General features: G+C 38.3%; 63 protein-coding genes, 1 tRNA gene, 1 other RNA gene and 2 pseudogenes (1 of these 67 running past the window's edge). 64 read left to right on the top strand and 3 right to left on the bottom strand.

Going from position 1 to position 57,326, the window contains the following annotated elements:
• The 41 genes from nadE to ISALK_RS10570 all read left to right on the top strand — a co-directional run.
• Positions 1 to 603 carry the 3' portion of an NAD(+) synthase gene (gene nadE / locus ISALK_RS10770; protein ID WP_160722151.1) on the top strand. Its footprint begins 177 nt before the window's first position, so the window shows 603 of its 780 coding nt (coding positions 178-780); its start codon lies beyond the left edge, outside the window; its stop codon occupies positions 601 to 603.
• Positions 604 to 791: 188 nt separating this feature from the next.
• A complete protein-coding gene (locus ISALK_RS10765) occupies positions 792 to 1,148 on the top strand; it encodes a DRTGG domain-containing protein (RefSeq protein ID WP_160722149.1) in 357 nt (118 codons plus the stop codon).
• A 7-nt stretch (positions 1,149 to 1,155) separates the two neighbouring features.
• A complete protein-coding gene (locus tag ISALK_RS10760; protein WP_236660356.1) occupies positions 1,156 to 1,596 on the top strand; it encodes an ATP-binding protein in 441 nt (146 codons plus the stop codon).
• Positions 1,597 to 1,654: 58 nt separating this feature from the next.
• The gene (locus ISALK_RS10755) at positions 1,655 to 1,996 is read left to right on the top strand and encodes a DRTGG domain-containing protein (RefSeq protein ID WP_160722147.1); all 342 of its coding nucleotides are present in this window, start codon (positions 1,655 to 1,657) and stop codon (positions 1,994 to 1,996) included.
• Entirely contained in the window at positions 1,989 to 2,705 is a 717-nt protein-coding gene (locus ISALK_RS10750; protein WP_160722145.1) for a PHP domain-containing protein, read from the top strand. Before ISALK_RS10755 ends, ISALK_RS10750 begins: the two co-directional genes overlap by 8 nt.
• A 12-nt stretch (positions 2,706 to 2,717) precedes the next feature.
• The gene (locus ISALK_RS10745; RefSeq protein WP_160722143.1) at positions 2,718 to 3,293 is read left to right on the top strand and encodes an ATP-binding protein; all 576 of its coding nucleotides are present in this window, start codon (positions 2,718 to 2,720) and stop codon (positions 3,291 to 3,293) included.
• A gap of 127 nt (positions 3,294 to 3,420) precedes the next feature.
• The gene (rsxC, locus tag ISALK_RS10740; RefSeq protein WP_160722141.1) at positions 3,421 to 4,737 is read left to right on the top strand and encodes an electron transport complex subunit RsxC; all 1,317 of its coding nucleotides are present in this window, start codon (positions 3,421 to 3,423) and stop codon (positions 4,735 to 4,737) included.
• A 34-nt stretch (positions 4,738 to 4,771) separates the two neighbouring features.
• Complete coding sequence (locus tag ISALK_RS10735) at positions 4,772 to 5,725, top strand: RnfABCDGE type electron transport complex subunit D (RefSeq protein ID WP_160722139.1); 954 nt, start codon at positions 4,772 to 4,774, stop codon at positions 5,723 to 5,725.
• Positions 5,718 to 6,251, top strand: coding sequence for an RnfABCDGE type electron transport complex subunit G (locus ISALK_RS10730; protein WP_160722137.1), 534 nt, complete (start codon positions 5,718 to 5,720; stop codon positions 6,249 to 6,251). Before ISALK_RS10735 ends, ISALK_RS10730 begins: the two co-directional genes overlap by 8 nt.
• A 17-nt stretch (positions 6,252 to 6,268) precedes the next feature.
• Positions 6,269 to 6,865 carry an electron transport complex subunit RsxE gene (gene rsxE, locus ISALK_RS10725; RefSeq protein WP_160722134.1) on the top strand — a complete coding sequence of 199 codons (597 nt, stop codon included), beginning with the start codon at positions 6,269 to 6,271 and terminating at the stop codon, positions 6,863 to 6,865.
• 16 nt (positions 6,866 to 6,881) lie between these two features.
• A complete protein-coding gene (rsxA, locus tag ISALK_RS10720) occupies positions 6,882 to 7,472 on the top strand; it encodes an electron transport complex subunit RsxA (RefSeq protein ID WP_160722131.1) in 591 nt (196 codons plus the stop codon).
• Positions 7,473 to 7,484: 12 nt separating this feature from the next.
• Complete coding sequence (locus ISALK_RS10715) at positions 7,485 to 8,477, top strand: RnfABCDGE type electron transport complex subunit B (protein ID WP_160722128.1); 993 nt, start codon at positions 7,485 to 7,487, stop codon at positions 8,475 to 8,477.
• Between the two features lie 205 nt (positions 8,478 to 8,682).
• The gene (locus ISALK_RS10710; protein WP_160722125.1) at positions 8,683 to 9,210 is read left to right on the top strand and encodes a Gx transporter family protein; all 528 of its coding nucleotides are present in this window, start codon (positions 8,683 to 8,685) and stop codon (positions 9,208 to 9,210) included.
• A 14-nt stretch (positions 9,211 to 9,224) separates the two neighbouring features.
• Positions 9,225 to 9,890 (top strand): Maf family protein, encoded by a 666-nt coding sequence (locus ISALK_RS10705; RefSeq protein WP_160722121.1) that lies wholly within the window; start codon positions 9,225 to 9,227, stop codon positions 9,888 to 9,890.
• On the top strand, positions 9,883 to 10,719 hold the full coding sequence (gene mreC, locus ISALK_RS10700) for a rod shape-determining protein MreC (RefSeq protein ID WP_160722119.1): 837 nt from the start codon (positions 9,883 to 9,885) through the stop codon (positions 10,717 to 10,719). Before ISALK_RS10705 ends, mreC begins: the two co-directional genes overlap by 8 nt.
• A 27-nt stretch (positions 10,720 to 10,746) precedes the next feature.
• Entirely contained in the window at positions 10,747 to 11,244 is a 498-nt protein-coding gene (gene mreD, locus ISALK_RS10695; RefSeq protein WP_160722115.1) for a rod shape-determining protein MreD, read from the top strand.
• Positions 11,245 to 11,259: 15 nt separating this feature from the next.
• Complete coding sequence (locus ISALK_RS10690; protein ID WP_160722111.1) at positions 11,260 to 14,118, top strand: penicillin-binding transpeptidase domain-containing protein; 2,859 nt, start codon at positions 11,260 to 11,262, stop codon at positions 14,116 to 14,118.
• A 93-nt stretch (positions 14,119 to 14,211) separates the two neighbouring features.
• The gene (locus ISALK_RS15375; protein ID WP_160722108.1) at positions 14,212 to 14,847 is read left to right on the top strand and encodes a septum site-determining protein MinC; all 636 of its coding nucleotides are present in this window, start codon (positions 14,212 to 14,214) and stop codon (positions 14,845 to 14,847) included.
• Positions 14,847 to 15,647, top strand: coding sequence for a septum site-determining protein MinD (gene minD, locus ISALK_RS10680; RefSeq protein ID WP_160722105.1), 801 nt, complete (start codon positions 14,847 to 14,849; stop codon positions 15,645 to 15,647). Before ISALK_RS15375 ends, minD begins: the two co-directional genes overlap by 1 nt.
• 23 nt (positions 15,648 to 15,670) lie before the next feature.
• The gene (gene minE / locus ISALK_RS10675; RefSeq protein WP_160722100.1) at positions 15,671 to 15,964 is read left to right on the top strand and encodes a cell division topological specificity factor MinE; all 294 of its coding nucleotides are present in this window, start codon (positions 15,671 to 15,673) and stop codon (positions 15,962 to 15,964) included.
• A gap of 193 nt (positions 15,965 to 16,157) precedes the next feature.
• Entirely contained in the window at positions 16,158 to 18,020 is a 1,863-nt protein-coding gene (locus tag ISALK_RS10670; RefSeq protein WP_160722098.1) for a TIGR03960 family B12-binding radical SAM protein, read from the top strand.
• Positions 18,020 to 18,772, top strand: a complete 753-nt coding sequence (locus tag ISALK_RS10665) for a TIGR03936 family radical SAM-associated protein (RefSeq protein ID WP_160722096.1) — start codon at positions 18,020 to 18,022, stop codon at positions 18,770 to 18,772. Before ISALK_RS10670 ends, ISALK_RS10665 begins: the two co-directional genes overlap by 1 nt.
• 26 nt (positions 18,773 to 18,798) lie before the next feature.
• The gene (locus ISALK_RS10660) at positions 18,799 to 20,247 is read left to right on the top strand and encodes an Rne/Rng family ribonuclease (RefSeq protein WP_160722094.1); all 1,449 of its coding nucleotides are present in this window, start codon (positions 18,799 to 18,801) and stop codon (positions 20,245 to 20,247) included.
• A gap of 112 nt (positions 20,248 to 20,359) precedes the next feature.
• The gene (gene rplU, locus ISALK_RS10655; RefSeq protein WP_160722092.1) at positions 20,360 to 20,671 is read left to right on the top strand and encodes a 50S ribosomal protein L21; all 312 of its coding nucleotides are present in this window, start codon (positions 20,360 to 20,362) and stop codon (positions 20,669 to 20,671) included.
• A gap of 11 nt (positions 20,672 to 20,682) precedes the next feature.
• Positions 20,683 to 21,012, top strand: coding sequence for a ribosomal-processing cysteine protease Prp (locus ISALK_RS10650; protein WP_160722090.1), 330 nt, complete (start codon positions 20,683 to 20,685; stop codon positions 21,010 to 21,012).
• 3 nt (positions 21,013 to 21,015) lie between these two features.
• The gene (gene rpmA, locus ISALK_RS10645; protein WP_160722088.1) at positions 21,016 to 21,294 is read left to right on the top strand and encodes a 50S ribosomal protein L27; all 279 of its coding nucleotides are present in this window, start codon (positions 21,016 to 21,018) and stop codon (positions 21,292 to 21,294) included.
• Between the two features lie 114 nt (positions 21,295 to 21,408).
• Entirely contained in the window at positions 21,409 to 22,692 is a 1,284-nt protein-coding gene (obgE, locus tag ISALK_RS10640) for a GTPase ObgE (RefSeq protein WP_160722086.1), read from the top strand.
• A gap of 12 nt (positions 22,693 to 22,704) precedes the next feature.
• On the top strand, positions 22,705 to 23,001 hold the full coding sequence (gene yhbY, locus ISALK_RS10635; RefSeq protein ID WP_160722084.1) for a ribosome assembly RNA-binding protein YhbY: 297 nt from the start codon (positions 22,705 to 22,707) through the stop codon (positions 22,999 to 23,001).
• Between the two features lie 31 nt (positions 23,002 to 23,032).
• A complete protein-coding gene (gene nadD / locus ISALK_RS10630) occupies positions 23,033 to 23,638 on the top strand; it encodes a nicotinate-nucleotide adenylyltransferase (RefSeq protein WP_160722082.1) in 606 nt (201 codons plus the stop codon).
• A 14-nt stretch (positions 23,639 to 23,652) separates the two neighbouring features.
• Entirely contained in the window at positions 23,653 to 24,240 is a 588-nt protein-coding gene (gene yqeK, locus ISALK_RS10625) for a bis(5'-nucleosyl)-tetraphosphatase (symmetrical) YqeK (protein WP_236660355.1), read from the top strand.
• A 67-nt stretch (positions 24,241 to 24,307) separates the two neighbouring features.
• Entirely contained in the window at positions 24,308 to 24,679 is a 372-nt protein-coding gene (rsfS, locus tag ISALK_RS10620; RefSeq protein WP_160722080.1) for a ribosome silencing factor, read from the top strand.
• 37 nt (positions 24,680 to 24,716) lie between these two features.
• Positions 24,717 to 25,361 carry a helix-turn-helix transcriptional regulator gene (locus tag ISALK_RS10615; protein ID WP_160722078.1) on the top strand — a complete coding sequence of 215 codons (645 nt, stop codon included), beginning with the start codon at positions 24,717 to 24,719 and terminating at the stop codon, positions 25,359 to 25,361.
• Positions 25,362 to 25,378: 17 nt separating this feature from the next.
• The gene (locus ISALK_RS10610; RefSeq protein WP_160722076.1) at positions 25,379 to 25,756 is read left to right on the top strand and encodes a RidA family protein; all 378 of its coding nucleotides are present in this window, start codon (positions 25,379 to 25,381) and stop codon (positions 25,754 to 25,756) included.
• 59 nt (positions 25,757 to 25,815) lie between these two features.
• Entirely contained in the window at positions 25,816 to 26,484 is a 669-nt protein-coding gene (sdaAB, locus tag ISALK_RS10605; RefSeq protein WP_160722074.1) for an L-serine ammonia-lyase, iron-sulfur-dependent subunit beta, read from the top strand.
• 20 nt (positions 26,485 to 26,504) lie between these two features.
• Positions 26,505 to 27,383, top strand: a complete 879-nt coding sequence (gene sdaAA / locus ISALK_RS10600) for an L-serine ammonia-lyase, iron-sulfur-dependent, subunit alpha (protein WP_160722072.1) — start codon at positions 26,505 to 26,507, stop codon at positions 27,381 to 27,383.
• 251 nt (positions 27,384 to 27,634) lie between these two features.
• Positions 27,635 to 28,291: a helix-hairpin-helix domain-containing protein gene (locus tag ISALK_RS10595; RefSeq protein ID WP_160722070.1), complete on the top strand. Its 657-nt coding sequence runs from the start codon at positions 27,635 to 27,637 to the stop codon at positions 28,289 to 28,291.
• A 16-nt stretch (positions 28,292 to 28,307) separates the two neighbouring features.
• Positions 28,308 to 29,717, top strand: a complete 1,410-nt coding sequence (selA, locus tag ISALK_RS10590) for an L-seryl-tRNA(Sec) selenium transferase (RefSeq protein ID WP_160722068.1) — start codon at positions 28,308 to 28,310, stop codon at positions 29,715 to 29,717.
• An 18-nt stretch (positions 29,718 to 29,735) separates the two neighbouring features.
• The gene (gene selB / locus ISALK_RS10585; RefSeq protein WP_160722066.1) at positions 29,736 to 31,640 is read left to right on the top strand and encodes a selenocysteine-specific translation elongation factor; all 1,905 of its coding nucleotides are present in this window, start codon (positions 29,736 to 29,738) and stop codon (positions 31,638 to 31,640) included.
• A gap of 63 nt (positions 31,641 to 31,703) precedes the next feature.
• Positions 31,704 to 31,800, top strand: a tRNA-Sec gene (locus ISALK_RS10580).
• 158 nt (positions 31,801 to 31,958) lie between these two features.
• A complete protein-coding gene (locus tag ISALK_RS10575) occupies positions 31,959 to 33,650 on the top strand; it encodes a M23 family metallopeptidase (protein ID WP_160722064.1) in 1,692 nt (563 codons plus the stop codon).
• Positions 33,651 to 33,750: 100 nt separating this feature from the next.
• A complete protein-coding gene (locus ISALK_RS10570) occupies positions 33,751 to 33,924 on the top strand; it encodes a hypothetical protein (RefSeq protein ID WP_160722062.1) in 174 nt (57 codons plus the stop codon).
• Between the two features lie 131 nt (positions 33,925 to 34,055).
• On the opposite strand, the gene ISALK_RS10565 is transcribed toward ISALK_RS10570, so the two are convergent.
• Positions 34,056 to 34,442, bottom strand: a complete 387-nt coding sequence (locus ISALK_RS10565) for an FMN-binding protein (protein ID WP_160722060.1) — start codon at positions 34,440 to 34,442, stop codon at positions 34,056 to 34,058.
• A 229-nt stretch (positions 34,443 to 34,671) separates the two neighbouring features.
• On the opposite strand from ISALK_RS10565, the gene ISALK_RS10560 reads away from it, so the two are divergent.
• Positions 34,672 to 35,931: an MFS transporter gene (locus ISALK_RS10560; RefSeq protein ID WP_160722058.1), complete on the top strand. Its 1,260-nt coding sequence runs from the start codon at positions 34,672 to 34,674 to the stop codon at positions 35,929 to 35,931.
• 77 nt (positions 35,932 to 36,008) lie between these two features.
• Positions 36,009 to 36,440, top strand: a complete 432-nt coding sequence (locus tag ISALK_RS10555) for a hypothetical protein (protein WP_160722056.1) — start codon at positions 36,009 to 36,011, stop codon at positions 36,438 to 36,440.
• Positions 36,441 to 36,498: 58 nt separating this feature from the next.
• Here ISALK_RS10555 and ISALK_RS10550 read toward each other — a convergent pair whose 3' ends face one another.
• Entirely contained in the window at positions 36,499 to 37,527 is a 1,029-nt protein-coding gene (locus tag ISALK_RS10550) for a pirin family protein (RefSeq protein ID WP_160722054.1), read from the bottom strand.
• A gap of 243 nt (positions 37,528 to 37,770) precedes the next feature.
• Between ISALK_RS10550 and ISALK_RS15555 the strand changes: the two are divergent.
• The 21 genes and pseudogenes from ISALK_RS15555 to ISALK_RS10450 form a co-directional block, all read left to right on the top strand.
• Positions 37,771 to 37,956, top strand: a pseudogene (locus tag ISALK_RS15555) (Rdx family protein); the annotation flags it as partial.
• Between the two features lie 260 nt (positions 37,957 to 38,216).
• Positions 38,217 to 38,825, top strand: coding sequence for a hypothetical protein (locus ISALK_RS10540; RefSeq protein ID WP_160722052.1), 609 nt, complete (start codon positions 38,217 to 38,219; stop codon positions 38,823 to 38,825).
• A gap of 140 nt (positions 38,826 to 38,965) precedes the next feature.
• Complete coding sequence (locus tag ISALK_RS10535; protein WP_160722050.1) at positions 38,966 to 39,400, top strand: Fur family transcriptional regulator; 435 nt, start codon at positions 38,966 to 38,968, stop codon at positions 39,398 to 39,400.
• A gap of 94 nt (positions 39,401 to 39,494) precedes the next feature.
• On the top strand, positions 39,495 to 40,088 hold the full coding sequence (gene ruvA, locus ISALK_RS10530; RefSeq protein WP_160722048.1) for a Holliday junction branch migration protein RuvA: 594 nt from the start codon (positions 39,495 to 39,497) through the stop codon (positions 40,086 to 40,088).
• Positions 40,089 to 40,101: 13 nt separating this feature from the next.
• Positions 40,102 to 41,127 carry a Holliday junction branch migration DNA helicase RuvB gene (gene ruvB / locus ISALK_RS10525; protein WP_503466089.1) on the top strand — a complete coding sequence of 342 codons (1,026 nt, stop codon included), beginning with the start codon at positions 40,102 to 40,104 and terminating at the stop codon, positions 41,125 to 41,127.
• A 97-nt stretch (positions 41,128 to 41,224) separates the two neighbouring features.
• The gene (gene queA / locus ISALK_RS10520) at positions 41,225 to 42,250 is read left to right on the top strand and encodes a tRNA preQ1(34) S-adenosylmethionine ribosyltransferase-isomerase QueA (RefSeq protein WP_160722046.1); all 1,026 of its coding nucleotides are present in this window, start codon (positions 41,225 to 41,227) and stop codon (positions 42,248 to 42,250) included.
• Positions 42,251 to 42,270: 20 nt separating this feature from the next.
• Positions 42,271 to 43,383 (top strand): tRNA guanosine(34) transglycosylase Tgt, encoded by a 1,113-nt coding sequence (tgt, locus tag ISALK_RS10515; RefSeq protein WP_160722044.1) that lies wholly within the window; start codon positions 42,271 to 42,273, stop codon positions 43,381 to 43,383.
• 80 nt (positions 43,384 to 43,463) lie between these two features.
• Positions 43,464 to 43,610: a six-cysteine ranthipeptide SCIFF gene (gene scfA / locus ISALK_RS10510; RefSeq protein ID WP_160722177.1), complete on the top strand. Its 147-nt coding sequence runs from the start codon at positions 43,464 to 43,466 to the stop codon at positions 43,608 to 43,610.
• A 74-nt stretch (positions 43,611 to 43,684) separates the two neighbouring features.
• On the top strand, positions 43,685 to 45,058 hold the full coding sequence (scfB, locus tag ISALK_RS10505) for a thioether cross-link-forming SCIFF peptide maturase (RefSeq protein ID WP_160722042.1): 1,374 nt from the start codon (positions 43,685 to 43,687) through the stop codon (positions 45,056 to 45,058).
• On the top strand, positions 45,055 to 45,576 hold the full coding sequence (locus ISALK_RS10500) for a gamma carbonic anhydrase family protein (protein ID WP_160722040.1): 522 nt from the start codon (positions 45,055 to 45,057) through the stop codon (positions 45,574 to 45,576). The genes scfB and ISALK_RS10500 overlap by 4 nt, the downstream gene beginning before the upstream one ends.
• Positions 45,573 to 46,832 carry a protein translocase subunit SecD gene (gene secD, locus ISALK_RS15125; RefSeq protein ID WP_236660354.1) on the top strand — a complete coding sequence of 420 codons (1,260 nt, stop codon included), beginning with the start codon at positions 45,573 to 45,575 and terminating at the stop codon, positions 46,830 to 46,832. The genes ISALK_RS10500 and secD overlap by 4 nt, the downstream gene beginning before the upstream one ends.
• An 11-nt stretch (positions 46,833 to 46,843) precedes the next feature.
• Positions 46,844 to 47,725, top strand: coding sequence for a protein translocase subunit SecF (secF, locus tag ISALK_RS15120; protein WP_236660353.1), 882 nt, complete (start codon positions 46,844 to 46,846; stop codon positions 47,723 to 47,725).
• Positions 47,726 to 47,838: 113 nt separating this feature from the next.
• The gene (locus ISALK_RS10490) at positions 47,839 to 49,488 is read left to right on the top strand and encodes an ABC1 kinase family protein (RefSeq protein ID WP_160722038.1); all 1,650 of its coding nucleotides are present in this window, start codon (positions 47,839 to 47,841) and stop codon (positions 49,486 to 49,488) included.
• Between the two features lie 82 nt (positions 49,489 to 49,570).
• A complete protein-coding gene (locus tag ISALK_RS10485) occupies positions 49,571 to 50,083 on the top strand; it encodes an adenine phosphoribosyltransferase (protein ID WP_160722036.1) in 513 nt (170 codons plus the stop codon).
• A 44-nt stretch (positions 50,084 to 50,127) separates the two neighbouring features.
• Entirely contained in the window at positions 50,128 to 52,308 is a 2,181-nt protein-coding gene (locus tag ISALK_RS10480) for a RelA/SpoT family protein (RefSeq protein ID WP_160722034.1), read from the top strand.
• 15 nt (positions 52,309 to 52,323) lie between these two features.
• Entirely contained in the window at positions 52,324 to 52,773 is a 450-nt protein-coding gene (gene dtd, locus ISALK_RS10475) for a D-aminoacyl-tRNA deacylase (RefSeq protein ID WP_160722032.1), read from the top strand.
• A gap of 25 nt (positions 52,774 to 52,798) precedes the next feature.
• Positions 52,799 to 53,416: an MBL fold metallo-hydrolase gene (locus tag ISALK_RS10470; protein WP_160722030.1), complete on the top strand. Its 618-nt coding sequence runs from the start codon at positions 52,799 to 52,801 to the stop codon at positions 53,414 to 53,416.
• Between the two features lie 101 nt (positions 53,417 to 53,517).
• The gene (aspS, locus tag ISALK_RS10465; protein ID WP_160722028.1) at positions 53,518 to 55,296 is read left to right on the top strand and encodes an aspartate--tRNA ligase; all 1,779 of its coding nucleotides are present in this window, start codon (positions 53,518 to 53,520) and stop codon (positions 55,294 to 55,296) included.
• A gap of 69 nt (positions 55,297 to 55,365) precedes the next feature.
• A non-coding RNA gene (gene ssrS, locus ISALK_RS10460) (6S RNA) lies at positions 55,366 to 55,542 on the top strand.
• Positions 55,543 to 55,596: 54 nt separating this feature from the next.
• Positions 55,597 to 56,313 (top strand): tRNA threonylcarbamoyladenosine dehydratase, encoded by a 717-nt coding sequence (locus ISALK_RS10455; RefSeq protein ID WP_160722026.1) that lies wholly within the window; start codon positions 55,597 to 55,599, stop codon positions 56,311 to 56,313.
• 2 nt (positions 56,314 to 56,315) lie between these two features.
• Positions 56,316 to 56,735 (top strand): SoxR reducing system RseC family protein, encoded by a 420-nt coding sequence (locus tag ISALK_RS10450; protein ID WP_160722024.1) that lies wholly within the window; start codon positions 56,316 to 56,318, stop codon positions 56,733 to 56,735.
• Between the two features lie 257 nt (positions 56,736 to 56,992).
• Here ISALK_RS10450 and ISALK_RS15115 read toward each other — a convergent pair.
• Positions 56,993 to 57,326, bottom strand: a pseudogene (locus ISALK_RS15115) (IS30 family transposase); the annotation flags it as partial.

The following is a 57,326-nucleotide window of genomic DNA, read 5'->3' as shown; positions in this document are numbered from 1 at the left end:
GATGATTCTTTAGGGGTGATTTTGCCTATTGATAGTAATCAGCAGGATGCCAAGCATGCATTAAAAGCAGCGGAGGCATGTAATATTAAAAACATGGCGATTGATCTTTCGATGGAAAAAAACAGCATTCTAGCTAAAACACGGGAAGGACTAAATGCAATCCGAGCCGTGGGACATAAAAATCCCAAACTAAGTGATGGGAATCTTCGAGCGAGATTGAGGATGGCAACCCTTTATACATTAGCCAATGAAATGAATTATCTAGTTGTTGGAACGGATAACAAAGCGGAACTGTACACTGGATACTTTACAAAATATGGTGATGGAGGGGTGGATATTTTACCCTTGGCCTCCTTATTAAAAAAAGAAGTATATCAATGGGGAGAGTATCTTGAAGTTCCGGAGGAAATCATGCATAAGGATCCTTCGGCAGGTCTTTGGGAAGGCCAATCCGATGAAACTGAAATGGGAATTACCTATGAAAAAATTGATCGCTACTTACAAGGCAAAAAGATTCCGGATAAGGATGAAGAATTAATAAAAAAACTTCATAACAGTACGGAGCACAAACGAAAAACTCCCCCGGTTTTTGAGTTAATATAATTTGCACATAAATTTATAAGGGTGTACAAAAGCAATGTCCAAGAAAAATGAATAGGAAGAAATATAGTTAAATTATTAAAAATAGTTAAAAATTTAACTATGCCATCGGGAGAAATGTTATAATGAAGTGAATAACAGAGACATTGCAAGGAAGAGTATGCAAATTAGGAATAAGGAGTGATTGGAGAATGAAATTATCAGAAGTAAAGGAATTGCTTGGTGCAGAGATATTAGCAGGGGAGGATAATTTAAAAACGGAAATAACCAGTGCCTTTGCCTGTGATTTGATGAGTGATGTGCTAGCCTTTGTAGAAGATAAATCATTACTACTAACCGGGCTGATTAACATGCAAACCATTAGAACTGCGGAAATGATGGATATTGAAGCTATTGTTTTTGTACGAGGGAAAAAACCGAACGATGAAATTCTAAAATTAGCTAGAGAAAACAACATGGTGATCTTAACCACGAAACACATACTCTATACCAGCTGCGGAATTTTGCATAGCAAAGGGCTTCGGGGCGCAAATATTATGCATAAATAAGAAGGAAATGAAGGTGAAGTTGATGAGTGCTATAAACTTAGAGTTTGTTGTGGCCAAGGAGGATTTTTCCAAAGCCGGGGAAGCATCCAGCTCCATAAAGAAAACGTTAAAAAAATTGGGGATCGACTCTAAAATTATTCGAAAGGTCGCCATAGTAACCTATGAGGCAGAAATGAACATTGTTATTCATTCCATAGGGGGAAAGATTATGGTTGATATCGATACCGAAAAAATAAAAATCCAAGCCATTGACCAGGGCCCGGGTATTGAAGACACGGAAAAAGCTATGGAGGTGGGCTTTTCCACGGCAACACAAAAAGTTCGGGAATTAGGGTTTGGTGCAGGCATGGGTTTGCCGAATATAAAAAAAAACTCCGATAATTTTGAAATATCATCAGAAATTAACAAGTATACAAAAATCGAGTCTTTAATATATGTTAACCCTTAGCACTTTGGTCGCTGGGCAATTGAAATACTTGGAAAAAAGAAATAAAAGGAGGGGTCTTGTGAAGGTAAAAGACTTATTAAAAGAAGAAAATTTTCGTATTATTGCAGGTGAAGAAGGGATTGAAAAAGAATTGCAAGGGGTTTATATAGGGGATTTACTAAGCTGGGTGATGGCTCATCTGCAAGAAAATGAAGCATGGATAACGATTCAAAGTCACGTAAATGTAATTGCAGTTGGAGTATTGAATGATGCAGCCTGTATTTTACTGGCGGAAGGTGCATCTTTGGATGAAGATGCAAAGAAAAAAGCGAATGAGGAAAATTTAGCTGTTATTGAAACTAATTTAACCGCATATGAACTTGCTGTTAAAGTGAACAAGTTGATGAAGGAAAATGAATAAATTTTGGGATTTTCATATTCACAGCGGTTTATCCCCCTGTGCGACGGAGGAAATGACTCCGAATAATATTTTAAATATGGCTATAATTAAGGAACTGGATGGGATAGCAATTACCGATCATAATTCCGTTGGAAACCTGGCATCTTTTTATCACTTAGCAAAAACTAAAGACATTGAATTTCTTCCCGGTGTGGAAATAACTACTCGTGAAGAAATTCATGTGCTTATTTTTTTTGAAAACCTGGATCCTCTTAGCCATATTGAAAAAGTATTGAAAGAAAAACTTCCAGATGTGAAAAATCACAAAGAAATTTTCGGCAGCCAGGTATTATTCGATAAACAGGATAAGGTTATCGGAGAAGAAGAGCGGTTGCTGACAAATGCCACACAACTGTCATTGAAAGACACGATGAATTTGGCAAAAGAGATTGATGGGATTTTAATTCCGGCTCATGTTGATCGAAAAAGTTTCAGTGTTCTAAGTAACTTAGGGTTTATTCCTCCGGAGTTTGACGGAAGATTCTTAGAGGTGAGTAGAGGTATTAAGAAAAAGGAGCTCTACCAGGAATTTCCCTTTGTAAAAAACTATGAGATTTTACAAAATTCAGATGCCCATCAGTTAACTGATATTTTAGAAAAGAAAGAAGCAAATGAATTTCATTTAAGAAAAAAAGAATCAATAATGCAGGCATTGCAAAAAAAAAGTTAAGGGAGTGGTGATGTGAAGGAGTTATCCTTACACATATTAGATATAGTACAAAACTCACTGAAAGCCAATGCAACGTTAATAAAGATCAAAATTGTTGAAGATTTTATCAAGGATCGTTTAACAATTGATATAAAAGATAATGGCAAGGGAATGAGTTCGGATCTGTTGAAATCCGTAACAGATCCCTTTGTAACAACCCGAGATACCCGCCGGGTAGGACTGGGAATATCTCTTCTTAAAGCTACGGCGGAGCAATGTGAAGGATCGTTACGGGTTGAATCAGAGGAAGGCAAAGGTACAGGAATTCATGCTACATTCCAGCACAGTCATATTGATCGAGCGCCGTTGGGCAGTATGGAAGACACTTTAACCACACTGCTAATTACCAGTGAAGAACAAATGGAAGGTGGAGAAAATACCAGTACCGTGGATTATGTTTATGAACATCAAGTGAATGATGAGTCTTTTGTGTTTGATACTAGGGAAGTGAAAAAAATCTTAGAGGGGACACCGATAAATGACCTGGAAATTTTAGACTGGATAAAAGGTTACTTAAAAGAAAACCTAGAAACACTTGTTAAATCTTAAAATTTATTATACTATATTTAAGTAGAATTATTATCCTTTAGTATTTATGGTTAAGATTGTAGTAACATTAACAAACTTAACCGCAAGAAGATTAAAAAATATAATAAAATGATAGGGGTGAAACAAAGTGAAAGTGTTTTCATTTAAAGGAGGTACACATCCACCGGAAAGAAAGGATTATACCGCTCACTTAGCATTAGAAAAAGCAAAGGATCCAGAAGTTGTAACGATCCCATTGCAACAACACATCGGGGCTCCCTGCGATGCATTAGTAGAAGCGGGAGACTACGTAAAGGTTGGCCAGAAAATTGGACAAGCAGGAGGCTTTGTATCCGCACCAGTTCACGCCAGTGTTTCCGGAACTGTAAAGGAAATAGCGATGAAACCGGCTGTTAACGGGGAAGTATTATCCGTTGACATCGAGTCCGATGGAAAAAACCAAGTGCATGAGTCAGTTCAAAAGAAGGGAAGTATTGAAAACCTTAGTGGTGATGAGATCAAAGAAGTCATTAAGGAAGCCGGGATTGTAGGGATGGGAGGGGCAACATTTCCTACCCATGTAAAACTATCGCCGCCGCCGGAGAAAACCATAGATACGGTGATATTAAATGGAGCGGAATGTGAACCCTATTTAACTGCGGATCATCGTTTGATGTTGGAACATCCGAGAGAGGTTGTAGTCGGTCTTAAGGCGATTATGAAAGTATTGGACGTAAGCACAGGATATATCGGCATTGAAAATAACAAACTAGATGCCGTTGAAACGATGCAAAAAGCAGTAGAAAAAGAAGAGAACATTGAAGTTGTTGTGGTAAAAACGAAGTACCCTCAAGGTGCAGAAAAGCAATTAATCGACGCCTGTACCGGCAGGATTGTTCCTTCGGGAGCTTTACCCATGGAAATAGGGGTTGTAGTGAATAATATCGGAACCGCATATCAGATTTGTCAATCTATTGAAACCGGTATGCCGCTGATAGAAAGAGTAACTACTTTTAGTGGAAGGATTTTAGAGAATCCGAAGAATTTATGGGTCAAAATCGGAACACCAGTCAATGAACTTGTACAACAATGTGGCGGATTAAAGGAACCTCTCGGCAAAATTATTATGGGAGGACCCATGACGGGTATGGCAGTAAGCACTGACAAACTTCCTATTACGAAGGGAACTTCCGGCGTAGTCTTTTTTAACCGAGAAGAAGGAACCATACCGGAACCAGAGAACTGCATTCGATGCTCCGCTTGTGTGGACGTTTGTCCTGTTTATTTACAGCCATTATATATCAGTGCCTATGCATTAATCGATAATATGGATATGGCTGAAAAATATTATCCGATGGACTGTATAGAGTGTGGAGCCTGTTCATACGTGTGCCCATCAAAGCGGCCGTTGCTAGAGAGTATACGAATTGCTAAAGGAGAAATACAAGCAAAAAATAGAAAATAATGAAATACGTTAGATCGTATAAGGAGGGAAATAAATGAGTGATCGATTAATTGTATCTTCATCACCACATCTTAGAGAAGATACCTCGATTCAAAAAATCATGGTTGATGTTGCCATTGCCTTAATACCGGCAACTATTGCTTCAATTTATTTTTTTAAAGCGCCAGCAGCAATGATTTTATTAGTTACTATCATTTCCTGTTTGGCAACCGAGGTCGTGATCCAAAAAATTAGGAATATGCCGGTAACAATCCATGATGGAAGTGCCCTGGTTACAGGCATGTTGTTGGCATTGAACTTACCCCCTACTGTACCTTTATGGTTGCCGGTTGTGGGATCGGTATTTGCCATCGGTATTGTAAAACAGTTATTTGGTGGTGTAGGACAAAACTTTATGAATCCGGCTTTAGCCGCAAGAATTATGTTGACTATTTCCTACGCTGACCGTATGACCGGCTGGGTAGAACCCGGAGTGGATGCAGTATCAACAGCAACACCCCTTACCTACGTTAAAGATTTTACAACAGTACAACAAGGAGCGCCAAGTTTTGTAGATCTGCTGATTGGAGATATTGGTGGAAGTATGGGAGAAACCTCTGCTTTGTTGTTAATTATTGGGGGGATCTACCTGCTATATCGACGTGTGATTTCGATAAGAATTCCTGGAATATATATTTTAACCGTAGCGATTGCTACTTTGCTATACAGTGGTTTTAATGTTGAGTATATGACCTTTCACCTGCTTTCCGGGTCTCTGATGATCGGGGCTATTTATATGGCCACAGATTATGCTTCAACTCCTGTAACTCCAAGGGGAAGAATTTATTTTGCCCTGGGATGTGGTATTTTAACTGCCACGATCCGCTTATTCGGCGGCTATGCAGAGGGTGTAGGTTTTTCAATTTTGCTAATGAATACGATGGTTCCACTTATTGACCGATATACAGCTCCGAAAGTATTTGGGGAGGTGAAAAAGCAAAATGCGTGAGATTATTAAATTAGGATTGATTTTGTTGGTGATTACTTCTGTAGCAGGTTTGATTTTAGGTGGTGTTAACTCCATGACGGCGGATATCATCGAAGAAAGAGCCATTGAAGAAAGTATGGAAGCCATTGAAGCCTTTTTCCCAGGGTTGGAAGAAGCAGGAATTATAGAAGATGGAGATATACTTGCCTATGACCTGGTAGAAGAGGTTTATGAAGTAAGCGAAGGAGGTAATGTCATTGGCTACACCATAAAGACAGTAGCTAATGGATATGACGGACCGATAGAAGTTCTAACCGGGATTAATATGGACGGAGAGATAACCGGCATTGAAATCATAAGTCAGACAGAGACTCCGGGACTTGGAGACCGAATAACAGAAGAGGACTTTAAAGACCAGTTTGAGGGCCAATCATCGGACTCGGAAGTGGAAGTAGATGTGCTTTCCGGTGCAACGGTATCTTCTGATGCAGTGGTCAATGGAGTAAATGCAGCAGCTAATGTATTTGAAGAAGAGCTTAGAGACTAGAAAATGGAGGTGTTAACATGAATATGGGTAATATTGTTTCTAATGGTATCGTAAAAGAAAATCCGGTATTTATTCAGTTCCTGGGAATGTGTCCGGTTTTAGCCGTAACAGGGACTGCAACAAACGGACTCGGCATGGGTCTTGCAACAACGGCTGTTCTTTTAGGTTCCAATACTGTAATAGCTTTGATGAAAAACTTTATACCGGATAAAATTCGAATTCCCAGTTTTATCGTTGTTATAGCAACCTTTGTAACAATGATTGGAATGGTCATGAATGCATACCTCCCGGATCTTTATGATGCCCTGGGGATTTTCATTCCATTGATAGTAGTAAACTGTTTAATCTTAGGAAGAGCCGAATCTTTTGCCTCAAAAAACTCAACACCTTCATCCATCGTGGATGGGATCAGTATGGGGCTAGGTTTTACTTTAGCCCTTGTGGTCTTAGGCGCGGTTAGAGAATTATTTGGAAGTGGAGCAATCTTTGGTGTTGAATTATTAGGAGAGGCGTATCCCGCAATGGGAATCATGGTTCAACCTCCTGGTGCATTCTTGGCTCTAGGTTTGTTGACAGCACTTTTTAATGTAGTGATAGTAAAGCGAATCAAATAGATAGGAGGTTAGGAATATGCTAGATTTATCAGTTTCATCGTTATTTGCGATACTTGTTAGTGCTATACTGGTAAACAACTTTGTATTATCAAGATTTCTAGGTATCTGTCCCTTCCTAGGGGTTTCCAAACAAGTGGAAACTGCCTTCGGTATGGGAATGGCTGTAACCTTTGTTATGAGTTTAGCCTCGATTATTACATTTATCGTGCAAAACTATATATTAGACCCCTTGGGTCTTCAATACATGCAAACGATTATGTTTATTTTGGTAATCGCCTCGTTAGTTCAACTTGTAGAGATGGTGATCCAGAAAACCAGTCCCGCACTGTATCAATCTTTAGGCGTGTTTTTACCATTAATTACTACCAACTGTGCGGTCTTAGGTCTTACAATTTTAAACATTCAAGAAAACTACAACATCGTTGAAACCATTGTGCATGCAATTGGTGCTGCGGTAGGTTTCTCCTTGGCTATTGTACTGTTTGCGGCCATTCGAGAAAAATTGGAAATTGCAAATGTACCACAACCTTTTAAAGGATTTCCAATTGCCCTACTTACTGCAGGATTAATGTCCCTCGCATTTCTTGGTTTCTCCGGTCTAGTATAGAGAGGTGATTACATGAATATTAGCGATATTATATATCCGGTTGTAAGCTTAGGAGGACTAGGCTTAATTTTTGGAGGCGGACTGGCTTTTGCCTCTCAGAAGTTTGCTGTTAAACTAGACCCCTTAGTACAAGAAGTAAATGATGCGCTCCCGGGTTTAAATTGTGGAGCCTGCGGATACCCGGGATGTTCCAGTTTTGCAAAAGCAGTAGTTGAAGAAGTTTCTTCGGTGGACGGCTGTCCTGTGGGGGGGAAATCGACTGCTGAAGAAGTAGCTAAAGTCATGGGTGTGGAAGCCAATGTGGGTGAGCGGCAAGTGGCTAAAGTTATCTGTAATGCGGACAACAAAAAGGCTAAGGAAGATTTTGATTACCAAGGAATCGAAGACTGTAAAGCCGCAAGTAAATTTAACGGAGGCAGTAAATCCTGTAATTATGGATGTCTAGGTCTTTCAACTTGTGTTAGAGAATGTCCGGTAGATGCTATTCAAATTACGGACAATAGAATTGCTAAAGTTGATCCGGATCTTTGCATCAGTTGTGAAAAATGTGTAAAAGTTTGCCCGAAAAATGTCATTGATATGGTTCCTGAGAGCCAAGAAGTTGTGATCACCTGTAAAAACGAAGAAAAAGGTAAAGTTGTACGACAAAAATGTGATGTGGGCTGTATAGGATGTCAAATCTGTGTGAAGTCCTGTCCATTTGACGCTATAAACTTTGAAAACAATCTTGCTTTTATTGATTATGACAAGTGTACAAACTGTCATGTCTGTGTTGAAAAATGTCCGACTCAAGCAATTGAGGGAGATATTAACAACAGAAAAAAAGCTGAAATCATTCAGGAAAAATGCATCAAATGTAATATCTGTGCGAAAGCCTGTCCGGTGGACGCAATTGAAGGGGAAGTAAAAGAAAAGCATTTAGTCCATGAAGATCAGTGCATCGGATGCAGTGTTTGTGCCGAAAAATGTCCTAAAGACGCAATTGAAATGAAAAAGAGAAAATAAGCGTTGTTTTTGAAAATAAAACCCTTACGATAATGCGGCAGTTTTCATTATGGTAAGGGTTTTATCTTTGCGTCTGCCTTTAATTTTAGCTTGTAAGCATTGCCATAAAGTGTTAAAATCTTAATGTATTCACAAATGAATAAAATAGCATGAAATGAGTGTTTTGCACAAGAAATATAGAATGGAATAGAAACGAGTGAAAAGAATGAAATTAAAAAAAATGATCTATTTAGCAATTCTGGTATCCATAGGCCTAGCATTGCATATTATTGAAGGATTTATACCCAATCCATTTGTAGGCCTTGCCCCCGGCGCTAAGCTGGGCTTAGCAAATATTATTGGTTTAATCACTTTGGTTTTATTAGGGCTGAAAAGCGCTCTAACCGTTAACATTTTAAGATCCTTTTTGGGAGGATTGGCAACAGGTGCCGTAACATCGATGTTTTACAGTATGGCAGGAGCTTTACTAAGTACTGTAGCAATGTGGTTTATGTACAGATATTTTAAACGTCAATTCAGTCTGATTGGTGTAAGTGTATTTGGAGCACTTGCCCATAATGTTGCGCAACTTTTGGTGGCTGCTGTAATTATCAATAACATAAGGATTTTTATTTATTTACCGATTTTGATGTTTGCCAGTATTTTTACGGGTATTTTTATCGGTATGACTTCTAACCTAACCTTATCAAAAATCAAGAATTCTGTAACAGAAAGTCTGACAAAACAATTATAACGAGGTGTCGAATAATGGGTCAGTTTCTTATATTAGCATCAAAGTCTCCTCGAAGAAAAGAAATATTACAGGACTTGGGGTTTCAACTAATTGTGCAGCAAAGTGATGTGGATGAAACCTGTGATGGAAGTTATAAGAGCCTGGAAGAGAAGGTTATCAGTATCGCACGAAAAAAAGCCCAAGCGGTGGCTTCAAGGACCGACAGGTCCGGGGAAAAAACTATAGTTCTGGCTTCGGACACTATGGTTTTTCTTAATGATGAGGTTTTAGAAAAACCTAAAAGTCGTAGAGAAGCCTATATTATGCTGGCGAAATTATCCAATAAAAAACATAGAGTGATTACTGTAACTGTGATCATTGATGATAAGAAGCAACAGACATTTGAAAACGCTAGTAAGACCGATGTATATTTTAAGGACTTAGATAAAAAAGCTATCAATGGGTATTTAGACCATAACCAGTATAGAGATAAAGCCGGTGCTTATGGAATTCAAAATAACGGGGACTTATTAATAGATAAAATTGATGGAGACTATTTTAATGTTATGGGCCTTTCTGCATCGACGGTGACAGACTATTTCAAAAAGTACCACAATGAAGTGATATCAACAGAAAGATTATTTGATAAACATAAAAATTTGATAAAAAAATTCAGGAGTGACGGTGACAGCAATGAGTAAATCTTTGATCAATAGAAAAACAGCAACTATTATTACGATTCTCCTAATCCTCGCGGTGATTTTTATGGGAATCACTTCCGGAGAAAGGGAAAAGGTCAGCGTTATTGAACGGTGGATAGGAAATGTCATTACTCCTATTCAGCGGGCAGTTATGACCCCGATCCATGGAATACAGGACAGAGTATATGATATTGCAAACTTTGCTCAACTCAATCAACAAAATCAAGAACTGGAACAAAGTTTGATTGAAAAAGAACAGGAACTTATCGAAGCGCGACTCTCGGAAAGTGAGCTGGAAGAACTTCGAGGCCTGCAAGAATCTTTAAACTTCGTATCCGCTGCGGATCACGGGGAACCGGTATCTGCCCGAATTATTTCTAAGTCCCATGCGGACTGGTTTAATGTGTTCACCATCAATGCCGGGGAAAATCACGGTATAGTACAAGATGGTGTGGTACTCAGCGAAAAAGGATTAGTAGGGAGAGTCATTGAAGTGGGAGATAATTGGGCACGGGTGATGTCTATTTCTGACAGCAACAGTTCTGTAAGCTTCAAGGTCCTCCGGGATGCAAACGTAGAAGGGATTGTCCAAGGCAGTGTCACGGACAGCTTAGAAGGGTATCTTTTTGACCCCCGAATGGAAATCGAAATAGGGGATCAATTGGTAACCTCCGGACAAGGGATTTTTCCTGAAGGTGTACTAATTGGAGAAGTAACGGAAATCGGGAAATCTAGTGAACAGTTACTAGATGCAGTGAAAGTTGAACCGGCAGTGGATTTTCAAAAAATCAATCGGGTTCTAGTATTGGACATGGAGGAAGACGGCTAAAGTAATTCTATGATAGAAGGAGACATTATGAATAAAATAATAATTATTGGGATTCTCACCGTTAACATAATTTTGCAAACCACTGTTTTGAACTTTGTAAGCATTAGTAGTGCCAGTCTAAACACCAGTTTGCTGTTAATTGTTGCCATAAGTGTTTATTTAGAACCGAAGGAGAGCTTTCTCTACGCTCTCTATACGGGATTGTTGCTGGACACCGTAACCGGGGTATTTATCGGTCTGAATACTTTCATTTTTCTGCTGGTTGCCTACGGCATATCAATTATTCAAGAGGAAATGGTAAAGGAAAGCTATTTAACTCCACTAGTATTAGGGATGGTGTCAATTGTTCTATACAATTTTCTTAGCTTATTTTTTGTTTACTTGATGGGATATACAGTGAGACTCGCTCATTACTTCAGTTTTAATACCTTGATTGAAATTGCATACAATAGCGTTTTTATGCTGTTGATATACACTTTGTTTAGTAAGTTCTACAATCGAAGAATAAAAGAAGTAAAATACTAGGGCCAGGTGATAAGAATGACTATGGATAAAAAAACCACAAGAAGATATGTATTATTAGTTTTCGTCATATTAGGGGTTTTTGCAGTAATTTTTCTGCGACTGGCGAGCTTGATGATCGTGGAGGGAGAGGTTTACAGAAATCGTGCGGCAAACAGTATTTTAAAAACCGTTTCCACACCGGCCCCCCGTGGAGAAATCTATACTAGGGATGGGGACCCGCTAGCAAGAAATAATGTCAGTTACAACATTGAGATTATGAGAAATGAGACCATAGATGCCGATATTAATGACTTGGCATTTGAATTAATGAGCATTCTTCGTAAAAATGGAGATGTGCAAGAAGATGAGTTTCCCATTGTTTTTTCTGAGGATGGAGAGCCCCACTTTACCTATGATCAGAAGATTGATCAGTGGAAGGAAACCTATGATTTGGAAGAAGTCGCTAATGCAAAGGAAGCTTTTGAAGTATTAAAGTATCGGTATGAACTGGAGGACCTTGAAGACAGTGAAGCTCAAAAATTTTTCATTGAGGAAGCTTCAGAAATATCAGTACCTATTTCTATTAGTAGCTGGAAGTTTCGTGAAGAGCTCAATAAAGAACGTTGGATGGGCAGTTATAGAATTGAAGATTATGACATGACGGCAAAAGAAGTCTTTGCACATATACGAGAAGAAGTTTTTGAAATTGACAGTCAGTTATCAAAAGAAGAAGCCCGGGATGTTATGATCTTTCGGGATCAGATTCAGCGACAAGGGTCCTATTTTCAGTATCAGCCGGTTACAATTATTGAAGATATCAGTTTGGATTCCGTGATTGCCATTGAAGAAAACATTCATAGATTCCCCGGGGTCAATGTAGTGAAAAAACCGATAAGACATTATCCAAATGATTCTCTGGCATCTCATATCTTAGGCCATGTGGGTCGGATAGCAACAGAGAAGGAAATTGAGCATTACGTAGACGAGCTGGGCTATGAGAAAAATGATGTTATTGGGAAAATGGGAATAGAACACGCCTTCGAAGAGGACTTGCAAGGGAAAAGAGGTTCTGAGGAAGTATTGGTTGATTCGAGAGGACGAAGGCAGGAGACTTTAGAAACCGTAGATCCGGTACCCGGGAAAAATATATATACCAGTATTGATAAAAATTTACAGAAAAAAACGGAAAACATTTTAGAGGAAGTAATCAATACTATCCAACAGGGTGGAACTTATGAAACCCCTTGGGGGACAGATACGTTTCAAAATGCCCAGGGACGGATTTACGATAAAGCAAAGAGTGGTTCAGCTGTGGTCCTGGATGTTAATACAGGAAAAGTATTGGCCTTAGCGAATTATCCGGATTTTGATCCTAATTTATTTACTACGGGAATCAGCAGTGATGACTGGGAGAAACTACAACCGGAAAATCCTAATGATCGTTTGTCACCGACTCCTTTGCGAAATATAGCTATTAGTTCGGCAGTGCAGCCGGGGTCGGTATATAAGATGGTTGTGGGATTGGCAGCTTTAGAATATGGTCTGGATCCCAATTATCGTATGCGGGATACCGGTTATATCGAGGTGGATCGAGATGGCAATCAAATTTTTGGAAACTGGTTATGGAATCAAAACAGAGGCTACTTAGGTAGTCAAAACTTAGTGGAGGCTATCGCGGATTCGAACAATATTTATTTTGGTTCTGTTCTTCGAAATTGGGATTACTCCAGAGATCGGGCGCTACCTTTCAGTATGAGTGTTGATCAAATGTTGGAATTTTCAAAAGAATTAGGGCTAAATGATGCCTCTGGAATAGAAATCAAGGTTCCCTCAGAAGAATCCGGCAACATCCCCAGCGAAGAAATGAAAACTTTGGGTATCGAAAGATCTCTTCGGTGGAAACTAAGCAATGATTTACGACTGGAACATTTAGATCCGGAAGTGGTAGATCTTACGGAAGACCCTCGAGAAGATATTATCGATGAGATTATTTCCTGGACGGATGAAAACCCTTCAAGGGGAGAACTGTATAATCGGCTACTGGAAGTCGGAATTGAAAGGGAATACATTGACCGAATTGACGGCGATGCAGGTTGGGTGGATATTATTAAGTATAGTTACTTTAACCAAGCCTATTGGACGAAGATGGACGAGTTAAACCTTTCCATTGGACAAGGGGAGCATCAATACACTCCGATCCAAATGGCTAATCTAATGGCGATTTTTGCAAACGGAGGCACAAGATATGAAGTATCTGCAATCGATAGGATCGAAGATCCTTTAACCGGTGAATTCGAGAACAAGGAGCCGAAGATTGCAAACGAGTTAGCTTTAGATGATCCGCGGCATCTTGATATAATAAACGAAGGGATGCTTAAGACCACGGAGGAAGGAACCCCAAGAAGATACTTTCAAAATTTTCCGGTTGATGTAGCCGGGAAAACCGGTACAGCGCAGTTCACTGGTAAAATCCCCCCGAAAGATGAAGTGGAATACCTTCTAGAACATTTAAATCGATTCAGGGTATCCGAAGATGAGGTCTATAGAAAAATAGACGAATTAAGAGAAGAGAATCCGGAAGATCCCAGGTTTCTAGAAGAAAGTTATGCTATGAGAGAAGCGATTAAAGCACTGAATCCCAGTATGGATAATCAGAAATTAAATCAATATAAGGATGATTACGATAATTATTCCTGGTTTATTGGTTTTGCTCCTTACGAAGATCCGGAAATCGCTGTGGCGGTAGTGATCCACCAAGGAGGAACTGGTGGGTACTCCGCACCAATTTTTAGAGAAATTGTTGCAGAGCATTTAGGCATGAATAAGGCTTTAGAAGAGGAAAATGAAGAGCTTGAGGATGTTGATGAGGAAGAGGGGAGCACTGTGAATCCATAGGAAATAGTTTTTTTAAATAAAATAAGCAGGAGTTTTACAATTTATAGAGAATAGTATATTTAGATAGAAGAAATTCAGTGTGGAGGTTTCGATATGACGAATCAAAGCTTAATTGAATTTAAAGGAACGAAAGATGGATTGGTCATCAAAGTCAAAGAGAACCAAGATTTCCAAAACATAAAGAGTGCATTAATCGCACATTTTGAAAAGGCCGGAAGTTTTTTTAAAGGTGCGAATCTACTGGATATTGAATGCCCCTATATAAATGAGGAAGAGCGTCTAGCCCTTAAAACCATTGTTATGGAAAAGTATGATTTAAACTTTAAAGAAGTTACGGAAGACTTCAAACCTGAAATTTTCCAAGGGTTAAAAGAAGGAATGACAAAGTTTCACAGTGGAACCTTACGTTCAGGACAGGTGTTATCTTACGAAGGGAACCTGGTAGTCTTTGGCGATGTAAATCCCGGGGCCGTAGTAAAAGCCTACGGAAACATCATAGTGTTAGGAAGCTTAAGGGGAATCGCCCACGCAGGCGCGAATGGGAATCTCGATGCCATTGTTTCCGCACATGTTTTAAACCCAACGCAATTAAGAATCGGGGACATAATCGCAAGATCGCCTGATGAAAAACTTCCGGATTCGGTGAATCCGGAAGTTGCAAAAGTAAAGAATCAATCAGTATATGTAGAATCCAATTACAATAAAGGGAAGAAGAAGGGGGAAAAATAATGGGAAAAGTTATTGTTATCACATCCGGCAAAGGTGGCGTTGGTAAAACCACAGCGACAGCCAATATAGGTACGGCTTTGGCGAAACTGGACAAAAAAGTAGTAGTAGTAGATGCAGATATTGGGCTTCGTAATCTAGATGTGGTGCTCGGGTTAGAAAATCGAATAGTATATGATATTGTGGATGTTGTGGAGGGAGTTTGTAAACTTCGACAAGCACTGATCAAAGATAAAAAGCATCCGGGACTTCATTTATTGCCGGCAGCCCAAACGAAGGATAAAAATGCAATCGCCCTGAAGCAAATGAAAGGCTTGATCGATGAATTAAAGGAGCGTTTTGACTATGTAGTAATTGACTGTCCTGCAGGAATAGAACAAGGTTTTAAAAATGCAATTGTGGGAGCAGACGAAGCCATAGTGGTATCAACCCCAGAGATTTCAGCGGTGCGGGATGCGGATCGAATTATTGGTCTTTTGGAAGCTTCAGAAATCAGCGATCCAAAATTGATTATTAATCGGCTGCGCTATGATATGGTAAAACGTGGAGATATGATGAATACGGAGGATATGATTGATATTTTAGCGATCGATTTAATCGGTGTAGTACCCGATGATGAAAATATTGTTATTTCCACGAACAGAGGGGAACCGGTAGTGAACCAGGAGCAATCTTTTGCAGGAACTTCTTTTAGAAATATCGCACGAAGAATTAACGGTGAAGAAGTACCCTTTGAAGAGTTTAAAATAGAAAATGGATTAGTGGATCGATTAAAAAGTTTTTTTAAGATTAACTCAAACTAAAAAAGAGGAGAGGGGGGCATAAAATGAATCTCAATATATTTAAATGGTTTAATAAAGAGGATAAAACAAGTAAGAATGTAGCAAAAGAACGATTGCAACTGGTGCTAATTCACGATCGTAATAATTCTTCACCGGAGTTTATCAACAACTTAAAAAGTGATATTTTGGAAGTGATTTCGAAGTATATTGAAATTGATGAAAGCTGTTTTGATGTAAAACTTGTCCAAACCGATGATGATTCAAATTCTAGAGGCAAACCTGCTTTAGTTGCCAACATTCCTATAAAAAAGATGAAAGAACATAAAAAGGAAGAATAAAGATCTTTCTTTGATAATTTATCAAAAAAGACTTTTAATTGAAAAAATCAGTTAGAAGTCTTTTTTGCGTTTGCTCTGGAATGAAGAGGGATCGACGTTGATTTATTGGTTTAATTATGATAGACTTAAGAGTCAAAAAAATTTAAAACATTAAATTTAACGTAAATAGAATATTACGTTTAGGAGTGGAATTATGAGTGATCAAATAAAAGAAGTAAAAATCGATGATTTATTGATGAAAGTTGAAAAACCTGCAAGATATTTAGGAAACGAAATGAACTCCGCCCACAAGGAAATCAACGAGGATATGGTTCGTTTTGCTTTTGCTTTTCCGGATACGTATGAAATCGGTATGAGCCATTTAGGTATGCAGATTCTCTATCATCTCTTGAATGAGCAGCAGGATATTTTCTGCGAGCGGGTGTTTTCACCGAATACAGACATGGAAAACTTACTCCGAAGGGAAGAACGCCCCCTATTTGCATTGGAGACAAAGACACCATTGAAGGCCTTTGACTTTATCGGTTTCACTCTGCAGTACGAACTAAGCTATACCAATATTTTAAACATCTTAGATATGGGAGAGATCCCTTTGTTTCAGAAGGATAGAGAGGAAGAGGATCCTATTATAATTCTTGGAGGCCCATGCAGCTACAACCCTGAGCCCATAGCAGATTTTGCGGACATTATTGTATTGGGAGAAGGGGAAGAAATCATTCTTGAAGTGATTAATCTTTATAAAAAAATCAAACAGAAGCCAAACTATCAAAAGGCGGACTTTTTATTAGCCGCTTCAGAAATAGAAGGAATTTATGTGCCCAGTCATTTTGCAGTGGACTACCATGCCGATGGCAGGATTAAAGAAGTTCGATCAACTGAAAAAAGTGGTGGTGAGCAGGGGTTAAAAAAGAGAATTATTGAAGACCTTGATAAAGCCTATTATCCTGATAAAATATTGGTGCCTTATATAGATACCGTTCATAACCGTGTGGTGCTAGAGATCTTTCGAGGATGCATCCGGGGTTGTCGTTTTTGTCAAGCGGGAATGATCTATCGTCCGGTTCGGGAGCGGAGTTTAGAAAAACTTCAAACCATGGCCCATGATTTACTGCAAAACACGGGTTATGAAGAAATTTCATTAGCTTCTTTAAGTTCCAGTGATTATACAGAAATTGAAGCATTGATCCACCACCTGATTGAGATCAACCAAAAGGATCATATCGGTGTATCCCTTCCCTCCCTTAGACTGGATAATTTTTCAAAGGAACTTATAGAAGAAATTCAAAAGGTGCGAAAAACCGGTTTAACCTTTGCGCCCGAAGCCGGAACCCAGCGACTTCGAGATGTGATCAATAAAAATATCAGAGAAGAAGATCTTTTAAACTCGGCAAAAGAAGCTTTTGAAATGGGCTATAATAATATAAAATTGTACTTTATGATCGGACTGCCTACAGAAACCGATGAAGATATATTGGGGATTAAAGAATTGGTTTATAAAGTTCTTAATCAGTATCATAGCCTTCCGAAGGAGAAGAGGGCGGGAGGTTTAAAAATTACTGTAAGCACTTCCACTTTTGTACCAAAGGCTTTTACTCCTTTTCAATGGGAAGAACAAATTTCCTTAGAGGAGATTCACCGACGACAATCGATATTAAAAGAAAGTCTCACCCACCGTAGCATAAACTATAATTACCATGATGGTAAAACCAGTGTGGTAGAAGGGGCTTTTGCCAGGGGAGATAGAAGATTGTCAAAAGTGCTTTATAAAGCCTATAGTTTAGGCTGCAAATTCGATGGTTGGGGAGATCATTTCGATTATCAAAAATGGGTTAAGGCCTTTGAAGAGGAGGACTCATCTTTGGATTTCTATAGTCATAGAAAAAGAAGTTATGATGAAATTTTGCCTTGGGACCATTTTGATATCGGCGTGAACAAGTCTTATTTAATGCAAGAGAATAATAAGGCGAAAATCGAAGAGGTAACCCCGGACTGTCGGTTAAATTGTTCCGCATGTGGAATTAATCAAAAATTTACATCCCGGGGAGGTGTATGTTAATGGCCATGTTAAGGGGGAAATTTTCAAAAACCGGAGACATGAAATATATTTCACACCTAGATCTTGTCAGACTTTTTCATCGAGTTTTAAGAAGAGCAGGAATTAATATTGCCTATACCCAGGGATTTAATCCTCATCCGATCATTTCCTTTGCCACGGCTCTCAGCCTTGGGGTTGAAAGTTACGGAGAGTACTTTGATCTTAAGTTGAATGAGGAGATGTCTTTTACAGAATTTCAACAAAGTGTTAATCAGCATATGCCGAGGGGTATCAAAATATTAGATGGTAAATATATTGATTCTAAAGAAGACTCTTTAATGTCTATGGTCGAGTATTCCGATTATCTTATTGCTGTAGAATTTATCGACGAGAATTGGGACAGAGAGCTATTTGAACAATGGGTTGCCGGATTTTTGGAAGAAGAAAGAATTATGATTACTCGGAAGAAAAAGAAAAAACGTCGGCAACGGCACCAAGAGTATAAAGAAGTGGATGTGCGACCTTTGATAAAAGAATTAACATTAGAGAGTGTCCGGGGAGAAAAATGGTCATTATATACTCTGTTAACCACTGGATCTAAAGGAAATTTAAAACCGGAGGATCTTATTAAGCTATTCGAAAAATATTTGAAAAATCAAGAACAAAACCGGGAGAAAGAAAACCCCATAGAAATTACATCAGTAGAAATTACAAGAAAAGATCTATATCAAGAGGTAAACGGAGCAATGAAAAATCTTATTGATGCCGTATAACGAGTACTGAGGAAGTGAGGGTTTTTATGGAGACAATTTTAGTAGACGTTGAATTTGAAGAAGTTCGGATTGCAATACTCGATGAAAACCAAGCTCTTACTCAATACTATGTGGAAAAAAAAGATTCTGCAAGGATTTTAAATAATGTTTATTTAGGAAAAGTTGTGGATATTTTGCCGGGAATGCAGGCGGCTTTTGTAGATATCGGCCGGGAGAAAAATGCCTACCTTCATATTAAAGATGCTCTTATTTCAGAAGAGGAAAACAAAGGGCAGACGATAGAAAAGCTTTTGAATAAGGGGCAAGGAATTATTGTACAGGTAATAAAGGAAGAAATTGGAGATAAAGGTGCTAAAATTACCCGAAAAGTAGGACTTCCTGGACGAAATATTGTGTTGTTGCCCTTTGAGCAGGGGATTGGCATCTCAAGAAGTATTCGAAATCAGGAGATAAGAAAAAGATTAAAGAGTGAGGTGAAAAAATACCTTTCGGAAGACTATGGACTGATTGTCAGAACCGCCGCTAAGGATTATTCCGGGAAGGATTTTGCAGAGGAAATTGAGTATCTGATTAAAATGTGGGAAGACGTTAAACGTGTCGGATCCTATGAGTACCCTCCGAAATTAATTTTTGAAGAATGGGGAATTGCCCATAAGGTATTAAGGGATTATTTTACCGATGATGTTAAAACACTGTACATTAACTTGAAAGAAGAATACGACAAAAGCATCTCATTGATGAAAAAGTTAAATCCGGATCTATTAAATCGTATGAAGCATTATCAAGATAAGGTGCCAATGTTTTTGAAATTTAATATTATTTCACAACTTGAACAAATTTACAAACCCAGAGTTTGGTTAAAGAGTGGGGGATATATAGTAATTGATCATACAGAAGCATTGACGGCAATAGATGTTAATACCGGTAAATATACCGGTAAACGCGAGTTCGAAGAGACGATTTTTCAACTCAACTTGGAAGCCTCTAAAGAAATTGCAAAACAGTTGAAGCTCCGAGACATTAGCGGTATTATTATTATCGATTTCATCGATATGAAAAGTGGAAGCCATTATAAAGAATTGATCGATACTTTTGAAAAGTATCTACATCATGACAAAACAAAAACCAAAGTATTAGGAGTGACAAACCTGGGACTATTAGAGCTTACCAGGAAGAGAGAGAGCAAAACCTTAGAGAAGTACTTATATAGTGGTTGTGATCATTGTGAAGGTACGGGGAGAAGAATGTCCTTGGATTTCTTTTTATTGAAAGTTGAGAAAGAGGTTTTAAGAAAAATTGAACATACATCCTGTAAAGAATTTTTCTTTAAAGTTCACCCTGATTTAAATAAAAAGTTAAGAAGAAAACCGGAACGCATTAAAAAAATGGAAGCTTATTATCAAATTACCATCTATTTTAAAGGGGATGAAAATCTGGCCTTTGGAGATTTTGAAATTCATAGGAATACGCATTGACTTAAGGGCATAAATATGATATTATCTATATTCGTAGTAGCCGCGCAAATAAGGTTTAAAACATAAATGTTGCCTATATTTGGCGAGTTTGAAAAGAGGAGGTGCTTGATAGATGTACGCAATTATCGAGACTGGTGGAAAACAATACAAAGTAGCAGAGGGCGATTCTGTATTCGTTGAAAAGTTAGAGGTCAACGAAGGAGAAACGGTAACTCTAGACCGAGTTCTTGGAATTTCTAAAGAGGGAAGCTTTACCTTTGGTACTCCAATTCTGGACGGAGTTACAGTTGATGCAAAGGTAGAAAAGCAGGGAAAGTCTAAAAAAATTACGGTTTTCAAATATAAGCCGAAAAAAGCTTACAGAAAGAAGCAGGGACACCGACAGCCATATACAAAGCTGTTAATTGAAAAGATTAACGGATAATATCGCTGCTTATGGTTAAAGTAAAGATTAAAAAAAACAATGAACGGATTTACTATTTTGAGATTACTGGACATGCCAATGCCGCAAAATATGGTGAAGATATTGTTTGTTCCGCTATTTCCGTATTAGGACAAACCTGCATTATAGGTCTGATAGAAGTGGCGAACATAGACATAAATTACAGGATTGAAACAGGTTTTCTGACCTGTGAGATTCCCTCAAATCTTTCGGCAACAAAGGCAAGAGAAGTGGATATTATCGTAAATACCATGTATTTAGGAATGAAAAGCGTCCAACATAGTTATTCTGAATTTATGGAAATCAACGAACTGGAGGTGTAAAAAATGATTAAAATGAACTTACAACTATTTGCTAGTAAGAAAGGTGTAGGAAGTACTAAGAATGGTCGTGACAGTATTTCGAAGCGACTGGGAGTAAAAAAAGGTGATGGACAAACGGTTCTAGCTGGAAACATTTTAGTGCGACAAAGAGGTACAAAATTCCACCCTGGACATAATGTCAAACGAGGTGGGGATGATACCCTTTTTGCAACGATTGATGGTTCCGTGAAGTTTGAACGAGTTGGTAAAAACAAGAAACAAGTTAGTATCTATCCAAACTAATACTTAAGAAAAGCTATCTAAACCGCCATTGATGGCGGTTTTTTTTTAACAGTTCAAAAATTTGGGTTAGTAGGAAAGAAAAGTGGTATATACCATATAAATGAGGGTGATAAAATGTTTATCGATAAAGTTGATATTAAAATCAAAGCAGGGAATGGCGGCGACGGCATTGTGGCTTTTCGAAGGGAAAAGTATGAACCGTCGGGAGGGCCTGCCGGTGGAGATGGTGGCGTAGGCGGGGATGTTTACTTCGAAGTTGATGAAGGCATTCGAACCCTGGTAGATTTCCGATATAAAAAGCACTACCGGGCGGAAAATGGTGCCAATGGCGCTAAAGCCAATCGAAAAGGGAAAGATGGTGAGGCCCTGTACATTAAAGTGCCTCCAGGTACTACGATAAAGAACAAAAATACCGGAGAAATTTTGGCTGATTTGGTTGATAAAGAAGATCGAGCCTTAATACAAAAAGGTGGTGGAGGCGGCCGGGGCAATACCCGCTTTAAAACCTCTACCCGTAGAGCTCCGAAATTCGCCACCCCGGGAGAAAGAACGGAAGAACTGGAGCTGGAACTGGAAATGAAAGTAGTTGCGGATGTTGGGTTGATTGGATTCCCCAATGTTGGAAAATCAACACTTCTATCCGTAGTTACCAGTGCGAAACCTAAAATTGGGAATTATCACTTTACTACGATTCATCCCAACATAGGCATCGTGGATTATAAAGGTGTCGATAGCTTTGTCCTAGCGGATATTCCCGGGCTAATTGAAGGAGCCCATGAAGGAGTAGGTCTTGGGCATGAGTTCTTAAAGCATACAGCAAGAACGAAGCTTTTGGTTCATATATTGGATATTTCCGGTTCGGAACGTAGGGATCCCGGGGATGATTTTGAAAAGATCAACAGGGAACTGAATAAATATGACGAGTCTTTAATTAATAAATGCCGAATTGCAGTCGGTAATAAGGCGGATTTATTACAAGACCGTGAAACCAGTGAAAAAGTCAGGGAATTGACTGAAGAAAAGGGCATGAAATACTTGGAAGTCTCGGCCATTGCCCATCAGGGCATTGAAAAATTCCTGGATGAGGTCATACTAGAACTTCAACAGATCGAAACCGAAGAACCGATGGTAAAGCCTCAAGATGAAATTAAACTCTACCAGCATGAAGTTAGTAAAGAGGATACTATTAAAGTATACCAGGAAAACGGGGTATATATAGTTGAAGGAAAGAAGATCGAGCGATTGATTGAATCTGTAAATTTCGAAGACACAGAGTCTACAAATTACTTTCAAAAATTCCTGAAGGATAAAGGGGTTATTCAAAAACTTCGGGACTTAGGAATTAACGAAGGGGACACGGTGAAGATATATGATATTGAGTTTGAGTTTACTGAGTAGAGGAGGTATTGGATGTTAAAAGGAAAACAACGCAGCTATCTAAAAAAATTAGCCCATGATATAGATTCGATTTTTCAAATCGGAAAAGCAGGGATTAATGAAAACTTTATTGAACAACTTAAGAATGCTTTAGAGGCAAGAGAATTAGTAAAGATTACTGTTCTGGACAATTCGGATCTGGACACAAAAGAAGCAGCTTCAGAAGTAGCTGAAAAAACTGAAGCGGAGTTTGTTCAGGCCATAGGGAAAAAGTTTGTGATTTATAAGGAATCAGAGGAGAATAAAAAAATAAAGCTTCCGAAAGCCTAGGGAACGAAATTTGCTATAAGAGGGTGAGGTAATGAAGAAAGTCGGCGTCATCGGAGGGAGCTTTGATCCTATACATTTTGGTCATTTGCGCATTGCACAAATTGCCCTGGAGGAACATCATTTGGAAGAGATTTTATTTATTCCCTCCGGCAATCCCCCCCACAAAAAAACGAAGGATTTATCCCCTGCAATAGATCGTCTAAATATGGTGAAACTTGCCGTGGACGATAATCAAAACTTCACTGCGTGCGACTATGAGATTTATGAATCGGGGATTACGTATACGATTTTGACGATAAAAGAGTTGCAAAAACAATACCCTAAAGGTACGGTTTTTTCCTTCATTCTTGGTGCGGATGCTTTTCTGGATATGGACAGTTGGCGGGATTTAGAGGAGTTTTTATCCATAGTAGAATTAATTGTACTATCCAGAAGCTATTACAAGACCAGTAAAGTAGAGGAAAAGATTAAGCACTATCAGGAGCAATATCCTTGCAATATACAAACAATTTATGCCAAGACCTTAAATATTTCAGCCACCTCCCTTCGAAAGTTAGTTAAAAGTGGGAAAAGTCTTCGGTATTTAGTTCCCAGTGAAGTCGATAAATACATTTACACTCGGGGGCTCTATAAGTAAAGGGAGGTAATAAATTGAGACAAGATGATCATATGATTGAAAGAATAAAAAGCCGCCTAAAGAAGCGGCAACCCTACGGAAGATATCAACATACCCTTGGAGTAGTGAAAGCTGCTTGCGATTTGGCTGAGCATTACGGCATATCAGTGGATAAAGCACGATTGGCGGCCTTGCTTCACGATTATGCAAAAGATTTAACAGAGCATGAGCTAAAAAAATATATTGAAGTTCATAAGTTGGAAGTGGATCAAAGTTTATATGAGACCTATGAGCTCCTTCACGGGGTAGTGGGAGCCCATATGGCAAAGACGGAATTTGGAATTCACGATGAAGAAATACTACAAGCTATAAGATATCATACCACAGGAAGGCTCCATATGGAGCCGCTTGAAAAAATCATATATTTATCAGATTTTATTGAAGAAAACCGGAACTATCCCGGGGTAGAGGCACTGAGAAAGCTGGCTTATGAAGATTTAGATAAAGGGTTATTACAAGGATTTAACAACACAATTAGATTTTTACTTGCTACGGACAAAGTCATACACTGCAATACTGTTAAAGCAAGAAATCAACGATTAAAAGATTTGGCTAAAAAGTAAAAGAAATGGAAACGCTCTAGGTGTATATGAATAAAGGTATGAGTCTACAATACAAAGGAGGAAAAACATGGCTGAAAGTCCTAAAAAACTAGTCAAAAGAATTTTAGAAGTGATTGATGATAAAATAGGAGAAGATACGTCCGTGATTGATTTAGAATCCGTATCTACGATAGCGGATTATTTTGTATTAACGAATGGAGAATCCCTGCGTCAAACGAAGGTGCTTGCCGATGAAATTATAGAACAACTAGAGGAAGATGGGATATTCCTTCGAAATAAAGAAGGGTATCAGACCGGGAAATGGATTTTATTGGATTATGGAGATATTGTCGTTCATATTTTTGAAAAAGAAACTCGAGAATTCTATGATCTTGAAAAAATATGGCAAGATGCAAAAATTATTTCTGTAACCGAGGGAAAGCCTGATACCCCCTTGTAAAAAGACAGTAAATTTTCAAGAATAGGAGCGATCGTCCATGAAAAATGTCCACCCAGTCTTAGTAAGAATGATTCCTTTAATTGAAGGAATCGGTAAAACCTTTGGCAAGAACTGTGAAGTGGTGCTTCATGAAATTAAAAACTCTAACAAATCTATTATAGCTATTTATAATGGTCACGTAACCGGGCGAAGTGTGGGAAGCCCGATGTTAGACGTAGGCATTCAAGCGATCCGAAGAGGTAAAAAGGCGGACAATATTTTAAATTATAAAAATAAAAGCTCCGACGGCAAAGTATTAAAGTCCTCTACGATGTTTATTAGGGATGAGAATGACGAAATTATCGGGTGTCTATGTATTAATATCAACGTTTCGGAGTTCATTGTTGCTCAAAAGTCACTGGAAGAACTGGTTAAAACCGATATAGAAGGCGAAACAAAGCTTGGAGACTTTGAAAATAACAATGTGAATGATATTCTTGTAAATATAGTTTCCGATACCCTGGAAGCCTTTGGGCGGCCGGTAGCTTATATGAATAAAGATGAAAAAGTCAAAATAGTTAAAAAACTTGATGATCAAGGAGCCTTTTTAATAAAAGGAGCGATTGATTATGTAGCTAAAATTTTATGTGTATCTAGATATACAATATATAATTATCTAGATGAAATTAGAATAAATGGATAATTGAGAGGAGAATGTATATGAAAAAACTAATTAACACGAAAAATGCTCCTGCGGCAATCGGAGCCTATTCCCAGGGAGTAGAGATGAATGGAATGCTGTTCATCTCCGGACAAATTCCTTTTGAGGCGGAAACCATGGAACTTGTCTCCGAAGATGTACAGGAACAGACCCATCAGTCACTTGAAAATCTTACAGCAATTTTAGAAGAAGCAGGATACAGTCTTAGTGATGTGGTGAAAACTACGGTTTTCATTAAGGATATGAATGAATTTGCTTTGATTAATGAAGTTTACGGAGAATTTTTCAAAGATGATAAGCCCGCTAGAGCTTGTGTAGAGGTGGCACGACTTCCTAAGGATGTTAAGGTGGAAATTGACGCCATTGCATGCAAATAAAGGTGTTACAAAAAAGATGGTTGGGAAACCATCTTTTTTAAAGAACAGGAGGGATGAATGTGAGTGAATTAAGTATGTTTGATGTACTAGGGCCTAATATGATCGGACCTTCCAGCTCTCACACAGCCGGAGCTTGTCGGATTGGTAAAGTGGGCAACAAAATGTGTAAAGGAGATATTTCCCATGTTCGATTCTTGCTTCATGGTTCCTTCAGTCAAACTTATAAAGGGCACGGAACGGATCGTGCATTGGTTGGGGGTATTTTAGGTTTTGACCCCGATGATGAACGAATTGTAGAATCCTTTGCCATCGCTAAAGCTTTAGGGATTAAGTTTGAGTTTCTTAAAGCGGATTTGGGGGATGTACACAGTAATACGGTGAAAATAGAAATTCAAAAGAGTAGTGGTGAAATAGTGGAAGTCATGGGCTCTTCCATAGGAGGCGGCAATATCGTTATAACAAGAATCAACGGATTGGATCTCGAATTCACCGGAGAGTATTTTACTTTAGTGGTTCCTCATATGGACCGACCGGGAATTGTAACGAAGGTAACGGCAGCCCTTGCAAAACATGAAATCAACATTGCTTTTATGAAGGTCTACCGTCACAATCGTGGGAAAGAAGCTTTTATGATTATCGAATCCGATAATGTGGTGGATCAGCTAACCATGGATGAAATAAGAAGCCTGGACGGAGTAGTTAACACCTATAGTATCAACTTAAAATAATGGGAAGGGGGGAATGTACATTGAGTTTTAACAGTGGAAAAGAAATTATTGAACTGTGTCATAATGAGAATAAAAAGATATATGAGTTGATGATTGAGCGAGAGATAGCGCTGCTAGATACTACAGAAGAGGAAATACGAGCCCATATGGCCATAAGCCTGGAAATTATGAAAAAGGCGATTGCAGATAGTATTACGGAGGATATAACTTCGATCAGCGGTCTTATCGGTGGCGATGCGAAAAAGGTTTATCAGAATGAAAGCATTAAAGGTGGCTCCATTTGCGGACCTATGATGAAAAAAGCCATTGCCTATTCTATGGGGGTACTTGAAGTTAATGCTTCCATGGGTAAAATTGTTGCCGCTCCAACTGCAGGTTCAAGCGGTATTATTCCCGGGACATTAATCGCATTACAAGAGGAGTATGATTTACCGGATACAGCTATCATCAATGCAATGATAAGCGCCAGCGCAATTGGACTGGTGGTCAGTAAAAATGCAACGGTGGCAGGGGCTGAAGGTGGATGTCAAGCTGAGACGGGAACAGCAGCAGCTATGGCAGCAGGAGCTATTGTAGAGATGATGGGCGGAACGGTTGAGCAGTCTTTCCATGCAGCATCCACCAGTCTAAAAAATATTTTAGGTTTGGTTTGTGATCCCATTGCAGGCCTTGTGGAGGCCCCTTGTGAGAAACGGAATGCTATCGGTGCTTCTAATGCACTAATCTCTTCAGAAATGGCTCTGTGTGGCGTGGAAAGTATAATACCCTTTGATGAAGTGGTGGGGGCAATGTATAAAATCGGAAGAGCTCTTCCCTTTGAATTAAAAGAAACTGCTTTAGGAGGGTTGGCGGATACGGAAACCGGCCGGCGAATTAAAAAAGAGATTCAAAGCAAGTAAGGTTTTGTAACAACACAGGGAGACAATTCATTAGGGGATTGTCTCCTTTGAATTTTGGCATCAAATTTGGTAAAACAATCTCCGATAAATTCTAACAGCTCAGTTGATAAAAAGTTTGCAAGGAAAAGTCTTTTCTGAACAGAGGAAACCGTATATAATAGTAGTTAAAGTACTAATGTATAGCCTAATGCTAACCGGACTAATCCTGTCAATAAGGTTTAATAATCTTACTATTGGAGAGGGGTATAGGAATGACTTTTACAAAGGAACAGAAAGTTGTTGTCATTTTGCTGGTTTTGATGATTTTAGCAATTGTTTCAATCTTAAGTTATAGAAAGGAACAAAATCACCAGAACCACAGGCATGTACTGATTAATGAAGAGGATGAAGTTTTTTCGGATCCACCGGTGGTTAAAGGGATAGAAAATGAGGATAAGTCCGAGTATGACAATAAAACGGAAAAGATAGCAATACATATTGAAGGCGCTGTAAAAAATCCCGGATTATACTATTTACAGGATAACAGTCGTTACGATGATGCAGTTAAAATAGCTGGAGGTCTATTGGAAGGAGCCGATCGCAGCAAAGTCAATTTAGCTAAAAAAATCTATGATGAAGCTTTTATTTATATTCCGTTGATTGGTGAGGTGTGGGAGCCTGGAATGGAATCTTTCTCAGAGAATAACCAAGAAATTCAAGAAGGTCATTCTGGGGAAGCCTTAGTAAATATCAATACCGCAACTCAGGAAGAGTTAATGAAGCTATCCGGTATAGGTGAGGTTTATGCTCAGAGAATAATAGATTATCGTACAACTAATGGTGCTTTTCAGTCTATTGAAGATATAAAAAAAGTCTCCGGAATCGGAAATATAACCTTTGAAAATATGAAAGAACAAATAACAAAGTAATTTAAGAGGTGATCCTATGAATAAAAATCAATTATTAAGAGAAATTCCTTCAGTAGACCGTTTATTACAAAAAGAAGAAACCCTTATTTTTATTAGAAAATCCTCCGTTGAATTGGTGACTCACCTTTTGCGAAGGATTATTGAAGAGTACCGAAAAAAAGTATTAGCGGATCAGAAAGGGCAAATGCATCCTTTAAGTGAAGAACAGATTATTACTAAATTGGAGAAGGAAATGAGCCAATTTATTGAAATGAACTTAAAACAGGTCATTAATGGTACGGGAACCGTGCTTCACACTAATCTGGGTAGAGCCTTGTTTTCAGAGGAAATGAAAGAGGAGGTTTGGAAAGTCTTATCAAATTATTCAAACTTAGAACTGGATTTATCCACCGGTAAAAGAGGGAGCCGTTACAGTCATCTTGTAGAAAAAATCAAATTCATAACCGGTGCAGAAGATGCTTTAGTGGTCAATAATAATGCGGCAGCTGTATTATTAACACTCAGTAGTATAGCAAAAGGGAAAGAAGTGATTGTTTCCCGTGGAGAATTGGTAGAGATTGGGGGCGCTTTTCGGATTCCCGATGTTATGGAACAAAGTGGTGCAACCTTAGTGGATGTGGGGACAACAAATAAGACTCACCTTAGAGATTATGAATCCAATGTCACAGAAGAAACAGGCGCGCTGTTAAAAGTTCATACCAGCAATTATAAAATTATGGGCTTTACTAAAGAGGTGCCTTTGAAAGAATTGGTGGATTTTGGAAAAGGAAAGAGTCTTCCGGTGATTGAAGACTTGGGAAGTGGTGTGCTGATCGATCTTGAAAAATATGGTCTTGCCCATGAACCCACGGTACAGGAAAGTGTTAAGGCGGGAGCTGATATCATTACTTTTAGCGGAGATAAGCTTTTGGGGGGACCACAAGCCGGAATCATTATCGGAAAGAGGGAATGGATCGATAAAATGAAAAAAAATCCTCTTACCAGAGCTTTTAGAATTGATAAGATGACGGTTTCTTCCTTGGAAATGATTCTATCTTATTATTTGCGGGAGGAAACCGTTGTAAATAAAATTCCCGGTCTTTCCATGATAACGATGCCTTATGAACGTTTAGTAGAAAAAGCGGAGAAATTAAAACAAATAATAGGGAAAAAGAATGAAGGATTATTCACCCTATCCACAAGAGAGGATTATTCTCAGGTCGGGGGAGGATCCTTACCCTTGGAACAATTGAAAACAGAAGTAGTGATCATAGAGTTTCACAAAACCCCGATTTCTTCGGTGGAAAAAGCTTTAAGAGAAGCCTCTATTCCGATCATACCAAGAGTCAGTAATGATGCGATGATTTTAGACCCTCGAACGATTAATGAACGGGACTTTGATTACATTGCAACAACGATCCAACGCATAGTGAAAGAGAAGCATTAATTTAAGGAGAGGATTATTTTGGAAAACATTATCATTGGAACAGCCGGTCATATAGATCACGGTAAAACAACCTTAATAAAAGCCCTAACCAATAAAGAGACTGACCGGTTAAAGGAAGAAAAGAAAAGGGGTATTTCTATAGAATTAGGTTTCAGTTATTTCGACTTGCCTAGTCAAAAGCGTGCAGGAATTATTGATGTACCAGGACACGAGAAGTTTGTAAAACATATGTTGGCCGGGGTTGGGGGGATGGACATAGTTATGTTTGTTGTGGCCGCTGATGAAGGCGTTATGCCACAAACCATTGAGCATTTAGATATTTTGTCTCTCCTTGATGTGGAAGTCGGAGTGATCGTTATTACAAAAAAGTCCATGGTTGAAGAAGATTTTTTGGAACTGGTAAAAGAGGATATAAAAGAAGCGGTTGAAGGAACCTTTCTTGAAAAGTCCAAGATTTTGGCAGTGGATTCTCTTAGTCAAGAGGGGATTCCGGAATTAATCGAGGAAATTGATCAACTGGCCTTCAGTATAGAAAAAGATAAAGACCAGCGGGCTGTGCGTCTGCCGATTGATCGAGTTTTTTCAATCAAAGGCTTTGGCACCGTTGTCACCGGAACTTTATTGGAAGGACATGTGAGACCCGAGGATACCCTGGAACTTCTTCCTCAACATCAAGAAGTTCGTGTTCGAAACGTCCAAACTTATGGCCAGGAAGCTAAAGAAGCTTTTTCAGGTCAACGGGTGGCTTTGAATATTTCTCAGGTTAAAAAAGAAGATATTAGCAGAGGGAATGTACTTGTTGAAAAAGGTTCGATGGATACCACAATGATGATTGACGGAAAGCTGACGGTATTAAAAAACTACCAACGACTCATTGAAAACCGTACTAGGGTCAAAGTATATAACGACTCCAATGAAACCGTTGGGAGAATAATACTTCTTGATAAGGAAGAGGCAGGAGCGGAGGATCAAGTCTATGTTCAGCTTCGCCTGGAGGAAAAAATAGCTATCAAGAAAAAGGATAAAATAATTGTAAGACTCTACTCGCCGATGGAAACCATTGGTGGTTTATTAGTGATTGACCCCTATCCCGATAAGCGCAAACGCTTTGACAATGATGTTCTTGAGGAGCTTAAACTAAAGGAGTCGGGAGACTTTGATTTTATCCTTGAAAAAATGATTGAAAAACACAGCTCCAGCATCCCGAATGTCGATTTTTTGACAGTGAATCTATCGGAGGAAAAACAAAGGGTTATCAACGGCTTGAAAAAACTAATTGAAGAAAACAAAATTTTACCTTTAGGAAAATTCGGTTATATTCATCGAAACTTTTATGAAAGACTTAAAACCGACACCCTGAAGAAACTAAAAGAGTTCCATCAACAAGAGCCTTTGCAACCGGGAATGTTAAAGGAAGAATTGAAAAACAAACTGGAGCAAAGTTACCGCACAAAGTTGACTGATGACCTCTACCGATTCTTTGAGAAAGAAGGCTTAATTTCTATTAGAGAGCAATATCTTACTTTAAAAGACTTTGAAGTATCCCTTGATGGAGAACAAAAGCGTATCAAGGAGCTGATACTGGATAAGCTCAATCGTGAGCCTTTTAACCCTTTGAAGAAGTCCGATATTGAGGCAGAACTTAAAAAGGAATATAAGGAAAGCACTGTACAGCAAGTTTTTCAGCTTTTAATATCCCGGGAACTTATAAAAGTTCAGGAGGATATTTATCTTACGAAAATCAATTATGAAAAAGCGAAAGCCATGCTGATTGAATTTTTACAAGCTCAGGGCTCTATTTCAATTGCTGATTTCCGAGATATGCTAGGCAGTAACCGTAAAATTGCTGTGGCATTATTAGAAAAGTATGATGCTGAAGGGGTTACTCTCAGATCCGGAGATCAGCGGATCTTACAAAAATAGTGGCAAGAAAAACTATTGCTCTACAAGAATAATCATGTTATACTGATTAAGTCTTCAAAAAGAGGGAGTAGATGGGTACTGGTGTGCCCTCTGGTCTTCAAAACCAGCACGAGGGGTTAGTAGCCTCTTGGGTAGGTTCGATTCCTATGTACTCCCGCCAATCTTTAAATTTTAAGGCTATAGTTTTTCTATAGTCTTTTTTTTGTGGAAAATACTTCAGAGGAGACTGTTCCTGATATTGGAACTTTCTTTTTGACTGTATTAGCAGGGAAGCTTATAATAACAAGAAAGAGAAAATAATCTAAAAAGGTGATAAAAATGAAGAGTAAGAAAATATTTATTCTCGGCAGCAGTTTTCTGCTGGCGATACTTATGGGCGCTTTCTACTTTTTCGTATACGATAACATGACAGTACAATCCTTAACTTTTATAGAAATTGAATATAAGGCTGAAAATATGTATGTAGAAAATGAAATCGTGGAGATAGATCCGAAAAAATACCAATTATCCCAGGAAGAGGCGAGGATTTTACTTCAAAACCTTGAGACCAAAGAAGTAAATAAAATTGAAGATTATGATTTTTCCCAGATAGAGGAGTTGGAAAAACAGAAGGATACTGCTGTAGAACCTTTTGTTTTGCGATTAATCAATAGATTTGGTAGAGAAGAAGACTATGAAATATATTTAACAACGGAAAAGAAGGCATACTTGATAATAAATGATACCTTATACCGTGTACAGGACCATGAATTTTTCTTTTCCCACGAGGGTTTTGATCCATACTATCAAACAAATTACCTTCCGGATATTCAACTAGATGAAAATTTGGTTTTCCGTGAAAAAACTTCAGCTATTAATTGGAAAGTCCAGCGGTATGATGGGAGTTGGTTGGAGAACAACTCAGAGAAGACTGATTTTTTTTCGGATGCAAACGGATCTTATTTCTTTGATCTCCAAAATGAAAAGGAACAACCCAAGATAAATTATAAAAAAGAACCTGATGAAATTATGTATACCCTTCTCAACTTGGAAACAAATGAAAAAACAGAAATCGAGAAGGGAAGTGATCTAGAACATCATTTACTGCCGATTCCCAAAACAAATGGAAATTATCGATATCAATTACAAAGTATATGGGAGCAGGGAACATCATCAAGAGCGGAAATTTCTTTTGAACTTAAAATCAACCTCCCGATCACATTCGATATTAGCGAGAGGATCATAGAACAGGATGACATTATTGAAATTAAAGCGGATCGAGCAGCTACCCCCGATGATATTCGCGTTAAAGGAGAGTTAGGCGATGATCTGCAATGGCACAGGGATGATCAGAAGCTTAGAACGATCATTGCAACCAACTATCACACGAAACCCGGAAACTATTCATTGGAATTGGTGGATGTCAATAGTGATAAGAAACATTCCTATGATATAGAAATTCACCCTCGTGATTATAAAACCCAGCATTTATCCATCAATCCATCGGTAGAAGATCGCACAAGAAATCAAGAAGCTTATCAGGAAAGGGAGGAGTACTTTGATCCCATATGGGAAAGCAGCAGTGATAATAAATACTATGAAGACACTTTTGTTTTGCCTACGGAAGGGCGACTTACAACTGAGTTTGGGGAGAAAAGATTTGTTAATGAGGAGCGTACTTCCTATAGGCATAATGGCATTGATATAGCCGCGCTTCAGGGAACGGATATTCTTGCGACAAATTATGGCGAAGTAGTATTTACAAAGGGAATGATTTTAATGGGAAACACCATAGTGATCGACCATGGCCATGGAATCCTTAGCACCTATATGCATTTAGATGAAATCCATGTGGAAGAAGGAGAAATGGTAGCGAAGGAAGAGCTAATAGGAACCGTTGGGTCCACCGGATTTTCAACAGGACCCCATTTACACTTTACGGTATCCTATTATGATAAACCCCTAGAACCCGGTTACTTTATTATTGGAAAACCTTTTACGAAAGAATACCATTACCACCTACATCGATGATGGTATTTAGAGCAATCTTTAATTGTAAAGCGTCAACAGAAATGTTATAATTAAGTATAGAGAATATTCCAATGAATTCGTCAATAAGGGAGGGGTTATTATGGAACTGACCTATTATAAGTGCCCGGAATGCGGTTTTATGCATCAAGTTCCTGGATATTGGAGTGGATTTTCACCGGATGAAGTTTTAGAGTTGCAGCATGTGAATTTAGCAACCCAAGAAACTTGTAGTGAATATATATTGGAACTAGTGGAAGATCATGATATTTTATAATTGAAGGCATGTTAAATAGAAGGTTTACAGATGCACCTGTTTTAGTAAAACAAACCCCTTTTCTATAAAAACCCTACAAGTAAACTTGTAGGGTTTTTATAGAAAAGAAATTATTATTAAGATTATACACATCATTTATTCAACTGAGCAAATCCCTCTTCAAGGGCTTCGATAATTCCATAGTAAGTAGCGGTGGCACCGGTAATAACTTCAATTTCCTCAAGGGGTATTCCCTTCAAAAGGTCTTTTTCAATAGTTGTTAATACTTCGTTAAAAACCTGGGAAGTATCGTGGAACTCAATAGCTTTGATGCCTTTAAAGTTTTCACCCTCAAGGATAAGCTCAAGAACGATCTCTCCTTTGTAACCCTGTCCGGAACCAAAGATTTGATCTTCGTAAACAATATCTTCATTGCCGAGCCCTTGGGTAAATTGATTGGCACTCAAAACAATAATTGCTAGAACAGCTAGAATAACAAAACCGGTAATGCCCTGTTTTCTTTGACTCCCTCCGCTCATGAAATCTCCCCCTTAATATTATTGACTTTAGTCTAACGCGAATTGGAAGGAAGTTCAATATATATTATGAATTATTCTGATTCGGTTGATAATATAATGGGATAAATAGTTTTTTATTAGCAGGAAATGAGTATAAGTTCTTTAGCCTTAAGGTATATAGAAATTGAATTTGGATGAGTCTTTGAGTGTATGTTATACTAGCAATAGAACCTTGAGAGGAGAGCTACGAATGGATGATACATCAAAGACCTCCATAAAGAATAATGAGAGTTATGTATTAACTTTAATAATTATGTCAACCGCATATATAGCGGTAGGGATAAATGTACAAGGATTCAAAGCAATGCTTCCCCTAGTCAGTGCAGACTTTCAAATTTCCGGAACTCAAGCAGGACTTTACGCCACATTTTTTTTCTTGAGCGGAACCCTTCTTGCCATTGTCAGCGGAAGAGTCGTTGATAAAATAGGACCAAAAAAATCTTTAGTTGGAGCAACTTTAATTATTGCAACTCTTATGTTTTTACATACATTGATGCCTGTTTTTTCAGTGTTGCTACTGTTGGCATTTTTGACTGGGATTGGATTCAGCATCATTACCCCTGCAATCAACAAAGGAGTAATGGACCTGGTTCCCCCTAACAAAAGGGCTGTATCCATTGGGATAGCGCAGTCTGGGGGTGGAATCGGAGGGATCCTGGGAGCGAGTTTACTTCCGTTTTTAGGAGGTATTTTTGGCTGGAGAGTTGCGTTGTTAGTAGCCGCCGCAGTGGCATTTTTGATGGCTTTAGTTTTGGTAAAATGTTACAGACCTAAAAAAAAGCAAGATAACAAAACCAACCAAGGGCAAGAGGAACTTCCCGGGTCCTTTAAAAAAGATTTTAAGAAACTTAGTTCAAACCCTTTATTAATTTTCATTTGTTTTATGGGGGCAGCCTTTGGCTTTACCATTGGAAATATGACCATCCATTATACGTTGTTTCTTACCGCGGATATTGGTTTAACTCCAAGTTATGCAGGATTCGCTTTAAGTGCTTTTATGTTGGGCGGAATTGCTGGTCAGCCGAGCATGGGTTATATGAATGACCGCTTTTTAAACAGTAATCGGCGTCTTGGTCTGTTTTTATTAGGTCTTATAACATCGGTAATGTTATTGATTATTGGGAGCGTGGTATTCAGCGGAAGTTTGGGTTTTGTACCCATTCTTGCAGTCTCTTTTGTACTAGGTTTTTTTTCACTGGCAATTCCAGGCTTAGTGTTTACAACAATCGGAGATGTGGTGGAAGATAAACTTGTGGGTACAGCTACCGGGATCATATTGGTTTTTATCCGTACCGGTGTGGTTATTGGTCCGCCACTTATTGGATATATAGCAGATCTTAGAGGCAACTATCAAGCTAGCTGGATACTGCTGTCCTTAGTAATACTTATTATCTCTGTAATTTTCTTCGCAGGTACAAGGAAGTATAAAGCTCAGTTATATGGAGGCTGAAATAGGATTTGAAATATTTTTACAGTCAATGAAATTCTAAATTAGCTATGTGTAGTATAATAGAAAGGAGACCAATAATGAATTATGAGATTGTTGTAAAAGGTGTATTTTTAGAAGAGGTTTCTTTAAAAAAAGAGGTTTATGCTTCGAAAAAACCTGAGATTTCTGAGGAGGATACGAAAAAAAAGTTACAACAAACCATTCGTATCAGCAGTAATATACTGCGTAATAAAAACAAATCTACGGAAATCAAATATATAACCCAAGTGAATTTTATTGTTCAGGGACATTTTGAGATTACAGCATTGCTAAATTCTTTTCTTTATTTTCAAGGCTTGGAAGAGCTGGAGCTTTCCGATGCTGAACTAAGGGATCAACTGAACTTTCATATCTGGCCTTATATCACAGAACAAATCCAAAATTTAACCGGAAGAATGAAAAATTACAAAGGAATGATTGTACCCCCCTATGAGATTGTTCGAAAACAAATGCAAACCAATAAAGAATGATGAAAAACTTGAAATACCCCGAATTCTATATTTACCGTAGAATTCGGGGTATAGTTAATTAAAAAAATTTTTCAGGGGGACGATCATCTTTTTCTTCATGTTTTGCAAATCGGCCAACTTCGATAGGGGTTACGTGATAATTAACATCCCAAGGCCAGCCTCCGAATTGAGTTTCTTGATAATCCTGATATGCCTGCTGAATTTCTTCAAAAGTATTCATTACAAAGGGCCCATGGTTTACTATGGGCTCATTAATCGGTTCTCCCTCTAATACTAATAAATAACTTTCTGTCTTTCCGTTAGTGATGGTGATGGGTTCGTCACCAACCAACTTTAAACTGCTTTTGGTATCTACTTCTTCATCGTCGATACGAATACTTTTCCCCCGATAAAAATACATGTTACGATTTAAGGTAGAGGATACCTTAGGGAGAGTAAAACTTGAACCGGGCTCCATTGTTACAGTATAGATGCCTACATGATTTTCTTCTTTATTCGCCCAAGAGTCGGGATTTGGTTCTAAGCCTTTCGTTCCGCTAATACATCCTGCAATGACACGAATGGTTGTCTTTTGATTTTCTTCGTTTTCTATAATCACCTTTGGAATTTCCTCATTCCACAACATTTTATAGCTCGGCTCGACAAACTTATCCTTTGCCGGAAGGTTCAGCCATACTTGGAATAATTCCAAGGTGTTGTTTTGATCTTCGTGAACAAGAGGAAACATTTCCGAGTGCTGCATTCCCTTTCCCGCAGTCATCCATTGCACGTCGCCGGCTCCGTATTTACCGGATTGCCCTGCGGAGTCTGCATGGTCAACAAATCCCTGAAGTACAATTGTTACAGTCTCAAATCCTCGATGAGGATGGGCCGGAAATCCGGGAATGTCTTTTCCATAGTACATTTTCCAATCTTTACTGAAATCAAAATCTTCCCCCAGGTTCCGATCTTTTAAAAGTTCCGATGGTACCCCCATAGCACCATTCCCCGGCGGATATAAATCAAGATGGTGCATTCTTGCTAAATAAGGATCTTCAGGATTCTCGCGAAAATTAAAATTGGATACTTTTAGGATTTTTTTCGACACAACAATCACTCCTTCAGTTTTATTTGATATATAGATTCCCTAAGTTTCTATATCTATTTATACCTATCTGAAAGATTCCTAAACCCTTCTATTAAAATTGGAAGGATATAGCAATATTTTTCGGTGTTTGGAATCATATCATTTGGATATATAATACTTAAGATAAGAATGAAAGTTCTAGGAGGGTTAGGAATGTCAAAAGAAATCAATATTACCTATTGTGGATCCTGAGGTTATTTAGACAAAGCCACTAGTTTAGAGGCGAAAATAAAGGAAGAATTTGAGGCTGCTGATGTGAAACTTGTGAAGAGTAGTGGAGGTATTTTCACTGTCGCGGTAAATGGCAAGGAAATTTTTAATAATAAGAATGAAAACGTGAAATTTCCTGGGGAAGAGGAAATCATAAGTGAAATTCAAAAGAATGATTAAATAATTTGGGATCTCTTAGAAGATACTATCATAAGCTACGAAATACAGGAATTTTGTGAGGGATAGAAGTGTGAATGCAAACCATCTTTTCAATGGTTTTAAGTATTTACACTTTTTTTGTTGCAACCGAACTCTATAAAAAAGAATATTCTGAAAAAAGTTGAAAGAATTTCAATTACATAATAGAATAATAGTAATAGTATATCAATTGTTACTTCTTTTAAATATAAGCCAAAGCTATAAGACAAGGAGGTTTGGAGATGGGAAAATTTGAAATGGGCCGATGTATTACAAGTATTGAAGCGGTCTTAAGTGAAAAGGAGGCGAAACAATCCCTTTTAACAAGTGACATCTTTGAAAAACAGGAAAATCTAAAAATTATGGAATACTGTATTGATAAATTTATAAAGGCTGAGATGGAATTACAAAGTTCCAGTGTGAGGGGCGTAGGTCGCCTTACCGATCAAATACCAAGGTTTGGAGGTGTTTATCGAAAACAAATTCTCCATTTTTACAAGGAGGAGATCGCAGAGTTGGAAGAGCTATTTAAAGAGCTTATTTATATTGGTTACTTTACCCATATCACTCTTTATGAGCAATTTTTAAAAACTCCGGTATGTAAAGATCAATATAAGCTTTATCAAATGTGGATCATGTATATTTTAGGAATCAACCCCCAAAATTATCCCCAGGGTATAAGGACCATAGAAAAAGCTTCAAAGAAAACTCGAGATTATATCAAAAAACAAATGGATAAACTTGAGATTAATCTGTCGAAGGATGAAGAAGAGGTCCTTGATAAGATATTATTATTTTATGGTTTTACCGGTTTTTCCCTAAGAAGAGGAGAAATGGGTTTTAAGTTTTAGGGTTCCTCTCTTGACAGATAGGAATGTGTGTTTTATTATTGTATAGATATCTTTAAAACGGACAACAACCACTTAAAGAAGGAAATTTTTAAGAGATGGGATGGACTGAAAAAGAAAAGATGATGTTAGGAGAAGAAGCTATGCAAGATTCTATTGAGTATAAATTGAGAGAACAGGGTTATAAAATCACGGAACAAAGAAAAATCATTATAGAAGCTTTTGTAAAGACGAAAAATCATCTGTTGTCCGCAGAGAAAGTATATGACTGGATTAAAGACCATGGGCAAAGGATCGATTTGTCTACAATCTACCGAAACATTGAGATTATGTTGAATATTGGTGTATTGAAAAAAATTTCTTTAGACAATCATGTAGATCAATACAAACTAAGTGTAACAAATGAACATCACCACCATATTGTATGCGTTTCCTGTGGTAAGAGTGAAATTTTTAAAGACTGCCCGGTGCTCCCCATTGAAAAAAACCTTATTGACAAACTCGGGTTCACACCAATCGAACACAAACTGGAAATTTTAGGATATTGCAAAAAATGTACTTGGAAAAGTAGGGACTAGGAACCCTGCTTTGTTTGTTTCTTAGGCATAAATGAAAAAGTTGTTGGGCTTTTTTAATATTGGTTAATAATAATATTAGAAGGTAGGAATAAAAATGTTTGCATTTATTGACGGGAAAATTCATAGTAAGGATCTAGGGTCTATTATTCTAGAAGTAAATGGGATAGGCTATAAAGTGCATACAACGGAAAATACTATAAATCAAGTACAGGTCGGGGAGAAGACTATTATTCACACTCATTTAGTTGTTCGGGATGACGAGATGGTCCTCTTTGGTTTCAACTCAAAAGAAGAATTGAAGATGTTTCATCAATTACGTTCCGTATCAAAAATCGGTGCTAAAGTTGCCTGCGGAATACTTTCTCATTTTACTCCGGAAGAACTTACGAGAAATATTTATGAAGGTTCCATTGGCAATATTTCTAAAGCACCCGGTGTAGGAAAAAAAACGGCTGAAAGAATGGTTGTAGAGCTTAAAGATAAACTCTCAGCAATAGATTTAGCATCGGCTACCGTTGAACCAGAAACTCAGAAAGAAGATGTACGCCACCGGGAAACTGTTGATGCTTTAATGTCCTTAGGATATACTAAACAAGAAGGACAAAAAGCGGTTAAGTCTTTAGAAAGTGAGACTCTATCCGTGGATGAAATGATTAAAGAATCCTTAAAACTTCTTATGAAATCGTAAAGGAGTCAATACTATGGAATTTAACAATGATTTGGATTTTGAATTGGAGGATCGGCTGGTCTCAAATTTGAAAAGAGAAGAAGACCAGGTAATTGATCAAGGCCTTCGTCCGAAATTTCTACAAGACTATATCGGACAAACTAAAGCGAAAGAAAAACTGGAGATTTTCCTAAAAGCCTCTCAGCTTCGTGGAGAGTCTCTGGATCATGTGCTTCTTTATGGACCTCCCGGATTAGGTAAAACCACTTTGGCCAGTATTATTGCAACAGAAATGTCCGCGGATATTCGCATTACTTCTGGGCCGGCTATTGAGCGACCTGGTGATTTGGCTGCCATTCTTACAAATTTAAAGGATGGGGATGTGCTTTTTATCGATGAGATTCATCGGTTAAATCGAGCGGTGGAGGAAATACTCTATCCGGCAATGGAAGATTATGCTATTGACATTATCGTTGGCAAAGGCCCCAGTGCAAGAAGCATACGCTTAGATTTAACGAAGTTCACTTTAATCGGAGCGACCACAAGGGCTGGTTTACTGACTTCTCCTCTTCGAGACCGTTTTGGAATAATTAACAAACTTGAACACTACTCTATGGAAGAGTTAAAGGAAATTGTTCTGCGTTCTGCCGGGATATTGAATATTCCCGTAGATGATCAAGGGGCGGAAGAAATTGCTCTGCGCTCCCGTGGGACACCAAGAATTGCTAATCGTCTATTAAAGAGAATCCGGGATTATGCAGAGGTCAAAGGAGATGGTGAGATCACCTTGAAATTGGCTCATCGAGCTTTAGAATTACTGGAAATAGACAGACTCGGTCTGGATAAAGTAGACCATAAAATCATTGAAGTGATTATTCAAAACTTTGGGGGAGGACCAGTAGGGATCGATACTCTAGCGGCTTCCACAGGTGAAGAAAAGAACACCATAGAAGATGTTTATGAACCTTTTTTATTGCAAAAGGGGTTTCTTAGTCGGACCCCCCGGGGAAGAATTGCCTCCGTGAAGGCCTACGACCATTTCGGTTTTTCTAGAAGTTAAAAGAATTGTTGTATAAGTAATAGATAGAATGATAAACCGAAGGCTTGATAGGAAGGCCATATTTCGGTATTAATAAAACAAAGGTGGAAAATAATATATGAGAACGGAAGAATTTAATTTTGATCTCCCGGAAAATTTAATTGCTCAAAGTCCTATTGAAAAACGAGACGATTCAAGAATGTTGACAGTAGACCGGGTTAGCGGGGAAATCGAACATAAAAGATTTTATGAAATTTCAGAGATGTTAGAGAAAGGAGATACCTTAGTACTCAATGACACGAAGGTTATCCCTGCCCGCTTATACGGTAAAAAGAAAGCAACCGGTGGGAAAGTAGAGCTCCTTTTAGTAGCAGAAGAAAAGGAAAAAACATGGTTGGTGATGGCTCGACCTGCTAAGAAATTGAAAGTAGGAACAACAGTAATATTTAATGAAGGCCTGTTGGAAGGTACGGTAACCGAGGAACGGGAAGAAGGACTACGATTAATTAATTTTCAATACACCGGGGATTTTTACGCGGTACTGGACCAATTAGGGGAAATGCCCTTGCCCCCTTATATTGGGAAAACATTACAAAACCCTGACCGATACCAAACCATTTACTCCAAGAATCTGGGATCTGTGGCAGCTCCAACCGCCGGCCTTCATTTTACTGAAGAAGTCATCGAAGAGCTTGAAAATAAAGGGATTAACATCGTATATATTACCTTACATGTGGGCCTTGGCACATTTAAGCCTGTGGAGGCGGAAAACATTCTGGATCATAAAATGCATGCAGAATTTTATCATATTACTTCGGAAGTGGCGGAGATAATTAATAAAACAAGAAACCAAGGAAATAGGGTTATTGCCGTAGGCACAACAAGTTGTAGAACCTTAGAGTCTATAGCCGGAAAAGAAGGGAAAGTTGAAGCGGGAAATGGTTGGACAGATATTTTCATTTATCCCGGTTACCGTTTTCGAGGAATTGATGGCTTGATTACCAATTTTCACTTACCAAAATCCACATTAATTATGTTGGTGAGCGCCTTTGCCGGGCGGGAAAACACGATGAATGCTTATAAAGAAGCAATTGAGCAGAAGTACCGATTTTATAGTTTTGGCGATGCAATGTTTATTAAATAAACATTTACTAGGAGGCAGATATGTTAGTTAAATATGAGTTACTAAAAGAGTGTAGCGAGACAAAAGCCCGTTTAGGGAAACTTCACACTAATCGAGGGGTAATCAACACCCCGATTTTTATGCCCGTGGGAACACAGGCCACAGTAAAAACTATGACTCCCGAAGAACTAAAAGAAATGAATGCGGAGATTATCTTAAGCAATACCTATCACTTATTTTTGCGACCGGGTCATGGTTTGATTGAGAAAGCCGGAGGATTGCATAAGTTTATGAACTGGGATCGTCCGATTTTAACTGACAGCGGAGGATTTCAAGTTTTCAGTTTAGGAAAACTTCGTAAATTATCAGAGGAAGGTGCGACTTTCAACTCTCATATCGATGGAAGCAAACAGGAGTTGACACCGGAAAAGGCCATTGAAATTCAAAATGCCCTGGATTCTGATATCGCCATGGTATTAGATGAGTGCCCGCCTTACCCGGCTACAAGGGAGTATGTTTATAATTCCTTAAAGCGCACAACCCGTTGGGCGAAAAGATGCATTGACGCTAATAACAATCCCAATCAAAGCTTATTTGGAATTGTTCAAGGGGGGATGTATCAGGATCTTCGGGAAGAAAGCGCCAAAGAACTTCTGGAACTTGATTTTCCCGGCTATGCCATCGGAGGACTGAGTGTCGGAGAGCCCAAAAATTTAATGTATGAAGTATTAGAGTATACTACCCCTTTATTACCAAAGGACAAACCCAGATATCTAATGGGAGTAGGTAGCCCCGACGCCTTATTTGAAGGAGTGGAGAAGGGTATCGATATGTTTGACTGTGTACACCCCACAAGAATTGGTCGAAACGGCACCGCCATGACCACCTATGGTACCGTGAATATAAAAAACGCAAAGTTCAAAGAGGACTTCACTCCTCTAGATTCGGAATGTAGCTGTTATACCTGCAGAAATTATACCCGGGCTTACTTAAGACATTTATTTAAGGCCAATGAAATCTTAGGTCTTCGATTGATGACTTATCACAATGTCCACTTTTTAATAGACACCATGAAAAACATTCGAAAGTCCTTAGAGGAGGACCGCTTTATGACATATAAAAAGGAATTTTTCGATAAATATGATCAATCCTAGTGCGTATTAATCTTTAATGTTTTTCTAAGGCTATTTTTATGATATAATTGATGAGATATTATATGGAAAGGAGTAAGAGTATGACTTTTATTACAACGTTAGTACGTGGAACTTCAACTAAGGAAGACAGCATCGCTGGATGCGGAGAATGTCAAACATCTTGCCAATCCGCATGCAAAACTTCATGTACCGTGGGAAATCAGGATTGTGAAAACCCCAACCGGTAAAAATCATCATAGTTAACAGCAGTTGATTCTTACTGCTGTTTTTTAATGAGAGAATCAGAAAGAAGGGTGAGACTATGATTTATCAATTCGAAAAAGATAATATACCAGTGGTGTTAGATGTTAACAGTGGGGCGGTTCATATTGTTGATAGAATGGTTTATGACATTTTAGCGCTCTATCCCAATGACGAAGAAAAACCTAAGGTTCCAAGGGAAAGGGTTCTTCTGAAATTACAACACAAGTATCCGAAAGAGCACTTAACTGCTGCGCTGGACGAACTGGACCTATTAATTAATGAAGAACAGTTATTTTCAAAGATTATAAAACGGGGAGAAAAATTCGAACATGTGATTAAGGCTCTATGCCTGCACATTGCCCATGACTGTAATATACGGTGTGAGTACTGTTTCGCTTCCCAGGGGAATTTTAAGGGAGAAAATTTATTAATGGACTTTGATACTGGGGCGAAAGCTCTTGACTTTTTGATCGAAAATTCGGAAAATAGACAAAACCTTGAAGTAGACTTTTTTGGAGGAGAACCCCTGTTGAATTTCCAAGTGGTGAAGAAATTAGTAGATTATGGAAAGGAAAAAGCTAAGGTATGGAATAAAAATATGCGCTTTACCATTACCACCAATGGGACCCTATTAAACGAAGAAAATATGGACTATATTAATGAAAACATGGAAAACATCGTCCTTAGTATAGATGGTAATAAAAAAACCAATGATCGAATGCGTTATACCGTAAACAATACAGGAACTTATGACCTGATCCTTCCAAAGATTAAAAAGATGGTGGAAAAACGGGGAAATAAGCCTTATTATGTACGGGGAACCTTTACAAAATTTAACAAAGATTTTGCCAAGGATGTAATTCATCTTGCAGAACAGGGTTTTCGTAATGTTTCCGTAGAACCGGTGGTGGCACCAAAAGAAGAAGATTATGCATTAGGCGTGGAAGATTTACCTGAAATCAAAGAACAGTATGATATTCTTGAAAAGGCTTATTTTGCAAAGAAAGGAACCAAAGAGGCCTTTGAGTTTTTTCATTTTAAGATGAATCTGCAAAATAATCCCTGTCAAGAAAAAAGAGCTTTAGGCTGCGGTGCCGGGGTTGAATACGTTTCAGTAACTCCCGAGGGGGAAATTTATCCTTGTCATCAATTTGCCGGGAATGAAAAATTTAAGATGGGTAGCATATGGAACCAAGAGAAATTGGATGCTAAAATTGTTACCTCTTTTAAGAGTGCAAGTGTAGATAATAAAATAGCTTGCAGGGACTGCTGGGCAAAATACTACTGTAGTGGTGGATGCCATGCCAATGCTTATCATGAGAATCGTAGTTTATTCAATCCCTATGAATTAGGATGCGAGATGGAAAAAAAACGCATTCAAAACTCCATTATTATTGAAGCTAAAAAAAGATTGGGGCGTGATGGATCATGATTTTAGAGTACCAGAATATTGCACCAACCATTCATCAAGACGCCTATATTGCTCCGAATGCAACCGTCATTGGGAAAGTAACGATAAAAGAAAAGGCGAGTATTTGGTATAATGTGGTCCTCCGTGGGGATGATAATAGCATTCAAATTGGTAAATACACCAATGTCCAAGACAACAGTGTTCTCCATATCAGCCATAAATACCCAACGATATTGGGGGATTATATTACGGTAGGACACAATGCTATTGTTCATGCCTGCTTCATCGGAAACAACTGTTTAATCGGGATGGGATCCATTATTCTCGATGGTGCCAAGATCGGAGAAAATACGATTATCGGTGCAGGAGCTATGGTAACCGCCGAGAAGGAAATTCCTTCCGGAGTGCTAGTTTTAGGATCTCCAGGAAAGGTCATTCGGAAGCTTACCGAGGAGGAGATTCAAGGAATTAGGGATTCTGCTCTTAAATATGCAGAATACGGAAAGGATCATAAAGGAAATAAGGAGGTCCGTAAATGAACAGGAGAAGCTTAATTACCTTTATTTTTATTATTTTATTTGTGATAGGCGGTGCGTATACTGCATTTTTCGGTCTTGATATGGGGGGCGTAAGTATTTCGCCTTTAACAGAGTCTATTAATCAAGGGCTTGATTTGCAGGGAGGAGTATACCTTGTTTATGAAGCGGATACCGACTCTACAGGAGCACAACTGGATCGGGAAATGGAACAGGTTATTGAGATCTTTCGCCTTCGGGTAGACAGCCTAGGACTTACAGAGCCGGTGATTGTTCGAGAGGGGGATGATCGGGTGCGTGTAGAACTTCCAGGTGTGGAAGAAGCCGAGGATGCCATAGAAATGATTGGAACTACCGCTCGATTAGAATTCATCGATCCCGATGGTGATCTTGTGATTTCGGGGAATGACGTAACTGATGCCCGGGTTATGATGGATGGTAATCGACCCTATGTAAGTTTGGAGTTGGATTCCGGTGCAAGAGAAGCTTTTGCAGAAGCTACAGGCCGATTATCTCAGCTTCCGGAACAACCTATAGAAGATCGTATCATTGAAATTGTTTTAGATGGGGAAGTAATTTCTGCGCCAACGGTAGAGGATCGAATTGGTGACGGGAGACCCACCATTTCTGGAAATTTCACTATTGAATCCGCTTCGGAACTAGCAGCACTCATTCGCGCAGGGGCTTTACCGGTGGAGCTGGAGGAGATTCGAACCTCTACGATTACTGCAACTTTGGGAGAGTTTGCCTTAGAGCGAAGCGTTCAGGCTGCGGTTATTGGGATATCCCTTCTCATGCTTTTTATGATTTTCATTTATAGAATACCGGGACTTGTGGCAGATATCGCCCTCACCGTTTATATTTTATTGGTCTTTGGGGTGATTGTGCTATTGAATGCCACCGTAACTTTGCCGGGGATCGCAGCGTTAATACTGTCGATTGGTATGGCTGTGGATGCAAATGTGATTATTTTTGAACGGATTAAAGAGGACATCGGTACAGGAAAAACCGTCCGTGTCGCTATTGAGTCAGGCTTTAAACGGGCTTTTAAAACCATTCTTGATGCCAATGTCACTACATTGATTGCCGGAGTTGTTCTTTATCAATTTGGTACCGGACCCATCAGAGGGTTTGCAGTACTTCTAATTATTGGAATTCTTTGTAGTATGTTTACAGCCATTGTTATTACCCGGCTGTTATTACGCTTGGCGGTTAAAATCAATACTCGTAAAAGTAAAACCCTATTCGGGTTAAAGTAAGGAGGCTTATTATGAAAATCGTTGAAAACAAAAAATACTTTTTTATTATTTCTGCCTTGATTATTTTAACTGGTGCACTCTTTACCTTAGTACAAGGGGTAGAGCTGGGAATTGATTTTACCGGAGGCACGGAAATAGAAGTTGATATGGAACAATACGTTGAAACATCAAACATTCGAGAAACTGTAGATTATTATGATCCTGCAGCAAGCATCAATCATATCGGAGGGGACCGGCATAATATTGTGATTAGAACTTCGGAAGATCTCAGCAGTGAACAGCGACGGGACCTTTTCAATGAGTTGCAAGAGGAGTATAGTTTATCCACGGATCAGCCTCTTCGAGTGGACCAGTTTGGCCCCACTATTGGACAGGAAATTCAACAAAGAGCATTACTTTCCATCTTGATCTCTGCTTTAGGGATGCTGATTTATATTACCTTTCGGTTTGAGTTATCCTATGGAATAGCTTCTCTGACAGCTTTATTACATGATATCTTAATCCTGTTATCGGTTTATGCGATTCTTAATATCCCTATTAACAATCCTTTTATTGCAGCGGTACTGACGATACTGGGATATTCTATTAATGACAGCATTGTAGTATTTGATCGTGTTCGTGAAAATATGCCATTTTTAAGGAAGAACAATTATACTGAGTTGGGAAACACCAGTATTTCCCAGACGCTGAAACGTTCAATAATCACATCGATTACAACATTGCTGACAATTATTGCTTTGTATATTTTAGGTGTAGAGCAAATTAGAACTTTTGCACTCCCTCTAATAGCAGGTATTTTAAGCGGTACCTATTCTTCGATATTTATCGCTACCCCCGTATGGGTAATGATTAAAGAAAAACAGGTTGCAAAGAAATCCTATAAAGGGGCGTAATCCTCTTAATAGCTGATATTGTAGGTTAAACAAAGCTTTAGAGGGTAATAATACACAATAAGTGTTATTGCCCTTTTTCTATAGGGGATAAATTTGGAATAGGGGGGTTCGCCTTGATAATAAATCGAAAATATGGAACCATACGACGGTATAAAAAAATTGGAGAGGTGTTGGTTAAATACGGGTTCACTTTTTTAGCCGATAGCATGCGAAAAAAAGGATATATTCCTAAAAGAGTGTTAAAAATAAGAAAAAACAACTTTCAAGAGACCTGGGGGGTAAGAATCCGCAAAGCATGTGAAGAACTAGGACCAACCTTTGTGAAACTTGGACAGATTATGGGAACAAGACGGGATATTTTTTCTGAGGATATCATTGAAGAACTTGAAAAATTACAGGATCAAGTTGAAGAGTTTTCTTTTGACGAGGCAAGAGAAGTATTTGAGCGGAATTCGGAGCAGTCCATTGATGGAACCTTCCATTACTTTAATAAAAAACCCATAGCATCAGGATCTATTGGGCAAGTATATGAAGCGGTTTTAACCACGGGGGAAGAGGTGGTTGTAAAAATTCAACGGCCCAAGTTGGAAAGTATAATAAAAGATGATTTGGAAATTCTTATCACACTGGCAAAAATCATGGATGAACATTTCTATAAAAATAAATCTTATAGTTTCCAGGATATTATCGAAGAATTCCGTTTTCGTATTCAGCGGGAATTGGATTATACTTTAGAAGGAAAAAATGCGGAGCGTTTTTCTACAAACTTTCAAAGTGAAGAGAAGCTATATATTCCAAAAGTGCATTGGGAGTTCAGTAATAAAAGAGTGTTAACCATGGAAAAAATCAAAGGTTATAAAATCATACATAAAGAGATATTGCAAAATCCCATCATTGATCATCATCAATTAGCACTGGACAATACTAACCTTTTTCTAGAGCAGGTGTTTGTATATGGTTTTTTTCATGGAGACCCCCACCCTGGGAATATTTTCATCACTCCCGAGGGGAAAATTTCCTATATTGATTTTGGTGTCGTGGGTTTTTTAGACAAGGACAGCATCAATTTTATTACAAACCTTTTTATAGCAGTGGGTAAAAAAGATGTAGATAAAATATTTAATCTTATTCGCGAAATTAATGCCATAAACTATGATACCAACTCCCATCGCCTGAAAGAGGATATTTCCTTTTTTATTAACGAATACTATGACAAGCCTATCAAGGAATTAAAATTGGGGGTGGCTCTGCGACAATTTATGGACATTGCATATAATAATGGGGTGAAATTTCCCAGTCAGTTTATCTTGCTACTGAAGGCAATGATTTCTTTAGAATCCACCGTCAATCAATTGTCGCCAAGGTTCAGCATAGCCATGGTGATGAAAGATTTTATGAAAGAGATATACAAAAGAAAGTATCATCCTGAGAGATTGGCAAAGGAATATTTTAGTTATTCCCAAGACGTTTTGTTTAGTCTGAAATATATGCCGCGACAGTTGAAAAGTATTCTACAAAAGATGGAAGATGAGAAATTTACAGTTCATGTGATAGACGAAGAATCTAAAGAGATTTCAAGGGAAATTCAAAAGCAGACGAGAAGAGTGGGTAATAGTATTGTAGTGGCTGCACTGATTATCGCCTCCACAATGATTTTGGTTTCGGACTATGGCACAAACCTGTTTTCCGTACCGATCCTAAGTTGGTTCGGATTCTTATTGAGCGGGATATACGTATTAAAACAAATTTTTATGAATGAGTAGCTAGATGTTGATAAAAACTAATAGAGGAGATATAATAGTACTATTCTATTATAAATGAAATTCATTCAAAGGAGCGATTCTGTTGGATATTAAAAGTAAAATTAGAGAGGTTCAAGATTTTCCGAAAGAAGGAATTAATTTTAAAGATATTACTACTCTTTTAAAGGACAAAGCCGCATTTCAATATGTGGTAGATCAAATGTCCAAGCAATTAGAAGATTTAGAAATTGATATTATTGTGGGTCCGGAAGCTCGGGGGTTTATTATGGGAACACCAGTTGCTTATAAAATTGGTGCTGGATTTGTACCTGTTCGAAAACCTAATAAATTACCAGCAGAAACCCTCTCCTATGAATATGAGTTAGAGTATGGCACCGACAGCATTGAAATACATAAAGATGCCATCCAAAAAGGACAGAGGGTTGCTATTGTCGACGATTTATTAGCTACAGGGGGAACGGTTCTTGCCACGACAAAACTCATCGAAGAACTCGGGGGGGAAGTGGTATCCATTAACTTTCTAATGGTTCTATCTTTCTTAAACGGGAAAGACCTATTAAAAAATTATAAAGTGGAAAGCTTAATAGAATATTAATTTGCAGACAAGAAACGAATTTTGCTACTTAAAGGGTGATGAAAATGCTAGAAAATCTAATTTCGCTAATTGAAGAATCCAATCCTCAATGTGATGTTGAATTAATTATTGAGGCTTATAACTTTGCAGAAGGTGCCCATGAGGGACAATACCGAAAATCTGGAGAAAAATACTTCATCCATCCTGTGGAAGTGGCAAAGATTTTAATTGAACTTAAAATGGATAGCAGCACTATTGCAGCAGGGCTTTTACATGATGTTATTGAAGATACGGATTATACCTATGAATATATCAGTAATAAGTTTGGAGAAGAGGTCGCCATGCTCGTAGAAGGGGTCACAAAGCTGACGCGTTTTTCCTTTAATTCCCGGGAAGAACGGCAAGCGGAAAATCTTCGAAAAATGTTTATTGCTATGGCGAAGGACATTCGTGTGATATTGATCAAACTTGCGGACCGACTGCATAATATGAGAACACTTAAGTATCAAAGCGAGTATAAGAAAAAAGAGAAAGCTCAGGAAACCTTAGAGATTTATGCTCCTATTGCTCATCGACTTGGTATTTCAAGAATCAAGTGGGAACTTGAAGATATCTGCCTGAGATATATTGATGAAGAGGGATATTATGAATTGGTAGAAAAGGTTTCCATCAAACGAAAGGACCGGGAAGTTCTAATTAATAATGTTATCAAAAGTATTGAAGAGAAATTGGATGATTTTGATATCAATAGTGAGATTAATGGTCGTCCTAAACACTTTTATAGCATCTATAAGAAAATGATGAATCAGGATAAAACCTTCGAAGAAATCTTTGACTTCTTAGCGGTAAGGGTGATAGTGGATAATGTTAAGGATTGTTACGGAGTGCTTGGGGTAATCCATACGATGTGGAAACCAATTCCCGGACGTTTCAAAGATTATATTGCTATGCCTAAGCCGAATATGTATCAATCGCTTCATACCACCGTTATTTGTGATACTGGGGAACCTTTGGAAATTCAAATTCGTACTTGGGATATGCATCGCATTGCAGAATACGGTATTGCAGCTCATTGGAAATACAAGGAATCAAAAGAAACAAGCGGAGATATCGAGAATAGATTAAATTGGCTTGGGCAAATGTTGGAGTGGGAAAAAGAAACTAAGGACCCTCAAGAGTTTATGGAAGCCTTGAAAGTCGATTTGTTTACAAATGAAGTGTACACCTTCACTCCGAAGGGACGGGTTATAAATCTCCCCATTGGTTCTACCCCTATTGATTTTGCCTATAAAATCCACTCAGATATTGGAAATAATTGTGTGGGAGCAAAAGTTGACAGTAGAATCGTGCCTCTGGACTATAAATTGAAAAATGGAAACATTGTTGAAATTCTCACTTCATCCAACAGTAATGGTCCTAGCCGAGACTGGTTAAACATAGTTAAGAGTTCCCAAGCAAAAACGAAGATTAAACAATGGTTTAAAAAAGAACGAAAAGAAGAAAATATTGAAAAAGGAAAGGTCAGTCTTGAAAAGGCTTTAAAACGGGAAGGAATCAATGCGGATAAAGCATTAAAAAATAAAATTTTAGAACCGATCATTGAAAAATTAGGTTACAAGTTTACGGAAGATTTGTTTGCTGCTATTGGTTATGGTGGAGTGACGGTTAATCAAGTGGTATCAAGAATCAAAGAACAAACGGAAGACGACAAAGAAGATTATACTTTGAAAAAGACAGAAGTGGAAAAAATCCCTGAAAATTATGTAAGGCCGAAAAAGTCTCAGGGGAAAAAGAAGGTTTCTCAAGGAATTATGGTAAAAGGTGTTGACAATATACTGATCCGATTTGCGAAATGCTGCAACCCTGTTCCAGGAGATGAAATTATTGGCTATATAACCCGGGGTAGAGGGGTTTCTATTCACCGAAGTGACTGTTCTACCGTCACTAATACCCAAGAGACTAAGGATCGATTTATCGATGTGGAGTGGGATGTGAATAAAGCCCAGGATTTCCAGGTTGAGATCGAAGTAGAAGCTACGGATCGGAAGGGGCTTTTAACAGAAATCACTTTTCTATTATCTGAGTCAAAAATAGCCGTTAATTCTTTGAATGCTCGAACCAATAAAGATAAAGTAGCCTTTGTCAACCTCACTTTAGAAATTGGAAGCACAGAACAGCTTACAAAACTTATTGAGAAATTGAAACATATCCAAGGGGTTTTTGATGCTTATCGAGTAAAAAATTAATGAAGGAGGAGTATAGTGAGAGCTGTAATACAAAGAGTTAAAGAAGCCTCTGTAAGCGTAGAGGGAAAGGTAAAAGGAAAAATTGGCGAAGGTCTTTTGATTTATCTTGGCATTGAAGAGGGAGATCAGGAAAAGGATGCTAGATTTTTAGCTGAAAAAGTTTGCAATTTACGAATTTTTGAAGATAAAAATGAAAAAATGAACCTCTCCCTTCTTGATGAACAAGGATCCATTCTTGCTATATCCCAATTTACTCTACTTGGAGATTGTCGAAAGGGAAGACGGCCCAGTTTTTCCAAAGCCGGAAAACCGGAGGAAGCGATTAGACTTTACCAGGAATTCCTTGAGGCTTGTGAAAAGCATGGAGCCCCGGTGGAGAGTGGAGTTTTTCAAGCTCACATGATGGTTTCCTCGGTTAATGACGGCCCGGTTACCCTATTGGTGGATAGTAACAAAACTTTTTAAACATAGTTTCAAAGGAGGACTTATGATGATTTTTCATAAACTGGAAGTCGGGATATATGGTGTCAATGCATACATCCTGGGAGATGAAAGAACGAAAGAAGCCGTGGTAGTGGATCCCGGAGGAAACAGCAAAGAGATCCATTCCTTGCTGATGAAAGAAAAATTGACTCTTCAGGGGATCTTGTTAACCCATGCCCATGGAGATCATATAGGTGGCATTGAAGGGCTTATACAAGAAAGGGAAGTTCCTGTGTATGTTCATGAAAGGGATCAATATATTCTGCGGGATGCTGATTTAAACTACTCCTCTAAAATGCCGATGGAGGCTGTCTATTTCACTAATTCTAAAGTATTAAAAGATGGAGATATATTAAACTTTGGAAATCTGAGTATAAAAGTGCTTCATACTCCGGGTCATAGTCCGGGGGGATGCACATTCTTAATTGAAGGGTATTTAATTACCGGAGACACTCTTTTTAAAGGCTCTATAGGACGTACAGACTTGGAAGGTGGAGACCATGAACAATTGATTAACTCAATTAAAGAAAAACTTTTAACTCTTGAGAAAGACTTCATAGTATGTCCGGGCCATGGACCGAAAACCACATTGGAAGAAGAGCGACGAAATAATCCTTTTTTATAATTTGACGAAAGAGTAAGAAATGCTACCCGTATCAAAAGATGTCCATAATAATATGATGTAAACCTAGTGTTATGCAAGAGTAAAAAAGGAGTGTTATACTAATGGAAAAATTAAAACGAAGCCATATGGCAGGAATATTGAGAAATGAACACATCGGAAAAGAGGTCATCTTGGCAGGATGGGTCCAAAAACGCAGGGATCTAGGCGGATTGATTTTTGTTGATTTACGGGATAAAACCGGGATTAGTCAAGTTGTATTTGACCAGGAAGTATCGAAAGAAGCTTTTATTATTGGTGAGACCCTAGGGACAGAGTATGTCATAGTCGTTAAAGGAAAGGTTTATGAGAGGTTTTCTAAAAATTTAGAGATGCCCACGGGAGAAGTAGAAGTATTTGTTGAAGAAGTAGAGGTTTTGAATGATGCTAGAACTCCGCCGATATACATAAAAGATGATGATCAGGTTTCTGAGAATCTACGGCTGAAGTATCGTTATTTAGATCTTCGAAAACAGAACATGCAAAAAAACCTTAAATTGCGTCATGATGTTACCAAGCTGGTCCGGGATTTTCTAGATAAGGAAAACTTTATAGAAGTGGAAACACCGATTCTTACAAAGCCAACTCCGGAAGGGGCTCGGGATTATATCGTTCCCAGTCGGGTGAACCAAGGAAAATTCTATGCGCTGCCTCAATCTCCCCAATTGTTTAAGCAACTTTTAATGGTTTCCGGAACCGATCGATACTTTCAGATTGTAAAGTGTTTTAGAGATGAAGATTTACGAGCGGATCGCCAACCGGAATTTACACAAATCGACTGTGAGATGTCTTTTGTGGATGAAATGGATATTATGGATATTAACGAAAAAATGATGGCACATGTGGTGAAGGGGATTAAAGGACTAAACATTACTTTACCTTTTCCTCGAATGACTTATAAAGAAGCAATGGATCGCTATGGAAATGACAAACCGGATACCCGTTTTGGATTAGAGTTGATCAATGTCACTGAGAATCTAAAAACTTCTGATTTCAAAGTGTTTTCCAGCACCATAGAAAAGGGGGGAATAATAAAAGCGATCAATGTTTCCGGTGAAGCGGATAACTTTAGTCGAAAAGATATTACAAACCTTGAAAAGCATACCAAGGATTATGGTGCTAAGGGTCTTGCATGGATAAAAGTTACGGAAGAGGGAGTAAACTCTCCCATTGCCAAATTTCTCTCAGAAAGTGAGATTCAAAGTGTTTTAGATAAAACTGAGGGAAAAACCGGGGACTTGCTTTTATTTGTTGCAGATGAACCCTCAGTGGTGCACGGAGCACTTAGTAACCTGCGTAATTACTTAGGAAAAGAATTAAACCTTTATAATAAAGATCAATGCAACTTCCTTTGGGTTACGGAGTTCCCTTTATTTGAGAGAGATAAGGAAACTGGTCGTTTAAGCGCTATGCATCATCCATTCACTGCTCCGGTTGATGAAGATCTATTATTATTAGAGAAGAAACCGGAAGATGCCCGGGCAAGAGCTTATGATTTAGTCCTAAACGGTCATGAGATAGGAGGAGGAAGTATTCGAATTCACACCTCTGAAATCCAGGAGAAAATGTTTCAAGTGCTTGGTTTTACAAAAAAGGAGGCCTATAAAAAATTTGGATTTTTATTAGAGGCATTTCAATATGGAACACCTCCCCATGGAGGTATAGCCTATGGTCTTGACCGATTAGTAATGATCCTGGCCCATGAAGAAAACATTCGTCAGGTGATTGCTTTTCCAAAAACACAAAACGCCACTTGTCTATTGACAGAGGCACCGACAACTATTGATGATGATCAATTATCGGAATTGCATATCAATATAAATTCATCAGAGGAAAATTCTTAAGTTGGAAGCTTTATCGAGATGATTTGGATTGAATAATTGAAAATAATATGATATCATAAAGTATAAACAATTAGCCTGCTGTGTGCGTCACATCGAATATGTTTTGAGCCAACACTATTACATTGGGAACCCGGAGTTTACCCGCGGAGCACATGCCATTTATGGACTTGCAAAGCGGGTAGCAGGGTACCCACCTGCGAGCGCAGGTTTCAAAACACTCGATTAAGACGGCACGGCGGGTTTTTATGTGGAGTATTTTGCAAAAATGCCGACTATATTTTATAATCAAAGGGTGAAGAGATGAGCAGTCAATTTGAACGAACGGAATTATTAGCCAATGAAAATTCCTTGGAATGTTTTTTCAGCAAACATATAGCAGTGTTTGGGGTTGGAGGAGTTGGCTCTTATGCTGCAGAAGCTCTTGTCAGAGCAGGAATCAAAGAGATTACCATCCTGGATTCCGATGTTGTCTGTGTTACTAATATAAATCGCCAAATACAAGCCACACATAAAACCGTCGGCCAAGGCAAAGTTACCGTGATGAGAGATCGCTTACTGGATATTAACCCAAACTTAAAAGTTCATAGTTTGTCTAATCACCTTTCAAAGGATAATATTCATCAGCTGGTAACTCAAGAATTTGATTATATAATCGATGCCATTGACACAATATCCGCTAAACTACTGTTGATTGAAGAAGCAAAGAAACTGGATATCCCTGTGATCAGTAGCATGGGAGCAGGAAATAAAATTGACCCGACAAAATTTCTAGTGGCGGATATTCATGAAACAAATACCTGCCCTTTAGCAAGAATAATGCGAAAAGAATTAAGAAGAAGAAACCTTAAAGACGTGAAAGTAGTTTTTTCGGTAGAAAAACCTCTTGAAGTAGAAAGGATTTCTACGGACCCGAATTATCAGCGTAAGAAAACCCCGGGAAGCATATCTTTTGTTCCCTCCGCGGCAGGTATGGTAATTGCATCGGAAGTTTTTAAAGATCTTTGGAAAGGAGCTTAATTATGAAACAGTACGGCAAAGTAGTGGAAGTTTCAGAGGATAAAGCTTTTGTCATCATGGAAAAGCACTCTAGCTGCAGTGGTTGTAATGCATGTAAACTTGGAAGCGACAATCATGAGCTTCGGATCGAAGCTATTAATACCGTGGGGGCGAAAAGTGATCAAATTGTGGAAGTTGATATGGAGGGGCAACATGTACTTACGGCAGCCTTTATTCTGTATATGATTCCTTTATTTGCATTATTTACAGGTATTGTCATAGGAAATATAATCTTTCCTACTCAAGAGTTGATTGCCGCAGCTATGGGATTTGGATTGTTAGCACTTTCCTTTTTAGGGATCAAGATGAAGGATGAATCCTTTAGAAATGATAAAAAGTATATTCCGGTGATCACTAATATTCAAGAAGAAAAGCCTTTATAAGGCTTTTTGGTCAATTGTAGAACTAAATGAGACTTTGTAAAGTTAAATAAGACCTGTCTAATAATCTTAAAAAATACAGGGTTTCATATCATTTATTTCTTTAAAAACGAGTATTCTAATGCTCGTTTTTATAGTATAATAGAGTCATACAAGTTAAATTCGGGCAACTTTATTAGAGGTCTACTATGGTCTTTTTCTTTTGCAAGACTAAATTAGACCCCTGGATAACGTATAAAATACCCGGATAAATAGTTGGTTTATTTAAGTAGGGTTGGTCTTAAAACAATGTCATTGGGTTCGATTTTGGTTATCCCTAAAGCATTGATTAGATCAAACCCATACCTAGAGCTGAATGCGTCGTATGGAGACTGCTCATTCAGCTTTTTTCTTGTGTAAGAGTTAATATGAGACATCAATAGTGTGATGTCCGCTTGTGTTAAGCTATTCATACTTTTGCCCTTAGGGATTACTCTGCGAATTAATTCATGGTTATTTTCCACTTCAGGCTTTTGAAAAGCGGAATGTGGATAGCAGTAAAATATATTCGTAAGCTTATCCAACCCTTGTATCTTCTCAATACTACTAGGATTT

Source organism: Isachenkonia alkalipeptolytica (assembly GCF_009910325.1).
Taxonomy (GTDB): Bacteria; Bacillota; Clostridia; order Peptostreptococcales; family T1SED10-28; genus Isachenkonia; species Isachenkonia alkalipeptolytica.
Note: the sequence above shows the minus strand (reverse complement) of the source record. Positions and strands in the feature narration are given on the sequence as shown.

Excerpts from the sequence above, each read along its gene's own strand:
- mreC (WP_160722119.1), top strand. The coding sequence starts at position 9,883 with ATGAGTAAATCTTTGATCAATAGAAAAACAGCAACTATTATTACGATT.
- minE (WP_160722100.1), top strand. The coding sequence starts at position 15,671 with ATGAATCTCAATATATTTAAATGGTTTAATAAAGAGGATAAAACAAGT.
- secF (WP_236660353.1), top strand. The coding sequence starts at position 46,844 with ATGAAAATCGTTGAAAACAAAAAATACTTTTTTATTATTTCTGCCTTG.
- ISALK_RS10765 (WP_160722149.1), top strand. The coding sequence starts at position 792 with ATGAAATTATCAGAAGTAAAGGAATTGCTTGGTGCAGAGATATTAGCA.
- rpmA (WP_160722088.1), top strand. The coding sequence starts at position 21,016 with ATGATTAAAATGAACTTACAACTATTTGCTAGTAAGAAAGGTGTAGGA.
- ISALK_RS10500 (WP_160722040.1), top strand. The coding sequence starts at position 45,055 with ATGATTTTAGAGTACCAGAATATTGCACCAACCATTCATCAAGACGCC.
- yhbY (WP_160722084.1), top strand. The coding sequence starts at position 22,705 with ATGTTAAAAGGAAAACAACGCAGCTATCTAAAAAAATTAGCCCATGAT.
- ISALK_RS15375 (WP_160722108.1), top strand. The coding sequence starts at position 14,212 with ATGACGAATCAAAGCTTAATTGAATTTAAAGGAACGAAAGATGGATTG.
- ISALK_RS10690 (WP_160722111.1), top strand. The coding sequence starts at position 11,260 with ATGACTATGGATAAAAAAACCACAAGAAGATATGTATTATTAGTTTTC.
- ISALK_RS10670 (WP_160722098.1), top strand. The coding sequence starts at position 16,158 with ATGAGTGATCAAATAAAAGAAGTAAAAATCGATGATTTATTGATGAAA.
- secD (WP_236660354.1), top strand. The coding sequence starts at position 45,573 with ATGAACAGGAGAAGCTTAATTACCTTTATTTTTATTATTTTATTTGTG.
- ISALK_RS10665 (WP_160722096.1), top strand. The coding sequence starts at position 18,020 with ATGGCCATGTTAAGGGGGAAATTTTCAAAAACCGGAGACATGAAATAT.
- ruvA (WP_160722048.1), top strand. The coding sequence starts at position 39,495 with ATGTTTGCATTTATTGACGGGAAAATTCATAGTAAGGATCTAGGGTCT.
- ISALK_RS10715 (WP_160722128.1), top strand. The coding sequence starts at position 7,485 with ATGAATATTAGCGATATTATATATCCGGTTGTAAGCTTAGGAGGACTA.
- ISALK_RS10480 (WP_160722034.1), top strand. The coding sequence starts at position 50,128 with ATGCTAGAAAATCTAATTTCGCTAATTGAAGAATCCAATCCTCAATGT.
- ISALK_RS10730 (WP_160722137.1), top strand. The coding sequence starts at position 5,718 with ATGCGTGAGATTATTAAATTAGGATTGATTTTGTTGGTGATTACTTCT.
- rsfS (WP_160722080.1), top strand. The coding sequence starts at position 24,308 with ATGGCTGAAAGTCCTAAAAAACTAGTCAAAAGAATTTTAGAAGTGATT.
- rsxE (WP_160722134.1), top strand. The coding sequence starts at position 6,269 with ATGAATATGGGTAATATTGTTTCTAATGGTATCGTAAAAGAAAATCCG.
- ISALK_RS10540 (WP_160722052.1), top strand. The coding sequence starts at position 38,217 with ATGGGAAAATTTGAAATGGGCCGATGTATTACAAGTATTGAAGCGGTC.
- queA (WP_160722046.1), top strand. The coding sequence starts at position 41,225 with ATGAGAACGGAAGAATTTAATTTTGATCTCCCGGAAAATTTAATTGCT.
- rplU (WP_160722092.1), top strand. The coding sequence starts at position 20,360 with ATGTACGCAATTATCGAGACTGGTGGAAAACAATACAAAGTAGCAGAG.
- minD (WP_160722105.1), top strand. The coding sequence starts at position 14,847 with ATGGGAAAAGTTATTGTTATCACATCCGGCAAAGGTGGCGTTGGTAAA.
- obgE (WP_160722086.1), top strand. The coding sequence starts at position 21,409 with ATGTTTATCGATAAAGTTGATATTAAAATCAAAGCAGGGAATGGCGGC.
- ISALK_RS10535 (WP_160722050.1), top strand. The coding sequence starts at position 38,966 with ATGCAAGATTCTATTGAGTATAAATTGAGAGAACAGGGTTATAAAATC.
- ISALK_RS10595 (WP_160722070.1), top strand. The coding sequence starts at position 27,635 with ATGACTTTTACAAAGGAACAGAAAGTTGTTGTCATTTTGCTGGTTTTG.
- ISALK_RS10705 (WP_160722121.1), top strand. The coding sequence starts at position 9,225 with ATGGGTCAGTTTCTTATATTAGCATCAAAGTCTCCTCGAAGAAAAGAA.
- ISALK_RS10555 (WP_160722056.1), top strand. The coding sequence starts at position 36,009 with ATGAATTATGAGATTGTTGTAAAAGGTGTATTTTTAGAAGAGGTTTCT.
- ISALK_RS10660 (WP_160722094.1), top strand. The coding sequence starts at position 18,799 with ATGGAGACAATTTTAGTAGACGTTGAATTTGAAGAAGTTCGGATTGCA.
- ISALK_RS10610 (WP_160722076.1), top strand. The coding sequence starts at position 25,379 with ATGAAAAAACTAATTAACACGAAAAATGCTCCTGCGGCAATCGGAGCC.
- ISALK_RS10470 (WP_160722030.1), top strand. The coding sequence starts at position 52,799 with ATGATTTTTCATAAACTGGAAGTCGGGATATATGGTGTCAATGCATAC.
- scfB (WP_160722042.1), top strand. The coding sequence starts at position 43,685 with ATGATTTATCAATTCGAAAAAGATAATATACCAGTGGTGTTAGATGTT.
- ISALK_RS10750 (WP_160722145.1), top strand. The coding sequence starts at position 1,989 with ATGAATAAATTTTGGGATTTTCATATTCACAGCGGTTTATCCCCCTGT.
- ISALK_RS10615 (WP_160722078.1), top strand. The coding sequence starts at position 24,717 with ATGAAAAATGTCCACCCAGTCTTAGTAAGAATGATTCCTTTAATTGAA.
- ISALK_RS10455 (WP_160722026.1), top strand. The coding sequence starts at position 55,597 with ATGAGCAGTCAATTTGAACGAACGGAATTATTAGCCAATGAAAATTCC.
- scfA (WP_160722177.1), top strand. The coding sequence starts at position 43,464 with ATGACTTTTATTACAACGTTAGTACGTGGAACTTCAACTAAGGAAGAC.
- aspS (WP_160722028.1), top strand. The coding sequence starts at position 53,518 with ATGGAAAAATTAAAACGAAGCCATATGGCAGGAATATTGAGAAATGAA.
- ISALK_RS10735 (WP_160722139.1), top strand. The coding sequence starts at position 4,772 with ATGAGTGATCGATTAATTGTATCTTCATCACCACATCTTAGAGAAGAT.
- mreD (WP_160722115.1), top strand. The coding sequence starts at position 10,747 with ATGAATAAAATAATAATTATTGGGATTCTCACCGTTAACATAATTTTG.
- ISALK_RS10575 (WP_160722064.1), top strand. The coding sequence starts at position 31,959 with ATGAAGAGTAAGAAAATATTTATTCTCGGCAGCAGTTTTCTGCTGGCG.
- ISALK_RS10710 (WP_160722125.1), top strand. The coding sequence starts at position 8,683 with ATGAAATTAAAAAAAATGATCTATTTAGCAATTCTGGTATCCATAGGC.
- ISALK_RS10565 (WP_160722060.1), bottom strand. The coding sequence starts at position 34,442 with ATGAGCGGAGGGAGTCAAAGAAAACAGGGCATTACCGGTTTTGTTATT.
- ruvB (WP_503466089.1), top strand. The coding sequence starts at position 40,102 with ATGGAATTTAACAATGATTTGGATTTTGAATTGGAGGATCGGCTGGTC.
- rsxA (WP_160722131.1), top strand. The coding sequence starts at position 6,882 with ATGCTAGATTTATCAGTTTCATCGTTATTTGCGATACTTGTTAGTGCT.
- ISALK_RS10760 (WP_236660356.1), top strand. The coding sequence starts at position 1,156 with ATGAAGGTGAAGTTGATGAGTGCTATAAACTTAGAGTTTGTTGTGGCC.
- ISALK_RS10650 (WP_160722090.1), top strand. The coding sequence starts at position 20,683 with ATGGTTAAAGTAAAGATTAAAAAAAACAATGAACGGATTTACTATTTT.
- ISALK_RS10560 (WP_160722058.1), top strand. The coding sequence starts at position 34,672 with ATGGATGATACATCAAAGACCTCCATAAAGAATAATGAGAGTTATGTA.
- nadD (WP_160722082.1), top strand. The coding sequence starts at position 23,033 with ATGAAGAAAGTCGGCGTCATCGGAGGGAGCTTTGATCCTATACATTTT.
- ISALK_RS10450 (WP_160722024.1), top strand. The coding sequence starts at position 56,316 with ATGAAACAGTACGGCAAAGTAGTGGAAGTTTCAGAGGATAAAGCTTTT.
- selA (WP_160722068.1), top strand. The coding sequence starts at position 28,308 with ATGAATAAAAATCAATTATTAAGAGAAATTCCTTCAGTAGACCGTTTA.
- ISALK_RS10570 (WP_160722062.1), top strand. The coding sequence starts at position 33,751 with ATGGAACTGACCTATTATAAGTGCCCGGAATGCGGTTTTATGCATCAA.
- tgt (WP_160722044.1), top strand. The coding sequence starts at position 42,271 with ATGTTAGTTAAATATGAGTTACTAAAAGAGTGTAGCGAGACAAAAGCC.